The organism is Nocardia sputi, assembly GCF_023501985.1.
Window position 1 is genome coordinate 170,162 of the sequence record NZ_JAMFLC010000013.1, and the last position, 57,671, is coordinate 227,832.

Sequence of the window (57,671 nt, forward strand, 5' to 3'; positions counted from 1 at the left end):
TCGTCGGGTACATCGTGCCCGACGGGACGCTGCTGGATGTCAACGCGGTGCGTGAAAGCTTGTCGGGTTCGTTGCCCGCCTACATGGTGCCCTCTGTGCTGATCGCGCTAGAGCGAATCCCGCTGACGGTTCACGGCAAGCTGGACCGCAAAGCGCTGCCCGCCCCGGTGTTCGAGGTGCGCGAATTCCGCGCTCCAACCACCCCGATCGAGGAGATAGTCGCGCAGATCTTCGGTGAGGTGCTGAGCATCTCTCGGGTGGGCGTGGACGACGACTTCTTCGACCTCGGCGGCAACTCGCTGATCGCTACCCAGGTCGCCTCCCGCCTCGGCATCGCGCTGGACACCAGGGTGCCGGTGCGGATGCTGTTCGAGGCTTCCACCGTCGCGGCGCTGGCAGCGCGAGTGGAGTCGCATGTCGGTGACGGCGCGAGGAAGGCGCTGATCGCGCGGCAGCGTCCGGAGCAGGTGCCGCTGTCGCTGGCACAGCAGCGTATGTGGTTCCTCAACCGCTTCGACACCTCATCGGCGGTCAACAATATTCCGATCGCGATCCGGCTGTCCGGGGATCTGGACATCGCCGCGTTGCAGGTCGCGGTCATCGACGTGATCGACCGGCACGAGTCGCTGCGGACCGTGTTCCCGGAGACCAAGACCGGCCCAGTTCAGGTGGTGCTGGACGCCGCGCAGATCGTGCCAGATCTGACCCCGGTGCCGGTGACCGAGCACAACCTGATCGACCACCTGGTCGAGCTGGCCTCGATGGCGTTCGACGTGACCAGCGAAGTGCCGCTGCACGCCCGGCTGTTCGAGATCAGCGAGACCGAGTACGTGCTCGGCATGGTGGTGCACCACATCTCGGCCGACGGCTGGTCGATGGGCCCACTGGCCCGCGACGTCATGGTGGCCTACGCCGCCCGCACATTGTGGGAGGCGCCGGCCTGGTCGGCGCTGCCAGTGCAGTACGCTGACTACGCACTGTGGCAGCGCGAGGTGCTAGGTTCCGAAGACGATCCGAGTTCGCTGATTTCCAAGCAAATCCGCTACTGGACGCGCGAACTGGCCGGTCTACCCGATGAATTGACCTTGCCGACCGACCGGCCGCGCCCCGCCGTTGCCTCCTACCGCGGTGGAACCTACCCGTTCGTGATCGCCGGCGAGACCCAGCATGCCCTGATCGAGTTGGGTCGCAGGCACAACGCGTCGTTGTTCATGGTGCTGCACAGCGCGCTGGCGGTGTTGCTGGCCCGAGCCAGCGGCATCAGCGACATTGCGATCGGTACCCCGGTTGCCGGTCGCGGTGAGGCAGCGTTGGACGACCTGGTCGGCATGTTCGTCAACACCCTGGTGTTGCGCACCGAGGTGGACGGCGCGACAAGTTTCGCTGATCTGCTCGCCCGGGCCCGCGAGACCGACCTGCACGCGTTCGCGCACGCCGACGTGCCGTTCGAGCGGCTGGTCGAGGTGCTCAACCCGGCCCGCTCGCAGGCGCGTCACCCGCTGTTCCAGGTGATGCTGACCTTCCAGAACACTCGGCAGGCCAGCTTGGAGCTGCCGGGTCTCTCGGTCAACGGCATCGATTACGACGCGGGCTTGGCCAAGTTCGACCTTCAGCTGACTCTCTCGGAGACCCAGGACGAACTGGGCGACCCGGCGGGTATGTCGGCCGAGTTCTCCTACGCCCTGGATCTGTTCGACGAGTCCACCGTCGCCGCGTTCGCCAGGCGGCTCGATCGCGTCCTCGCCGCGGTGACCGCCGATCCGAACCTGCCGATCGGCGATATCGACCTGATCGCGCCCACCGAACGGGCGCAGGTGCTCATCGACTGGAACGACACCGCGCACCCGGTACCCACCGAGACGCTGGTCTCGCTGTTCGACGCGCAGGTGGCGGCGACCCCCGACGCGATCGCGCTGGACTTCGAAGACGAGCGACTGACCTACCGCGAGCTGAGCGAGCGGGCCAACCGCATCGCAAGGCAATTGATCGGCGCGGGCGTCGGCCCGGGATCGCTGGTGGCGCTGGCGATCCGGCGTTCGACCGAACTGGTCGTCGCGATGTACGCGGTGGTGCAGACCGGCGCGGCCTACGTCCCGCTGGATCCGGACCAGCCCGCCGAGCGTGTCAACTACATCATCGAGACCGCGCGGCCGCGGATGATCCTGTACCGCTCCGCGGACGGGTTCGGCTTCGATCCGCAGCCGCAGGTGACGGTGCTTTCCGTGGAGGGCATCGAAGGGCTGCCCGGCTTCGCCGCGGCCGGCGGCGCGCCGATCACCAACGAGGAGCGCATCCAGCCGCTGCGGCCGGAGAACATCGCGTACGTCATCTTCACGTCCGGTTCTACCGGACGCCCGAAGGGCGTGGCGGTCAGCCACGCCGCGATCGTCAACCGGCTGCTGTGGATGCAGCACGAATACCCCATCGGTCCCCAGGACGCGGTGCTGCAGAAGACGCCCGCCACGTTCGACGTGTCGGTGTGGGAGTTCTTCTGGCCGTTGCAGACCGGCGCCAGGCTGGTCGTCGCTCGCCCGGACGGCCATCGCGACCCGGTGTATCTGTCCCAGATCATCACCGAGAAGCACATCACCACAGCGCATTTCGTGCCGTCGATGCTCTCGGTCTTCGTCTCGACGCTCGGCAACGGGAACGGAGACGGGCTGCCCGCGCCCCAGCTGCGGCAGGTCTTCGCCTCCGGCGAGGCGCTGCCCGCGCAAACGGCACAACGCCTGCGTGAATTGACCGGCGCCCGGCTGCACAACCTGTACGGACCCACCGAAGCCGCCGTCGACGTGACATATCACGAAGCGACGGAAGCGGACACGGTGACGGTGCCGATCGGACGTCCGGTGTGGAACACCCGCGTCTTCGTGCTCGACAGCCGTCTGCACCCGGTGGCCCCGGGTATCGCGGGTGAGCTGTATCTCGCGGGCGATCAGCTGGCGCTCGGCTATCTGGGCCGTGCGGATCTGACGGCGGATCGGTTCGTAGCCAATCCGTACGGCGTGCCGGGTGACCGGATGTACCGCACCGGCGACCTCGTCTCCTGGACCGGCGAGGGCGAGCTGGAATACTTGGGCCGCACCGACTTCCAGGTGAAGCTGCGCGGTCTGCGTATCGAGTTGGGTGAGATCGAAGCCGCGCTGCTGGCGCAGCCGGGTATCGCCCAATCGGTGGTGGTACTGCGTTCCGACGCGCACGCGGGTGACCAACTGGTGGGTTACCTGGTCGCGGAACCGGAGACGACGGTCGACACCGACGAGGTGAAGGCCGCCTTGGACGCCGTGTTGCCGGGCTACATGGTCCCCGCCGCACTGATCGTGCTGGACGCGTTCCCGGTGAACGCCTCCGGCAAGCTCGATCGCAAGGCGCTGCCCGCGCCGGTGTTCGAGGCGAAAGTGTTCCGCGCCCCGTCCACCCCGATCGAGGAGATCGTGGCGGAGGTCTTCGCCGAGCTCCTCGGCGTGCCGCGCGTCGGCGTGGACGACGACTTCTTCGAGCTCGGTGGCAACTCGCTGGTGGCCACCCAGGTGACCGCCCGCCTCAGCGCTGCGCTGAACACCGAGATCGGTGTGCGCGCGCTGTTCGAAGCGCCCACCGTCGGCGCGTTGGCCGCGCGGGTCGAGTCGCACGCGGGAACCGGTGCACGCCAAGCGATCACGGCACAGGTCCGTCCCGAGTATCCGCCGCTGTCGCTGGCGCAGCAGCGCATATGGTTCCTCAACCGATTCGACATCGGGAGCGGGTCGGCCGCGCCGGGCGCGGCGTCGGCGACCTATAACATCCCGGCCGCGGTGCGGTTGGAAGGCGCCTTGGACGTGGACGCGTTGCGCGGCGCGATCGCCGATGTGATCGCGCGCCACGAATCGCTGCGCACCATCTACCCGTCACGCGAAGGTGTCGCCTATCAGCGGGTGCTGCCCGCGACCAAGGCCATCCCTGAGCTGGACGTGGTCGAGGTGGCCGAGGGCCGGTTGCTGGAGTTGCTGTACGGCTTCGTCGAACGCGGCTTCGACGTGACCACCGAACGGCCGACGCGCATGCGCGTCTACCGGCTCGCTCCCGACGACCACGTCCTGGTCGTGGTGGTGCACCACATTGCGGCCGACGGCTTCTCGATGCGTCCGTTGGTGCGTGACCTCATGGCCGCCTACATGGCGCGGACCTCGGCGTCCGAGCCGGGGTGGCCGCCGCTGGCGGTGCAGTACGTGGACTTCGCGCTGTGGCAGCGGGAGACACTCGGTTCGGAGGACGATCCGACCTCGTTGCTCTCCGAGCAACTCGACTACTGGCGCGGCGCGCTCGCCGGCCTGCCGGACGAGCTGCGCCTGCCCGGTCGTCCGCGGCCCGCCGTCGCCTCCTACGTGGCGGGCACCCGCCGCTTCCGCGTGCCGGGCGAGCTGATCGACGAGCTGAACCGGGTCGCGCACGCGAGCGGCACCACGCTGTTCATGGTGGTGCACAGCGCGTTCGCCACGCTGTTGGCGCGGTTGAGCGGCTCCGACGACATCGCCATCGGCATTCCGGTCGCCGGTCGCGGTGAGCAGGCGCTCGATGATCTGGTCGGCATGTTCGTCAACACCCTGGTGCTGCGTGCCCAGGTGGACACCGCCACGTCGTTCACCGACCTGCTCGTCCAGGTCCGCGAGCGTGACCTCCAGGCGTTCGCGCATGCGGACGTCCCGTTCGAGCGGCTGGTCGAGGTACTCAACCCGGCCCGCTCGCAGGCACGCCATCCGCTGTTCCAAGTGATGCTGTCGTTCCAGAACCTCGGCAGGACCGCGCTGGAGCTGCCCGGCCTCACCGTCTCCGAACTGGGTATCGACCAGCCGACGGCGAAGTTCGACCTGCAACTCACCCTCAGCGAGGTGCCCGGCGCCGCATCGGCGATGGACGCCGAACTCGTCTACGCCACCGATCTGTTCGACGGCGCGTTCGCGGACGCGTTCGCCGCGCGCTTCGTGCGTGTGCTGCGCGGCGTCGCCGCCGATCCTTCGGTCGTCCTCGGCGACATCGACCTGCTGGACCACGCCGAGCGCTCGCTGGTGATCGAGCGGTGGAACGACACCGAATTCCCGGTCGAGGCCGCACTCACCTCGCCGGTCGGCGACGCCGCCGCGACGCTGGTCTCGCTGTTCGAGGCGCAGGTGGCGCGCACGCCGGACGCGATCGCGCTCACCTTCGAGGGGACGAGTCTGTCCTACGCCGAGTTCGCGAGTCGGGTGCACCGCCTGGCGCGCTGGCTCAAGCAGAACGGTGTCGGCCCCGAATCCTATGTGGCCCTGGGCATGCGCCGCTCGCTCGACCTGCTGGTCGGCATGTACGCGGTGACCGTCGCGGGCGGCGCCTACGTGCCGCTCGACCCGGATCACCCGGCCGAGCGCATCGAGCACATCCTGGACACCGCCCGACCGGTCTGCGTGCTGACCTCCGGCGCGGACCTGGACGTCACGCTGGCCCGCCAGGTGCGCATCGATGAGCTGGATCTGTCCGGATACTCCGCCGAGCCGGTCACCGACGCGGACCGGCACCGGCCGCTGCGCACCGGCAACACCGCGTACGTCATCTTCACGTCGGGATCGACCGGTCGTCCGAAGGGTGTGGCGGTTTCGCACGCGGCCATCGTCAACCGCCTGGTATGGGGCCATGCCCAGTACGGCCTGGCTGTCGACGACGTAGTGCTGCAGAAGACCCCGGCCACATTCGACGTGTCGGTGTGGGAGTTCTTCTGGCCCTTGCAGGTTGGCGCCCGGCTGGTGATCGCCAAGCCGGACGGTCACCGCGACCCCGCCTACCTGGCGCAGCTGATCATCGAGGAGCGGATCACCACGGCGCACTTCGTGCCGTCGATGATGTCGCTGTTCGTGGTGGAACCGCGCGCGGCCGAATGTGTCGGCCTGCGTAACGTCTTCGCTTCCGGTGAGGGCCTTCCCGCGGTGACCGCGCAGCGCATGCGCGAACTCACCGGCGCGCGCCTGCACAACCTGTACGGCCCCACCGAGGCCGGTGTCGAGGTGACCTTCCACGAGGTCGACGACGCCGACACCGTGACCGTGCCGATCGGTGCCCCGGTGTTCAACACGCAGGTGTACGTGCTGGATTCGCGCCTGCGGCCGGTTCCGGTCGGTGTGCCCGGCGAGCTGTATCTGGCCGGCGCGCAGCTGGCCTACGGGTATGTCACCCGGCCCGACCTGACCACCGAGCGGTTCGTCGCCAGCCCGTTCGGTGACGGTGCGCGCATGTACCGCACCGGTGACCTGGTGGCCTGGACCGAAGACGGTGAGCTGGAGTACCTGGGCCGCACCGACTTCCAGGTCAAGGTACGCGGTCTGCGCATCGAACTGGGTGAGATCGAGTCGGCGCTGACCGCGCTGGAATCGGTGGCGCAGGCGGTGGTCGTGGTGCGCACCGACGAGCGGACCGGGGACCAGCTGGTCGCCTACCTGGTGACGGACCCGGACCGGGTGGTGGACGTCGAGGCGGTCAAGGCCGAGCTCGGCACGCGGCTGCCCGGGTACATGGTGCCCGCCGCCTACGTGGTGCTGGACGAATTCCCGCTGAACGCCTCCGGCAAGCTGGACCGCAAGGCGCTGCCGGAGCCGGTCTTCGAGGCCAAGGTGTTCCGCGCACCCGCGACGCCGGTGCAGGAGATCGTGGCCCAGACCTTCGCCGAGGTGCTCGGTGTGGAGCGGGTCGGCCTGGACGACGACTTCTTCGAGCTGGGCGGTAACTCGCTGGTCGCCACTCAGGTGGCCGCACGGCTGGGCGAGGCCCTGAACAGTCAGGTCCCGGTGCGCACGCTGTTCGAGGCGTCCACCGTGGTCGCGCTGGCGGCGAAGGTGGAATCGGCCGCCGGACAGGGCGGACGGACGCCCCTGGTCGCGCAGGAGCGTCCCGAGCTGGTGCCGCTCTCGCTCGCCCAGCAACGGATGTGGTTCCTCAACCGGTTCGACAACCGCACCGCGGTGAACAACATCCCGGTGGCCCTGCGGCTGACCGGTGAGCTGGACGTCGCCGCGCTCGGCGCGGCCATCGGCGACGTGCTCGCGCGGCACGAGGCGCTGCGCACGATCTACCCCGAGGTGGAGGGCACCGGTTACCAGCGTGTCCTGCCGGTGGGTGAGGTCGCCTTCGACCTGGTCGCCGAATCCGTCGCGGCCGAGGAGCTGCCCGCGCGGATCCTGGAGCTGGTCGGTGTCGGGTTCGACGTCACCGCCGAGATCCCGTTCCGGGCGAGCCTGCTCGCGCTGTCGCCGACCGACCACGTGGCGGTGCTGGTCATGCACCACATCAGCGCCGACGGCTTCTCACTGCGGCCGTTGCTGCGCGATGTCGTGCTGGCCTACACCGAGCGCGCACGCGGCGAGGTCCCGTCCTGGGCCCCGCTGAAGGTGCAGTACGCCGACTACGCGCTGTGGCAGCGCGACGTGCTCGGCGCCGAGGACGACGCGGACTCCGTCGCGGCCCGGCAGATCGCCTACTGGACCGAGCAACTGCGCGACCTGCCCGACCAGACCGAGCTGCCCGCCGACCGGCCCCGGCCCGAGATCGCCTCCAATGCCGGTGGCACGTACGACTTCTCGGTCGACGCGCAAGTGCACGAGGCGCTGTCGGAGCTGGCGCGCGCCCGCGGCGTGACGCTGTTCATGGTCGTGCACGCAGCGCTGGCCGTGTGGGCGGGCCGACTGTCGGGCAGCACCGATGTCGCGATCGGCACGCCGATCGCGGGCCGTGGCGAACGCGCGCTCGACGATGTCGTCGGCATGTTCGTCAACACGCTGGTGCTGCGCAGCGAAGTCGATCCGGCCGTCGCCTTCGGTGAGCTGCTCGACCAGGTGCGCCGCACCGATCTGGCCGCCTTCGCCAACGCCGACGTGCCGTTCGAGCGGCTGGTCGATGTGCTCAGCCCGGCCCGCTCGCAGGCGCACCACCCGCTCTTCCAGATCGCGCTGACCTTCGAGGCCGCTTCGGCGGCCGAGCTCGGCACGGTCGCGCTGCCCGGCGGCCTCGAAGTCGCCGCCGTCGAATTCGACCCGGGCACCGCGAAGTTCGACGTGCAGCTCACCGTCGGCGAGTCCGCCGATGGCGGCTTGGCGCTGTCGTGGAACTACGCGACCGAGCTGTTCGATTCGGAGACGGTGGCTGCGTTCGCTGATCGTTTTGTGCGCGTTCTGTGCGAGGTTGTCGACGATCCGCAGGTTGCTATCGGCGACATCGATCTGCTCGGCGAGGGCGAGCGGCTGGATGTGTCGCAGCGCTGGGTGTCCTCCGGGGCCGAGAGCGTCGCGGGTGTGTTCGCCGATCCGGACATCACGCTGGTCGGGTTGTTCGACGCGGCTGTTGCCGCGCACCCGAACCGGGTCGCGGCCCGCTTCGGCGTGGAGACGCTGAGCTATGCCGAGTTGGATCGGCGCGCGAATGTACTGGCGCGCAGGTTGATCAGTGACGGCGCGGGACCGGAGAGGCTGGTCGCGGTGATTTTGCCGCGGTCGCTGGACCTCGTGGTCGCGTTGCTGGCTGTGGTGAAGACCGGTGCGGGTTATGTGCCGGTGGACCCGACCTATCCGGCTGAGCGCATCGCCTACGTGCTCGCCGATTCCCGGCCCACGAGTGTGGTGCTCGACTCCACGGTGCAGGTCGAGGTGCCCGCTGGGCTGCCCGCTGTCGTGCTGGACGGGTTCGCGGTGGAGGCCGGCAATGTCGAGGACGCCGACGACGCCCCGATTGCGGATGCCGACCGCAACGCCGCGCTCACGCCGGACAATGTCGCGTATGTGATCTACACCTCCGGCTCGACCGGCCGCCCGAAGGGCGTCGCGGTCGCGCACCGCAACGTGGTGCGGTTGTTCGCGAATACCGACCGCGACTTCGGTTTCGGTCCCGACGATGTGTGGACGTTGTTCCACAGCTACGCCTTCGACTTCTCGGTGTGGGAACTGTGGGGCCCGCTGCTGTTCGGCGGCACCCTCGTCGTGGTCGACTACTACACCTCGCGCTCGCCGGAGCAGTTCCTGGAACTGCTGCGTGCCGAACGCGTCACGGTGCTCAACCAGACCCCGTCGGCGTTCTACCAACTGGCCGAAGCCGACCGGAACGCCGCGCCCGATGTCGCGCCGCTGGCGCTGCGCTACGTGGTGTTCGGCGGTGAGGCGCTGGAGCTGCGCAGGCTCTCGGATTGGGTGGCGCGCCACGGCGACGGCACCGGCGCGACGTCCGGGGACGGGCCGCTGCTGGTCAACATGTACGGCATCACCGAGACCACGGTGCACGTGTCCTACCGCGCCCTGGACGCCGCGACCATCGCCGCCGCCTCCGGTAGCGTGGTCGGCCGCGCGATCGCCGGTCTGCGGGTGTATGTGCTCGACAACAGGCTGCGCCCGGTGCCGGTCGGCGTCGCGGGGGAGATGTACGTGGCGGGCCGGCAATTGGCTCGTGGCTATCTCGGCCGTCCCGATCTGTCGGCCACCCGCTTCGTCGCCGATCCGATGGGCGACGCGCCGGGCGGGCGCCTGTATCGCTCCGGTGACCTCGCGCGCTGGAACCGCTTCGGCGAGCTGGAATACCTCGGCCGCGCCGACGACCAGGTGAAGGTGCGCGGCTTCCGCATCGAACTCGGCGAGATCGAATCCGCGATCCTCGCCCAGCCCGGCATCGCCCAGGCCGCGGTCATCGTGCGCGAGGACCAGCCCGGCGATCAGCGGATCGTCGCCTACGTGGTGTCCGAGCCGGGCGTCGAGCCGGCGCTCGACGCGGTCCGCGACGGCGCCGCCGAGCAACTGCCCGCCTACATGGTGCCTTCGGCCGTGGTGCGGCTGGAATGGATCCCGTTGACCGTCAACGGGAAGCTGGACCGCCGTGCGCTGCCCGCCCCGACGGCGCAGTCGCGTGCCTTCCGCGCGCCGGTGACCCCCGTGCAGGAAACCGTGGCAGCGGTGTTCGCCGACGTGCTCGGCCTGGAGCGGGTCGGCGTGGACGACGACTTCTTCGACCTCGGCGGCAACTCGCTGGTCGCGACCAGGGTGGTCGCCCGCATCGGCGCCGCGCTCGGTACGACCGTCGCGGTGCGCACTCTGTTCGAGGCCTCCACCGTGGAAGCGCTCGCCGCGCGGGTGGAATCGCACGCCGACGGCGCGGCGCGCGCCCGCCTGGTCGCGCGTGAGCGCGCGGCCGACGAGCTGGTGCCGCTGTCGTTCGCGCAGCAGCGCATGTGGTTCCTGAACAAGTACGACACCGCGTCGGCGGCCTACAACGTGCCGATTGCCATACGGCTCACCGGCGCGCTGGACGTCGAGGCGCTGCGGTTGGCGCTGGCCGATGTGGTGCGCAGGCACGAGTCACTGCGCACCCGCTACCCCGAGCACGGCGGCACCCCGGTCCAGGTGATCGTGCCCGCCGAGGACATCGTCCTGGATCTGCATCCCGTGGCGGTGGACCCGGCGCGGCTGGTCGAGGCGGTGACCGAGTTCGTCACCACCGGATTCGATGTGGCCGAAGAGGTTCCGCTGCGCACCCGGCTGTACACGGCCGGGCCGGAGGAGCACGTGCTCGTCGTGGTGGTGCACCACATCGCGGCCGACGGCTTCTCGATGAGCCCGCTGACCCGCGACGTGATGGCCGCCTACACCGCGCGCAGCACCGGCAGCGCTCCCGGCTGGGCGCCGCTGACGGTGCAGTACGCCGACTTCGCGGTGTGGCAGCGCGAGATCCTCGGCTCCGAGGACGATCCCGACTCGCTGCTGGCGAAGCAGGTCGCGTACTGGCGGCGCGCGCTCGACGGCGTTCCCGACGAGCTGACCCTGCCCACCGACCGCCCGCGTCCGGCCGTCGCCTCCTACCGTGGCGCGACGCTGCATCGCGAGCTGTCCGGCGACCTGGTCGCCGCACTGGAGGAACTCGCGCGGCAGCGCGGTGCGTCGCTGTTCATGGTGATGCACGGCGCGCTGGCGGTGCTGCTGTCGCGCCTGTCCGGCAGCGACGACGTCGCGGTCGGCACCCCGATCGCGGGCCGCGGCGAGGCCGCGCTCGACGACCTGGTCGGCATGTTCGTCAACACGCTGGTGCTGCGGGCCGAAGTGGACGCTGGTGACCGCTTCGCCGATCTGCTCGACCGGGTGCGCCGCACCGACCTGGACGCCTACGGCAACGCCGACGTGCCGTTCGAGCGGTTGGTGGAACTGCTCGCGCCGGAGCGCTCGCAGGCCCGCCACCCGCTGTTCCAGGTGATGCTGGCATTCCAGAACCTGGAGCGCACCACCCTGGAACTGCCCGGCCTGTCGGTGTCCGCGCTGGACCTGGACGAGAACGTCGCGCGCTTCGACCTGCAGTTCACCCTCGCCGAGCGTGGTGAAGCAGGTTCCGGCGCCATGGCTCTGACGCTCACCTACGCCACCGACCTGTTCGACGAGTCGACCGCGGCGGGCATCGTGGACCGCTGGGAACGCGTGCTCGCGGCCGTCGTGGCGGAGCCGGATGGTCCTGTTGGTGATATCGCGCTGCTGGATGAGGGCGAGACCGTGCAGGCGTTGCGTGGCTGGAACGACACCGCCCGCGATCTCGGCCCGGCGACCACGTTGGTCGAGTTGTTCGCTGCGCAGGCCGCGGCGACGCCGGATGTGGTTGCGGTGGTGGATCCTGCCGCTGGTGTGTCGTTGACGTATGCGGATTTGGCTGCTCGTGTGCGGCGGTTGGCGCGTCGTTTGATCGAGGCGGGTGTGGGCCCGGAGTCGTTGGTGGCTTTGGGTATGCGCCGGTCGGTGGATTTGGTTGTGGCGGCGTATGCGGTGCATGTCGCGGGGGGCGGTTATGTGCCGTTGGATCTGGATCAGCCCGCTGACCGTGTGCAGTATGTGCTGGATTCGGCTGACCCGGTCTGCGTGCTGACCACTGCGGCTGATGGGTTCGACGGGGCGGGCCGCGCCACGCTGAGCATTGATGAGCTGGACCTGTCCGGTTACTCGGACGCGCCGGTCACCGATGCCGAGCGGATCGCGCCGCTGCGTCCGCAGCATCCGGCGTATGTGATCTTCACTTCTGGTTCTACCGGCCGCCCGAAGGGTGTGGCGGTGCCGCATGCGGCGGTTGTGAACCAGATTCGTTGGATTACCGGCGAGTACGGCATCGGTGTCGAGGACGTCGTGCTGTTCAAGACGCCCGCCACCTTCGATGTGTCGGTGTGGGAGTTGTTCGGTCCGCTGAGCACCGGGGGCCGGATCGTGGTGGCGAGCCCGGATGGGCACCGTGACCCGCAGTATCTGGCTGAGGTGATCGCGGCGCAGCGGGTGACGATGACCTCGTTCGTGCCGTCGATGCTGACGGTTTTCGCGGGTTCTATCGACCCGGCGGAGGCGGACGCGCTGGCTTCGTTGCGGATTTTGTTTGTCGCCGGTGAGGCGTTGACCGCTGATGCGGTGGTCGCTATCCGGCGGGTGAGCGATGCCGCGCTGTTCAACTTGTACGGTCCGACGGAGTTCACTGTGCATGCCACGCACGGCCGGGTGGCCGAGCAGGTGGATGGTGCGGTGCCGATCGGTTTGCCGGTGTGGAATGCGCAGGCCTACGTGCTGGACGCGCGCCTGCATCCGGTGCCGGCGAACGTCGCGGGTGAGTTGTATCTCGCGGGTGATCAGCTGGCGCGTGGTTATTTCGGGCGCGCGGATCTGACCGCGGATCGTTTCGTGGCCAACCCGTACGGCGAGCCCGGTGCGCGGATGTACCGCACGGGTGACCTGGTCGCCCGGGACGCTACTGGTGCTATCGAATACCTGGGCCGCACCGATTTCCAGGTGAAGTTGCGTGGTTTGCGCATCGAGCTGGGTGAGATCGAGTCCGCGCTCACCGCCCACGAATCGGTCGCGCAGTCGGTGGCGGTGGTGCGCTCCGACGCGCGCACGGGCGACCAGCTGGTCGGCTACGTGGTTCCCGCGGGCGGTGCGACGGTGGATGTCGAGGCGCTGCGTGCGCACTTGGCCGCGCGTCTGCCGTCCTACATGGTGCCCGCGGCGATCGTGGTGCTCGAGGCTATGCCGTTGAACCCGAACGGCAAGTTGGATCGGCGTGCGTTGCCTGATCCGGTATTCGAGGCACGCGAGTTCCGTGCTCCCTCGACCCCGGTCGAGCAGATCGTCGCCGAGGTCTTCGCCGAAGTACTCGGCGTGGAGCGAGTCGGCTTGGACGACTCGTTCTTCGCCCTCGGCGGCGACAGCATCGTCTCCATCCAGTTGGTGTCGCGAGCCAAGGCGCGCGGCGTGGTGTTCACCCCGCGACACGTCTTCGAGCAGCGCACGGTGGCCGGCTTGGCCGCCGTCGCCGAAACCACCGAGGCGGCCGAGGCGTCGGCCATGACGCTGGCCGAGCCGCCGGGCGGCGGCATCGGCGTCATGCCGTTGACGCCGGTGGTGCGCTTCATGGCCGAGCGGCGCGGCTCGTTCGGCCGCTTCAACCAGACGCTGGCGCTGGAACTGCCGGTCGGCATCGACCGGGAGGGCATCGCCGCGACGGTCGGGGCGGTCATCGACCGGCACGACATGCTGCGCGCGAGCCTGCGCCGGGACGGTGACGATTGGATCGTCGAGACCGCCGCGCCGGGCACGGTGGATGTGGACGGGCTGATCGACCGCACCGAGTTCGCCGCGAACGCCACCGCCGACGAATTGGTCGAGATCGCCTCGGCCGCACTGGACGAGTCGTTGGACCGGCTCGATCCCGCGGCGGGCGTGGTCATCCGGTTCGTCTGGCTGGAACCCGATTCCGCCGAGCGCGCCGGACGCCTGATCGTCGCCGCCCACCACCTGGTGGTGGACGGCGTCTCCTGGCGCATCCTGGTGCCGGACTTCGTGACGGCCTGGGGCCAGCGCATCGCGGGGCAGACCCCCGAGTTGGTCGCCCCGGCCACCTCGATGCGCGCCTGGGCGCACGCGCTGGAGCGCGCGGCGGCCGGCCCCGAGCGGGTGGCCGAGCTCGACTACTGGCGGTCGGTGGTCGCCGCGGCCGATCCGCTGCTGACCGAGCGTCCGATGGATCCGGAGATCGACACCTCCGGCGTCATCGCCAAGGTTCAGGTCGAGGTGTCCGCCGAAGTCACCAAGGCCCTGCTCACCACGGTCCCGGCGCTGTACCACGGCGGCGTGAACGACGGCCTGCTCACCGCGCTGGCGCTGGCCATCGCGAAGTGGCGGGCGCGGCGGGTGGCCGCCAGGGGCGAGGATTCGCTGCTGATCCGACTGGAGGGTCACGGCCGCGAGGAAGACGTGGTGCCGGGTGCGGATCTGTCGCGCACCGTCGGCTGGTTCACCTCGATCTACCCGGTCCGGTTCGACCTGTCCGGCATCGACATCGACGCCGCGTTCACCGGCGGACCCGCGCTCGGAGCGGCCGTCAAGGCGGTCAAGGAGCAGTTGCTCTCCGTGCCGGACAAGGGTCTCGGCTACGGCCTGCTGCGTTACCTGAATGCCGAGACCGCGGCCGAGCTGCCGCGCGAACTGCCCGGCCAGGTGAGCTTCAACTACCTCGGGCGCATCTCCGAAGGCGACGTGCCGGAGTCGCTGCGCGGCTTCGGCTGGATCCCCGCGCCGGAACTCGGCGCGCTGGGCGGCGCCTACGACGCCGACATGCCCGCCATGGCGCCGCTGGACGTGAACGCGATCGTGGTCGGCGACAAGTTGACCGCGAACATCGGCTACCCGACGACGCTGCTGTCCGCCGCCGACGTGCGCGAATTCGGTGAGCTGTGGACCGCGGCGCTGGAAGCGGTGGCCCGCCACGCCAATTCGACCGGCGCGGGTGGGCACACCCCGTCGGACTTCGCGCTGATGCGCAGCCCCAGAGGTGGTGTGGCGCGGGGGATCACCCAGCGCGACATCGACGCCTGGGAGCGGCGCTTCCCGGCGCTGGCCGACGTCTGGCCGCTGTCGGCGCTGCAAGCCGGTCTGCTGTTCCACGCCCGACTGGCCGCGAGTTCGGTGGACGTGTACACCGCCCAGGCGGTGCTGACGCTCACCGGCCGGGTGGACGCGGCCCGGTTGCGTGCGGCCGCACAGGCATTGGTGGGCCGCTACGAGAACCTGCGCACCGCGTTCGTCACCGACATCGACGGCAACCCGGTGCAGATCGTGCTCGACAGCGTCCGGGTGGCGTGGGCCGAGCACGACCGAACCGAGTCGGGTTCGGCGGACGACCTGATCGAGGCCGACCGCATGCAGCGGTTCGACCTGACCGCGCCGCCGCTGATCCGCTTCACCCTGATCCGAGTCGCGCCCGACCGCTGGCAGTTCGTGGTGGCCAACCACCACATCCTGCTCGACGGCTGGTCCATGCCGCTGCTCATGCGGGATCTGCTGGTGCTCTACGCCGCCCACGCCGACACCTCCGCGCTGCCCGCGGTGCGCTCCTACCGGCACTTCCTGGAGTGGACCCGGCAGCAGGACCACGCGGCGTCGCTGGCGGCGTGGGCGCACGCGCTGCGCGGCGTCGGCGAGCCGACCCTGCTCGCGCGGCCGGACGCCGCTCGCGAGATCACCTCGCTGGCCGGTGAGTACTTCTTCGACCTGGACGAAGCGACCACCGCGCGTCTGACCGCGCTGGCCGCCTCGCTCGGCGTCACCCCCAACACCGTGCTGCAGACCGCGTGGGGCATGCTCGTCGGCCGCATGACCAGCCGCGACGACGTGCTGTTCGGCACCACCGTCTCCGGGCGGCCCCCGCAGCTGTCCGGCGTGGAGTCGATGGTCGGCCTGTTCATCAACACCGTGCCGGTGCGGGTGCGCTTCGATCCGTCGGAGTCGGTGCGTGACCTGCTGGTGCGCACCCAGGGCGAGCAGGCCGATCTGCTCGACCACCACTACGTGGGTCTGGCCGACATCCAGGCGGTCGCGGGCATCGGCGGACTGTTCGACACGCTGGTGGTGTTCGAGTCCTTCCCGGTCGACGCCGCGGGCTTGCAGGCGCAGGCCGCGGACATCGACGGCATGGCGGTGATCGGCCTGGACGCGGCCGACGCCACGCACTACCCGCTGACGCTGATCGCGCAGCTGGATTCGCGGCTGCGGGTGCGCGCGGGCTACCTACGTGACCTGTTCGACGAGACGACGGTGCGCCGCATCGCCGACCGCCTGATCCGGATGCTCACCGCGATCACCGCGTCGCCCGACGCGGTGGTCGGCGACATCGAGCTGCTCGACAGCGCCGAGCGGGAACTCGTATTGCGCGGCTGGAACGACACCGATTTCGATGTGGACGCGGCGTTGTCGGGTCGCTCGGCTCCCGCGACCTTGGTGTCGATGTTCTACGACCAGGTCGAACGCACCCCCGACGCGACCGCCATCACGTTCGAGGGGACAAGTCTGTCCTACGCCGAGTTCTCCTGGCGGGTGAACCAGCTGGCGCGCTGGCTGATCGCGCGCGGCGTGGGCGCGGAATCGTATGTGGCGCTGGGTATGCGGCGGTCTATCGATCTGGTGGTCGGTATGTACGCCGTCGCCGTGGCCGGTGGCTCGTATGTGCCGCTGGACCCGGATCACCCGGCCGAGCGCACCGAATACATCCTCGGCACGGCCGATCCGGTGTGTGTACTCACCTCCGGCAGCGACCTGGACATCGACACCGCGCAGGTGCGTATCGACCTCCTCGATCTGAAGGGTCTGTCGGAGGCCCCGGTGACCGACGCCGATCGTCGTGCTCCGCTGCGTCCGTCGAACACCGCGTATGTGATCTTCACATCGGGTTCGACGGGTCGTCCGAAGGGTGTCGCCGTCTCGCACGCGGCGATCGTCAACCGCCTCGTCTGGATGCAGACCGCCTATCAGCTGACCGCCGATGACGTGGTGTTGCAGAAGACGCCCGCGACGTTCGATGTGTCGGTGTGGGAGTTCTTCTGGCCGTTGCAGATCGGCGCTCGCCTGGTCGTCGCGAAGCCCGAGGGGCACCGCGACCCGGCCTACCTCGCCGAGGTCATCAGCGCGGAGCGGGTGAGCGTCACGCACTTCGTGCCGTCGATGCTGGCTGTGTTCGTCGCGGATGCCGCTGCGGCACAGTGTGATTCGCTGCGCTTGGTGTTCGCTTCGGGTGAGGCGTTGCCGCCCAAGCCCGCGCATCGGATGCGCGAGCTGACCGGCGCTGCCCTGCACAATCTCTACGGTCCGACCGAGGCCGCGGTCGACGTCACCTTCCACGAAGTCGTGGACGCCGACACCGAGACGGTGCCGATCGGCGCTCCGGTGTTCAACACACAGGTGTTGGTGCTGGATGGGCGGTTGCGCCCGGTGCCGGTGGGTGTCGCGGGAGAGCTCTATCTCGCCGGTATCCAGCTCGCGCGTGGTTACGTCGCGCGACCGGACCTGACCAGCGATCGTTTCGTGGCCAACCCGTTCGGGGAGCCCGGTGCGCGGATGTACCGCACGGGCGATCTCGTGGCGTGGACCGAGCACGGTGAGCTGGAATATCTCGGCCGCACCGACTTCCAAGTGAAGTTGCGTGGTCTGCGTATCGAGTTGGGTGAGATCGAGTCGGCGCTGACGGGTCTGGACGAAGTGGCCCAAGCCGTCGTGGTCGTGCGCTCCGACGCGCACGCGGGCGACCAGCTCGTCGCCTACGTCATCCCCGCGCCGGACGCTGCCCTGGAAACCGACCTGGTCCGCGAGGACCTGGCGCGGCAACTGCCCGCGTACATGGTGCCCTCGGTCGTGCTCGTGCTCGAGGCGTTCCCGCTGAACGCCTCCGGCAAACTGGACCGCAAGGCGCTGCCCGCCCCGGTGTTCGAGGCCGCGGTGTTCCGCGCCCCGACCACGCCGGTCGAGGAGATCGTCGCCGCCACCTTCGCCGACGTGCTCGGCTTGGAGCGGGTCGGTCTGGACGACGACTTCTTCGCTCTCGGCGGCAACTCACTGTCCGCCACCCAGGTCGCCGCCCGGCTGTCTGCCGCGCTGGACACCGACCTCGGCGTGCGCGAGCTGTTCGAGGCCTCCACCGTGGTCGCTCTCGCGGCGCGCGCGGAGACCAGGGCGGGCGCGGGCGGCCGAGCGGCGCTGGTGCCGCAGCAGCGGCCCGAGCTGGTCCCGCTGTCGCTGGCCCAGCAGCGCATGTGGTTCCTCAACCGATTCGACCCAGACTCGGCGGTGGACAACATCCCTGCCGCGGTGCGGCTGTCGGGCCTGCTCGACCGGCAGGCGTTGCAGATCGCCGTCGCCGACGTGCTGGCCAGGCACGAGTCACTGCGCACGTTCTACCCCGAGGTGGACGGCACCGCCTACCAGCAGACCGTGGCCACCGCCAACGTGATCCCGGATCTGACGCCGATCGACGTCACCGAAACCGAACTGCCCGAGCAACTCGCGCGGCTGATCGGCACGGCCTTCGACGTCACCGCCGAGGTGCCCTTCCGCGCCCGGCTGTTCGAAATCAGCCCCACCGAGCACGTGCTCGCCCTGGTGGTGCACCACATCTCGGCCGACGGCTTCTCCATGGGCCCGCTGACCCGCGACGTGATGACCGCCTACGGCGCCCGCGTCGACGGCGGCGAGCCCGCCTGGCGTCCGCTCGAGGTCCAGTACGCGGACTTCGCGCTGTGGCAGCGCCAGGTGCTCGGCGCCGAGGGCGACCCGAAATCGGTGATCTCCGAGCAGATCTCGTTCTGGTCGGACACGCTGCGCGGGCTGCCCGAGCAACTGGACCTGCCCGCCGACCGGCCTCGACCCGCCGTCGCCTCCGGACGCGGCGCGACGCACGTCTTCGAGATCGACGCCGAGACCCACGCCCAGCTCACCGAACTCGCCCGCACCAGGGGCGCGACGCTGTTCATGGTCGCGCATACCGCGCTGGCGGTGCTGCTGTCGCGCCTGTCCAGCGAGGACGACATCGCGATCGGCACCCCGATCGCGGGACGCGGCGAGCGCGCGCTCGACGACCTGATCGGCATGTTCGTCAACACCCTGGTGCTGCGGACCCCGATCCAGAGCGGTGCGACGTTCACCGAACTGCTGCGTTCGGTGCGCGCGACCGACATCGCGGCCTTCGGACACGCGGATCTGCCGTTCGAGCGGCTGGTGGAGATCCTGAATCCGGCGCGTTCGCAGGCGCGCAACCCGCTGTTCCAGGTGATGCTGGCATTCCAGAACACCGGCCAGAACAGCCTCGAGCTGCCCGGCCTGACGGTGAGCGGTGTCGACCTGCCGATCGACGTCGCCAAGTTCGACCTGCAACTGGTGCTGTCCGAACGCGACGCCGCCGAGGCGGCGGGCATCACCGCCGAGCTGATCTACGCCACCGACCTGTTCGACCCGGCCACCATGGCGGAGTTCGGCGTGCGGTTCGGCCGATTGCTGAAGGCGGTCGCCGCCGAGCCGGACCGGCCCATCGGCGACATCGCGCTGCTGGATGAGGGCGAGACCGTGCAGGCGTTGCGTGGCTGGAACGACACCGCCCGCGATCTCGGCCCGGCGACCACGTTGGTCGAGTTGTTCGCTGCGCAGGCCGCGGCGACGCCGGATGTGGTTGCGGTGGTGGATCCTGCCGCTGGTGTGTCGTTGACGTATGCGGATTTGGCTGCTCGTGTGCGGCGGTTGGCGCGTCGTTTGATCGAGGCGGGTGTGGGCCCGGAGTCGTTGGTGGCTTTGGGTATGCGCCGGTCGGTGGATTTGGTTGTGGCGGCGTATGCGGTGCATGTCGCGGGGGGCGGTTATGTGCCGTTGGATCTGGATCAGCCCGCTGACCGTGTGCAGTATGTGCTGGATTCGGCTGACCCGGTCTGCGTGCTGACCACTGCGGCTGATGGGTTCGACGGGGCGGGCCGCGCCACGCTGAGCATTGATGAGCTGGACCTGTCCGGTTACTCGGACGCGCCGGTCACCGATGCCGAGCGGATCGCGCCGCTGCGTCCGCAGCATCCGGCGTATGTGATCTTCACTTCTGGTTCTACCGGCCGCCCGAAGGGTGTGGCGGTGCCGCATGCGGCGGTTGTGAACCAGATTCGTTGGATTACCGGCGAGTACGGCATCGGTGTCGAGGACGTCGTGCTGTTCAAGACGCCCGCCACCTTCGATGTGTCGGTGTGGGAGTTGTTCGGTCCGCTGAGCACCGGGGGCCGGATCGTGGTGGCGAGCCCGGATGGGCACCGTGACCCGCAGTATCTGGCTGAGGTGATCGCGGCGCAGCGGGTGACGATGACCTCGTTCGTGCCGTCGATGCTGACGGTTTTCGCGGGTTCTATCGACCCGGCGGAGGCGGACGCGCTGGCTTCGTTGCGGATTTTGTTTGTCGCCGGTGAGGCGTTGACCGCTGATGCGGTGGTCGCTATCCGGCGGGTGAGCGATGCCGCGCTGTTCAACTTGTACGGTCCGACGGAGTTCACTGTGCATGCCACGCACGGCCGGGTGGCCGAGCAGGTGGATGGTGCGGTGCCGATCGGTTTGCCGGTGTGGAATGCGCAGGCCTACGTGCTGGACGCGCGCCTGCATCCGGTGCCGGCGAACGTCGCGGGTGAGTTGTATCTCGCGGGTGATCAGCTGGCGCGTGGTTATTTCGGGCGCGCGGATCTGACCGCGGATCGTTTCGTGGCCAACCCGTACGGCGAGCCCGGTGCGCGGATGTACCGCACGGGTGACCTGGTCGCCCGGGACGCTACTGGTGCTATCGAATACCTGGGCCGCACCGATTTCCAGGTGAAGTTGCGTGGTTTGCGCATCGAGCTGGGTGAGATCGAGTCCGCGCTCACCGCCCACGAATCGGTCGCGCAGTCGGTGGCGGTGGTGCGCTCCGACGCGCGCACGGGCGACCAGCTGGTCGGCTACGTGGTTCCCGCGGGCGGTGCGACGGTGGATGTCGAGGCGCTGCGTGCGCACTTGGCCGCGCGTCTGCCGTCCTACATGGTGCCCGCGGCGATCGTGGTGCTCGAGGCTATGCCGTTGAACCCGAACGGCAAGTTGGATCGGCGTGCGTTGCCTGATCCGGTATTCGAGGCACGCGAGTTCCGTGCTCCCTCGACCCCGGTCGAGCAGATCGTCGCCGAGGTCTTCGCCGAAGTACTCGGCCTGACGGCCGGTGCGGACGAACGCCCCGTCGGCTTGGACGACGACTTCTTCGACCTGGGCGGCAACTCGCTGATCGCCACCCAGGTGGTAGCCCGCCTCGGCGCGGCGTTGGACACCAGGATCCCGGTCCGCGTGCTGTTCGAGGCGCCGACCGTGGCCGCGCTGGCCGCCCGGGCCGAAACGCAGCAGGGCAGCGGACGTCGCCGCGAGCTGGTCGCGGGCCCGCGTCCGTCGAAGATCCCGCTGTCGCTGTCCCAGCAGCGGATGTGGTTCCTGAACCGCTTCGACAACCAGACCGCGGTGAACAACATCCCGCTCGCGGTCCGGCTCACCGGAACCCTGGACACCGAGGCGCTGCGCCAGGCCGTCGCCGACGTGGTCGACCGGCACGAGGTGCTGCGCACCGTCTACCCGGAGACCGCCGACGGCCAGGGTGTGCAGGTGGTGCTGCCCGCCGGGCACAGCGACATCGACCTCACCCCCATCGAGGTGTCCGAGGCCGGGATCTCCGAACGGATCAGCGAACTGGTGCTGGCCGGCTTCGACGTCACCGCCGAGGTCCCGGTGCGCGCCCAGCTGTTCCGCATCGCGGGCTCGATGGACGGCTCGCAGCTCGACACCCACGTGCTGGTGTTCGTGGTGCACCACATCTCCGGTGACGGCTGGTCGGTGCGTCCGCTGGCGCGCGACGTGATGGTGGCCTACTCGGCGCGTTCGCGCGGCGAGGCGCCCGCCTGGGCTCCATTGCAGGTGCAGTACGCCGATTACGCGCTGTGGCAGCGTGAGACGCTCGGCTCGGAGAGTGATCCGGAGTCGCTGATCGCCCAGCAGGTGGCCTTCTGGTCGCAGACCCTGGCCGGCCTGCCCGATCAGCTCGATCTGCCCTCGGACCGCTCGCGCCCGGCGGTGGCGTCCAATCGCGGTGACGTGTACGAGTTCTCGCTCGACGCGCCGCTGCTGCGCGAGTTGAACGCGCTGGCCCGCGCGAACGGCGCCAGCCTGTTCATGGTCGTGCACGCGGCGTTCGCCGCGCTGCTGGCTCGGCTGTCCGGCAGCGACGACATCGCCATCGGCACCGCGGTCGCGGGCCGTGGTGAGGCGCTGCTCGACGACGCCATCGGCATGTTCGTCAACACCCTGGTGCTGCGCAGCGCGGTGGATCCGGCGATACCGTTCACCGAATTGCTCGCCCGCACCAAGGACAGCGATCTCGCGGCGTTCGCGCACGCGGACCTGCCGTTCGAGCGGCTGGTGGAGATCCTGAACCCGGCGCGTTCGCAGGCGCGGCATCCGCTGTTCCAGGTGATGCTGTCGTTCCAGAACACCGGTGAGGCCACCTTCGAGCTGCCCGGCCTGGAAGTGGCCGGTGTGCCGCTGGACGTGGTGACCGCCAAGTTCGACCTGCATCTCAACCTCGCCGACCGGTTCGACGCCGCGGGCGCGGCCGACGGCATGACCGCCGAGTTCCTCTACGCCACCGACATGTTCGACGCCGACACCATCGCGGGCGTGGCCCAGCGCCTGGTGCGGATGCTGAGCGCGATCGCCGCGGACGCGTCGGTGGCCGTCGGCGACGTCGAGCTGCTCGACAGCGTCGAGCGCACCGAAGTGCTCGAGCGGTGGAACGACACCGCGCATCCGGTCGACCCGGCCGCCACGCTGGTATCGATGTTCGCCGCGCAGCTCGCGCGGACACCGGACGCGACCGCGGTGACGTTCGAGGGGACGAGTCTGTCCTACGCCGAGTTCGCCGCCAGGGTCAACCGCCTCGCACGCCATCTGATCTCACTGGGCGTCGGCCCGGACTCGATGGTCGCGCTCGGCATGCGCCGTTCGATCGATCTGGTGGTCGGCATGTACGCGGTGAGCGTCGCCGGTGGCGCGTACGTGCCGCTGGATCCCGACCACCCGGCCGACCGCACCCGCTACGTGCTCGACACCGCTCACCCGGTGTGCGTGCTCACTACTTCGCACGACGAGTTCGACGCGGGGTCGACCCACGCGATCGAGATCGATCGGGTTTCCCTCGCGGGCTACTCCGACGAGCCGCTGACCGACGCGGATCGCCTCGGGCCGCTGCGTCCGTCGAACACCGCGTACGTCATCTTCACCTCCGGTTCGACCGGCCGCCCGAAGGGCGTGGCCGTCTCGCACGCCGCGATCGTCAACCGTCTGGTGTGGATGCAGGACGAGTACGGCCTGGACGACACCGACGTGGTGTTGCAGAAGACTCCCGCCACGTTCGACGTGTCGGTGTGGGAGTTCTTCTGGCCGTTGCAGGTCGGCGCGCGGCTTGTGGTCGCGAAGCCGGACGGCCATCGCGACCCGGCCTACCTCGTGCAGGTCATCACCGACGAGCAGGTCACCACGGCGCACTTCGTGCCGTCCATGCTGTCGGTGTTCGTAGCTGTGCTGGATGCGGCGGCCGCGGGGCCCTCCGTGGTCACGCGAGCTACCGCCTCCGGGCCTGACGCGGCCGCTGTGCTGGATGCGGCGGCCGCGGGGCCCTCCGTGGTCACGCGAGCTACCGCCTCCGGGCCTGACGCGGCCGCCGAGGAACGCGCCGACGAATGCACCAGTCTGCGCAACGTCTTCGCCTCCGGTGAGGCGCTGCCCGCCGCCACCGCGCAGCGAATGCAGGAACTCACCGGCGCGCGTCTGCACAACCTCTACGGCCCGACCGAGGCCGCGGTCGACGTCACCTATCACGAGGTGACCGAGGACGACACGGTGTCGGTGCCGATCGGCGCCCCGGTGTTCAACACGCAGGTGTACGTGCTGGATTCGCGCCTGCACCCGGTGCCGGTGGGTGTCGCGGGTGAGCTGTACCTCGCGGGTGTGCAACTGGCCCGCGGCTACGTCGCGCGCCCGGATCTGACCTCGGATCGGTTCGTCGCCAACCCCTACGGTGCGCCGGGCGAGCGGATGTACCGCACCGGCGACCTGGTGTCCTGGACGGACAAGGGTGAGCTGGAATACCTGGGTCGCACCGACTTCCAGGTGAAGCTGCGCGGTCTGCGCATCGAGCTCGGCGAGATCGAGTCGGCGCTCACGGCGCTGGACTCGATCGCCCAGGCCGTGGTCGTGGTGCGCTCGGACGATCGACTGGGCGATCAGCTGGTCGCGTACGTCATCGCGACCGCGGGCCGTTCGGTGGACATCGAAGGCGTGCGCTCCGAACTCGGCGGCGAGCTGCCCGCCTACATGGTGCCCTCGGCGTTCGTCGTGCTGGAGGCGTTCCCGCTGAACGCCTCCGGCAAGCTGGACCGCAAGGCGCTGCCCGCGCCCGTGTTCGAGGCCAAGGTGTTCCGGGCGCCGTCCACCCCGATCGAGGAGATCGTGGCGGGCACCTTCGGCGACGTGCTCGGCGTCGCGCGGGTCGGCTTGGACGACGACTTCTTCGAGCTGGGCGGCAACTCGCTGCTGGCCACGCAGGTGACCGCGCGGCTGGGCGCCGCGCTGGACACCAAGCTGGCGGTGCGCGACCTGTTCGAGGCGTCCACCGTGGTGGCGCTGGCGGCCCGGGTGGAGTACAACGCCGGATCCGGCCGGGACCGGCCGCGCCTGGAGGCAGGGGAGCGCCCGGCGCGCATCCCGCTCTCGCCCGCGCAGCAGCGGTACTGGTTCCTCAACCAGTTCGACACCGCCACCTCGGCGGTGGACAACATCCCGCTGGCCGTCCGGCTGTCCGGCACGCTCGACGTGCCCGCGCTGGAACAAGCCATCGGCGACGTGTTCGCCCGCCACGAGGTGCTGCGCACCACCTACCCGCGCTCGGCGGAGGGGCCACACCAGGTGATCCGTCCCGCGGCCCGGTCCGCGGCGGCGCTCACCCCGATCGACATCACCGAGGAGGACCTGCTCGGCGCCGTCATCGGTTTCGCGCTGACCACCTTCGACGTCACCGTCGAGGTGCCGTTGGCGGTTGCCTTGTTCCGTATCGTCGCGGGCGGGAGTAGCGCGGGATCGGACACAGCCGAGCACGTGCTCGCGTTCACCGTGCACCACGTCGCGGCCGACGGCTCGTCGATGGGGCCGCTGGCCCGGGACGTGATGGCCGCCTACGTGGCGCGCGTGCAGGGCGAGGCGCCGCAGTGGCAGCCGCTGCCGGTCCAGTACGCCGACTACGCGCTGTGGCAGCGTGCGGTGCTCGGGTCGGAGGACAATCCGGAATCGCTGGCCGCGCAGCAGGTGGCGTACTGGAAGCAGGCGCTGGCCGACCTGCCCGATCAGCTGGAGCTGCCCGCCGACCGGCCGCGCCCGCCCGCGCAGTCGTTCCAGGGCAAAGCGATCCGCTTCGAGATCGACCCGCGGCGGCACGCCCGTCTGCACGAGCTGGCGCGCGCGCACAACGCGTCGCTGTTCATGGTGGTGCACGCGGCGCTCGCGGTGTTGCTCTCGCGGCTGTCGGACACCGACGACATCGCCGTCGGCACCCCGATCGCCGGTCGCGGCGAACGCGAACTCGACGATCTGATCGGCATGTTCGTCAACACCCTGGTGTTCCGCACCCCGGTGCGGCCCGCCGAACGCTTCGCCGATCTGCTCGGCGACGTCAAGGAACGCGACCTGGAGGCGTTCGCCAACGCCGACGTGCCGTTCGAGCGCCTCGTCGAGGTGCTCAACCCGGTGCGCTCGACCGCGCGCAACCCGCTGTTCCAGGTGGGCCTGTCGTTCCAGAACCTGGCCGAAACCACGTTCGAGCTGCCCGGGCTCACCGTCAGCGCGGTCGACTTCGACTCGCAGCTGGCCAAGACCGACCTGCACGTCACGTTGTACGACCGGTACGCCGAGGACGGCACGCCCGCCGAGATCATCACCGAATTCGGTTACGCCACCGATTTGTTCGACGAAGGCACGGTGCAGGGCTTCGCCGACCGGTTCCTGCGGGTGCTCGACGCCGTGCTGGCCGACGCCACGGTGCAGGTCGGCGAGATCGATCTGCTCGCGGCGGAGGAGAGCGAGCGCATCCTCACCGCCTGGAACGCCACCGACCACGCGGTGGATACGACCGCGACGCTGGTGTCGCTGCTGGATGCCACCGTGGCCGCGACGCCGGCGGCTGTGGCTCTGGTCGCCGACGAGCCGACCGGTCGCCGGGAGCTGACCTACGCCGAGCTGGACGCGCGGGTCAACCGCCTGGCCCGGTACCTGATCGGCCGCGGCGTCGGTCCGGAGGACCGCGTCGCGCTGGCGATCCGCCGCAGCAGCGAGCTCGTGGTCGCGATGTACGCAGTCGCCAAGGCCGGCGCTGCCTACGTACCGATCGATCCGGACCAGCCCGCCGAGCGGACCGACTACATCCTGGGCACCGCCGCACCGGTGTGCGTGCTGACCACCGGCAGGGACGGCTTCCACACCGCGGCGGCCGACGTCGTGCCGATCGACGCGCTCGACCTCGCGGAGTACGCCACCGATCCGGTGACCGCCGACGAGCGCACCGGTGCGCTGACCCCGGCCAACACCGCGTACGTGATCTTCACGTCCGGTTCTACCGGCCAGCCGAAGGGCGTCGCGGTCCCGCACGCCGCGATCGTCAACCAGTTGCAGTGGGAGACATCCGTCTTCGAACTGGGCGCCGAGGACGCGGTGCTGCTGAAGACGGCGGCGACGTTCGACCTCTCTGTCTGGGAATTCTGGTCGGCCGCGGTTTCCGGTGGCCGCCTGGTGATCGCGGCCGCCGACGGACACCGCGACCCGGCCTACCTGAACGAGCTGATGCGCGCCACCGGCGTCACCACGCTGCACGTGGTGCCCTCCATGCTGGACGCGCTGCTCACCGAATCCGGTGGCAGCCTGTCGGCTTCGCTGCGGCGCGTGCTGGCCATCGGCGAGGCGCTGCCCGCCGCGACCGCCCAGCGGTTGCGCAGGCACAACGCCGCCGAACTGCACAACCTCTACGGTCCGACCGAGGCGGCGGTGTCGATCACCAGCCACCTGGTCACCGATGCCGACGAGGCGTCGGTGTCGATCGGCGCGCCGGAGTGGAACAGCCGGGTCTACGTGCTCGATTCCCGACTGCGGCCGGTGCCGGTGGGCGTCTCGGGCGAGCTGTACCTGGCCGGCGCGCAGCTGGCGCGCGGTTACTTCGGCCGTCCCGAGCTGACCGCCGAACGATTCGTCGCCGACCCGTTCGCCGGGGGTGAAGGCGGAGCGCGGATGTACCGCACCGGCGACCTGGTGGCCTGGAACGCCAACGGCGAGCTGGACTACCGGGGGCGCACCGACTTCCAGGTGAAGATCCGCGGTTTCCGCATCGAGCTCGGCGAGATCGAGGCCTCGCTGTTGCGGCAGGACGCGGTGAGCGCGGCGGCCGTCGTCGCGCACAACGATCCGAACATCGGTGACCGGCTGGTCGCCTATGTGGTGCCCCGGACCGGCACGCTGGACAAGCGCGCGTTGCAGTCCGCGCTGGCGGCCGAGCTGCCGTCGTACATGGTCCCGTCGATGGTGATCGAGCTGGACGCGTTGCCGCTCAACGCCAACGGCAAGCTGGACCGCAAGGCGCTGCCGCGGCCCACCTTCGAGAAGGCGGTGTTCCGCGCGCCGGTCACTCCGATCGAGCAGATCGTGGCGAACACCTTCGCCGAGGTGCTGCGGCTGTCCGATCGCGAGGGCGCCGAATCGAAGCGGCTCGGCCTGGACGACGACTTCTTCGCCTGGGGCGGCAACTCGCTGCTGGCCACGCAGGTCGCCGCCCGGCTGGGCGAGGCGCTCGACACCCGGGTGCCGGTGCGCCTGCTGTTCGAGGCGTCCACGGTGGCCGCGCTGGCGGTACGGGTGGAGCGGCACGCCGACATGGGCGGTCGTCGCGCGCTGACCGCGGGCCGGCGGCCGGAGCACATCCCGTTGTCGCTGGCGCAGCAGCGCATGTGGTTCCTCAACCGGTTCGACACCCAGTCGGCCGCCTACAACGTGCCGATCGCGGTGCGGCTGTCCGGCGCGCTGGACGTGGCCGCGTTGCGTGCCGCCATCGCCGACCTGGTGAGCAGGCACGAGATCCTGCGCACCGTCTACCCGCAGACCGAGGCGGGCCCCGTGCAGGTCATCCTGCCGCCCGCCCAGGCCGTGCCGCGGCTGGAGGTGCGGGTGGTCGCGCCGTCGCAGATCGAGTCCGCCGTCGTGGCGCTGACCTCGACGATCTTCGACGTCACCACCGAGGTGCCGGTGAAGGTCGCGCTGTTCCAGATCGCCGGAGAGGACGCGCGGAGCGGGCCGGACGGGTCGGTGGACTACGTGCTGGCCATGGTCGTGCACCACATCTCCGGTGACGGCTCCTCGGTCGGCCCGCTGACCAGGGACCTGATGATCGCCTACGCCGCGCGGGCGGCGGGCGAGGCGCCGAACTGGGCGCCGCTGGAGGTCCAGTACGCCGACTACAGCATCTGGCAGCGTGAACTGCTCGGTGACGAGGACGATCCGCAATCGCTGGCCGCCGAGCAGGTCGCCTACTGGAAGCAGGCGCTGGCCGACCTGCCCGACCAGCTGGACCTGCCCTCGGACCGGCCGCGTCCGGCGGTGCAGTCCTTCGCGGGCGGCAAGGTCGAGCTGGGCGTGGACGCGCAGACCCATCAGGCGCTGATCGAGCTGGCGCGCGCGGAGGGCGCGACGCTGTTCATGGTCGTGCACACCGCGCTGGCGGTGCTGCTGGCCCGGTTGTCCGGCACCGACGACATCGCGATCGGCACGCCGATGGCGGGTCGTGGCGAAGCCGCGCTCGACGACCTGATCGGCATGTTCGTCAACACCCTGGTGTTCCGTACCCGGGTCGATACGGGGGAGGCGTTCACCGATCTGCTGGCCCGCCAGCGCGAGATCGACATCCAGGCGTTCGCCAACGCCGACGTGCCGTTCGAGCGCCTGGTCGAGATGCTCAACCCGGTGCGTTCGACCGCACGCCACCCGCTGTTCCAGGTGGGTCTGTCGTTCCAGAACCTGGCGCAGTCCGCGCTGGAGCTGCCCGGCCTGAGCGTGTCCGGCCTGGACATCGACACCGAGCTGTCCCAGTTCGACTTGCACCTGATCGCGACCGACCGCTACGACGACGCAGGGGTGCCGGAGGGCATCACCGGGTTCTTCACCTACGCGACCGATTTGTTCGATCGCGCGACGGTGCAGGGCTTCGTCGACCGGTTCACCCGCCTGCTCGGTGAGATCGTCGCCGCGCCGCGCACCCCGGTCGGCGACCTCGAACTACTCGACGCCACCGAGCGTGTCCAGCTGCTCACCGCACGCAACGCGACCGACCAGGCGGTCGACACCTCCGCCACGCTGGTCTCCTTGCTGGACGCGACCGTGGCGGCCGGGCCGAAGGAAGTCGCGCTCGTCACCGAGGACGGCGAGTCGATCACCTACGGCGCGCTCGATGCGCGGGTGAATCGTCTTGCGCGGCATTTGATTTCGTTGGGTGTGGGTCCGGAGTCGCGGGTGGCGCTGGCGTTGCGCCGTTCGGTGGATCTGATCGTGGCGATGTATGCGGTGGCGAAGTCCGGTGGTGCGTATGTGCCGGTGGATCCGGATCAGGCTGCCGAACGCACGAGTTACATCTTGGAGACGGCGGCACCGGTCTGTGTTCTGACCAATGCCGAGGCGGAGTTCGAGACCGATGTCGCGCCGGTGGTGCGTATCGATGAACTCGATTTGTCGGGTGTGGCCGCCAAGCCGGTGAGCGACGCTGATCGTGTTGCGCCGTTGCGTGCGGAGAACACGGCGTATGTGATCTTCACGTCCGGTTCGACGGGTCGTCCGAAGGGTGTGGCTGTTTCGCATGGTGCGATCGCGAATCAGTTGCAGTGGAAGAACGTCGAGTTCGGTCTGGATGCGGCGGATGCGATCTTGTTGAAGACGGCGGCGACGTTCGACTTGTCGGTGTGGGAGTTCTGGTCGGCTGCGGTGTGTGGTGGTCGTTTGGTGATCGCGTCGCCGGACGGGCACCGCGATCCGGCGTACCTGAACGAGTTGATGGCGCGTGAGTGGGTGACCACGTTGCATGTGGTGCCCTCGATGCTCGATGCGTTGCTGACCGCGGGCATGCCGAACTCGCTATGGCGGGTACTGGCCATCGGTGAGGCGTTGCCGGGTTCGGTGGCGCAGCGGTTGCTGCGGGAGAACCCGCGCACCGAACTGTTCAACCTGTACGGTCCGACCGAGGCGGCGGTGTCCATCACCAGCCATCGGGTGACCCTCGCCGACGAGACATCCGTGTCGATCGGCGCGCCGGAATGGAACAGCCAGGTCTACGTCCTCGACGGCCGTTTGCGGCCGGTGCCGGTGGGTGTGTCGGGTGAGCTGTACCTCGCCGGTGCGCAGCTGGCGCGCGGCTACTTCGGTCGTGCCGACCTGACGGCGGATCGTTTCGTGGCCAATCCCTTCCAGACGGGTGCGCGGATGTACCGCACCGGTGACTTGGTCGCCTGGAACAGCGCGGGTGAGCTCGAGTATCGGGGTCGTACGGATTTCCAGGTGAAGGTTCGTGGTTTCCGTATCGAGTTGGGTGAGATCGAAGCCGCGTTGTTGGCGGTGCCCGGCATCGCGCAGGCTGTGGTGATCGCGAAGTCGGATCCGAAGATCGGTGACCGTTTGGTGGCCTACCTGGTGCCGAGCGATTCCGATGCCGGTGTCGATGTGGCCGAGGTGAAGTCGGAACTCACGGCGGGTTTGCCGTCGTATATGGTGCCGTCGGCGTTCGTGGTTTTGGATGCTTTGCCGTTGAACGTCAATGGCAAGCTGGATCGTAAGGCGTTGCCGGAGCCGGAGTTCGAGGTTCAGGTGTTCCGTGCGGCGTCGACGCCGATCGAGGAGATCGTGGCGTCGGTGTACGCCGAGGTGCTCGGTGTGGACCGGGTGGGTGCCGATGACGACTTCTTCGCCCTGGGTGGTAACTCGTTGCTGGCGACGCAGGTCGCGGCGCGTATCGGCGCGGCGCTGGATGCCCGTGTCCCGGTGCGGGCGCTGTTCGAGGCGGCGACTGTGGCTGGACTGGCGGCGAAGGTCGAGCAGCACGCGGGCGCTGGTGGTCGTCGCGAGTTGGTGGCGGGTCCGCGTCCGGAGCGGATTCCGTTGTCGCTGGCCCAGCAGCGCATGTGGTTCCTCAACCAATTCGACACCGCCTCGGCGGTGAACAACATCCCGGTGGCCGTGCGGCTGACCGGCGAGCTGGATGTCGAGGCGCTGCAATCGGCGGTCGGGGACGTCATCGGCAGGCACGAGACGCTGCGCACTATCTACCCCGAACAGAACGGCACGGCGTACCAGGTGATCGTGCCCGCCGAGCGGGCCGTGCCGGATCTGACGCCGGAAGCGGTCGCGCCCGAGGACATCCGTCACCGGATCATCGAGGTGATCTCGGCCGGATTCGACGTGACGACCGAAGTTCCGTTGCGGGCGAAGCTGTTCCGCGTCAGCGAAACCGAATACGTGCTCGTGTTCGTCGCGCATCACATCAGCGCGGACGGCTGGTCCATGAGCCCGCTGACCCGCGACGTGATGCTCGCCTACGCGGCCCGTTCGGCCGGCGTGGAACCGGGCTGGGCGCCACTGCCGGTGCAGTACGCCGACTTCAGCCTCTGGCAGCGCGAGGTGCTCGGCTCCGAGGCCGACCCGGAGAGCCTGATCTCGCAGCAGGCCGATTACTGGCGCACCACCTTGGCCGGGCTGCCCGACGAGCTGAACCTGCCCGCCGACCGTCCGCGTCCGACGACGCAGTCGTTCGCAGGCGGGCGCGTGCTGTTCCCGATCTCCGACGAGCTGCATCGGAACCTGACCGCGATCGCCAGGGAGCAGAACGCGACGCTGTTCATGGTCGTGCACGCCGCGCTGGCGCTGTTCCTGGCGCGCATGTCCGGTACCGACGACATCGCGGTCGGCACCCCCATCGCGGGCCGCGGCGAAGCCGAGCTCGACGACATGATCGGTATGTTCGTCAACACGCTGGTGCTGCGCTCGCACGTGGACGGCAACCTGACGTTCGAGCAGTTCCTCGCCCGGACCAAGGAAACCGACCTCCAGGCCTTCGCGCACGCGGACCTGCCCTTCGAGCGGCTGGTGGAATTGCTCAACCCGGAGCGCTCCACCGCGCGGCACCCGCTGTTCCAGGTGGCGCTGTCGTTCGAGAACCTGCCCGAGAGCAGCTTCGAACTGCCCGGATTGCACGTGGGCGCGGTCGAGTTCGATGTCGACACCGCCAAGTTCGATTTGTCGCTGACCATGCGCGAGGCTGGGGAGAACCCCGACGGCACGGGCATGTACGCGGAGTTCTCGTTCGCTCGCGACCTGTTCGACGAGGAGACGGTGCACGTGTTCGCCGAGCGCTTCACCAGGCTGCTCACCGCGATCACCGCCGACCGCGAGACCCCGATCGGCGACCTGCCCCTGCTGGACGCGGCGGAGCACCATCTGCTCACGCACGTGCAGGGCAAGGACGTCATGACCACCGGCCTGCTGCCGGACCTGTTGCAGCGCGGCGCGCATCTGGACCTGGAACAGGTGGCGGTGCGTTACCAGGGCCGCTCGATCACCTACCGGGAGCTGGACGAGTACTCCTCTCGCCTGGCGCGGGTGCTCATCGAGCGCGGGGTGGGACCGGAGCGAATCGTCGCGCTGTCGTTCCCGCGTTCCTACGAGATGGTCGCCGCGTTCTGGGCGGTGGCGAAGGCCGGCGGCGCGCACGTGCCGATCGACCCGACCTACCCTGAAGACCGCATGCGGCACATGGTCAACGACTCCGGCGCGGTCATCGGCATCACCGCGAGCGAGTACGTGGATCGGCTGCCGCGCGACGTCGAGTGGCTGCTGATCGACGATCCGGAGTTCGGTGCGCTGGTCGAGAGCCGGTCTCCGGCGCCGGTCACCGACGCGGACCGGATCTCGGAGCTGGCCATGCGCCACCCGGCGTACGTCATCTACACCTCCGGTTCGACCGGTATGCCCAAGGGCGTCACCGTGACCCACGCGGGCATGGGCGGGCTGGTCGGCGTCGCGACCGACCTGTACCAGCTGGAATCGCACCACCGGTTCCTGCACATCTGCTCGCCGAGCTTCGACCCGTCGGTGCTGGAATGGCTGTGCGCCGCCCACACCGGCGCGACGCTGGTGGTCGTGCCGTCGACCATCATCGGCGGTCCGGACCTGGCCGAGCTGCTGCGCACCGAGCGGGTGAGCCACACGATCATCACCCCCGCGGTGCTGGGCACAGTCGATCCCGAAGGCATGGAAGCGCTCGAGGTGGCCTCCGTCGGCGGTGACGTCACCACGCCGGAACTGCTGGCCAAGTGGTGGCCGGGCCGCAAGTACTTCAACGCCTACGGCCCGACCGAGGCCACGATCATCTCGTCCTACGCCCAGCTCACCCCCGGCAGGCACATCACCATCGGCCGCCCGGTGCGCGGTATGTCCGCGCTGGTGCTGGACAACCGGCTCAACCCGGTGCCGCCGGGCGTCGCGGGCGAGCTGTACCTGGCCGGTGACGCGCTGGCGCGCGGCTACCACAACCGTCCCGACCTCACCGCGGACCGGTTCGTCGCCAACCCGTGGGGCGACGAGGGCGCGCGGATGTACCGCACCGGTGACGTGGTGCGCTGGTTCGCCGAACCCGGCGAGCGGGCGGGCAACGCCGCGGTGGCGTCGGTGCGCTGGGAGCTGGACTACGTGGGCCGCTCGGACTTCCAGGTGAAGATCCGCGGCTTCCGCATCGAACTCGGCGAGATCGACACCGTGCTGGCGAGCCACGAGGACGTCGAGTACGCGATCACCATCGGTCGCAAGACCGATGCGGGCGCGACGATTCTCGTGTCCTACGTGCTGGCCGCGCCCGGTCGCGCGATCGACACCGCACGGCTGACCGAGTACACCGCGCGCAGCCTGCCGCCGCACATGGTGCCCACGGCGATCGTGGTGATCGATGAGATCCCGCTGACCCCGGTCGGCAAACTGGATCGCAAGGCGCTGCCCGAGCCGGAGCTGGCCCCGCGCGAGTTCCGCGCGCCGGCCAGCGAGATCGAGGCCCTCATCGCCGAAGTGTTCGCCGAGGTTCTCGGCGTCGAGCAGATCGGTTTGGACGACTCGTTCTTCGCGCTCGGCGGCGACAGCATCCTGTCGATCCAGCTGGTCTCGCGGGCCAAGGCGCGCGGCGTGCTGTTCACTCCGCGTGATGTGTTCGAGCGGCGCAGCGTGGCCTCGCTGGCCGAGATCGCCGCGCTCGGCACGGGCACGGAGCAGGTGCGGCTGGAGGAACTGCCCGGCGGCGGTGTCGGCGAGATCCCGCTGACCCCGATCATGCGGCAGATCCTCGCCAGCGGCTCGTCCTACCAGCGGTTCTCGCAGACCATGGCGCTGCGGCTGCCCGAAGGCATCGACCGGGAGACTCTGGTCGGCACCATCGCGGCGGTATACGAGCACCACGACGTGCTCCGGTCACGGCTGCGCCGTACCGGCGCCGACTGGACGTTCGAGGCGCTGCCGCACGGCGCGGTGAACGTCGACGCCCTGGTGCACCGGGTCGACCTGGCCGCCGACATCGACGAGGCGGAGCTGTCCCGTGTCGCCTCCGATGCGCTCGACGGCGCGCTGGGCAGGCTCGATCCGGCTGAGGCCGCGATGGCGCAGTTCGTCTGGTTCGCTTTCTCGGCCGGAGCGAAGGGCGCCACGGAGGGGTCCGCGGAGGCCGACGTCGAGCACCGCGAGCGGCGGGATGTGCTGTTGATCGTCGCGCACCACTTCGTGGTCGACGGCGTGTCCTGGCGCATCCTGATCCCGGATCTCGCGCTCGCCTGGTCTCAGCTGGTCGCCGGTCAGCCGGTGACGCTGCCCGCGGGCGGCACGTCGATGCGGCGCTGGGCGCACAGCCTGGTCGAGGCGGCGAGCGCGCCGGAACGGGTCGCGGAACTGTCTTTCTGGCAGCAGGTCTCGGCCACACCGGACCCGCTGCTCGGTGAGCGCGCGTTCGACCCGGCGGTGGACACGTTCGCCACCGTCGAGCGAGTGGAGATCACCGTGCCCGCCGAGGTCACCGACGCGGTGCTCACCGCGATCCCGGGCCTGTACCGGGGCGGGGTGAACGACGGGTTGCTCTCGGCGCTGGCCATGGCGGTCGCCCGCTGGCGCGGGGACGGCTCGCAGGCCGCGCTGGTCAAGCTGGAAGGCCACGGCCGCGAAGAGGATGTCGTGCCGGGCGCGGACCTGTCGCGCACCGTCGGCTGGTTCACCTCGGCATACCCGGTCCGGCTCGATCTGGCCGACGCCGACCTCACCGACGCCTTCGCCGGTGGAGCCGCGCTGGGCGAGATCGTGAAGTCGATCAAGGAGCAGTTGCTCGCGGTGCCCGACAAGGGTCTGGGCTACGGCCTGCTGCGGCAGCTCAATCCGGAGACGGCGCCGAGCCTCGGTGGCGCGGGCGGGAGCAGGGCGGGATCCGACGCAGCGCAGATCAGCTTCAACTACCTGGGCCGGATGTCGGCGGGGGAGATCCCCGAGCAGCTCGCCGAGATCGGCTGGGCGCCGGTGGCCGATCTAGGGCAGCTGGACGTCGACATGGACCTCGACATGCCCGCCAACGCGACGATCGACATCAACGCGATCGTCACCGACTCCGACGAGGGACCGCGGCTGGGCGCGTCGTTCGCCTTCCCGACCGGTCTACTGACCCGGGACCGGGTCCAGGAGTTCGCCGAGCTCTGGGTCGAGGCGCTCACCGCGCTGGCCACGCACGCGCGGCGGCCGGACGCGGGCGGCTTCACGCCGTCGGACATGCCGCTGGTGCGGGTGGGGCAGCAGGACATCGAGCAGTGGGAACGGGCCTACCCCGCCTTGACCGAGGTGTGGCCGCTCTCGCCGCTGCAGTCCGGTCTGCTGTTCCACGCGATGATGACCCAGTCCACCGTGGACGTGTACACCATGCAGGCCGTGGTGGACCTGGGCGGCGCGCTGGACGCGGCGCGGTTGCGGTCGGCGGCGCAAGGCATCGTCGACCGGTACCCGAACCTGCGCACCGCGTTCGTCACCGACTCCGACGGGCAGGCCGCGCAGGTGGTGCTGGGTCGGGTCGAGGCGCCGTGGAGCGAGGTGGATCTCACCGATCTGCCCGCCGAGGAGCGGATCGCGGAACTGCGCAGGCAGGTCGCGGCCGAGCAGGCGACGCACTTCGACATGGCGACCCCGCCGCTGATCCGGTTCACGTTGTTCCGCAGCGACGAGACGCAATGGCACCTGGCCATCACCACCCACCACATCCTGTTGGACGGTTGGTCGATGCCGCTGCTCATGCGGGATCTGCTGGTGCTGTACGCGGTGCGCGGCGACCAGACGGCGCTGCCGCGGGTGGCCTCCTACCGCAACTTCCTCGGCTGGCTGGCCGGGCGCGACCGGGACGCCTCGCTGCGCGCTTGGGCCGCGGCGCTGGAGGGCGTCGACGAGCCCACCCAGCTCGCGCCGCAGCCGCGGGCCACGGAGAACTACGAGATCGGCAAGGTCGTCACCGAGCTCGACGCCGACCGCACGCGCCGGATCAGCAAGCATGCCGCCGAGCTCGGCGTCACGGTGAACACGCTGGTGCAGGCGGCCTGGGGCATCCTGCTCGGTCGGCTCACCGGTCGCGGCGACGTGGTGTTCGGCGCGACGGTGTCCGGCCGCCCGGCCGAGCTGCCCGGCGTCGAGTCGATGGTTGGTCTGTTCATCAACACGCTGCCGGTGCGGCTGCGCATCGATGACCGCCAGACCATCGGCGAGCTGCTGGCGCGCCTCCAGGGCGATCAGGCCGGGCTGCTCGAGCACCACTATGTGGGGCTCACCGACATCCAGCGGGTGGCGGGCACCGGCTCGCTGTTCGACACACTGCTGGTGTTCGAGTCGTATCCGATGGACAAGGAAGCGATCTCGGCCGCCAGCTCGATCGACGGCATGTCGGTGACCGGCGTCGGCGTCAACGACGCCACGCACTACCCGATGACGCTGCTGGTGATCGCGGAATCCACGATCGAGCTGACCCTGAAGTACCTGGGCAGCCGATTCACCGCCGAGGAGGTCGAGACCCTCGCCGAGCGGCTGGTGCGGGTGCTGGAGGCGCTGCTCGGCGATCCGGACGCCCTCGTGGGTGACATCGACATCCTGGACGAGGACGAACGGGCCCGGTTGCTGGTGGAATCGGGTATCGCGGCAACAGGTTCCGCGCCGGAGCCGGTGGGCCGGGTCGGGGCGCGCACGGTGGCCAAGGTGCTCGCCGAGGTCGTGGAAGAGGATCCGGAAGCGCCCGCCCTGCTGGCTGGGGACGACGAGGTCGCCTTCCACGCACTGGATCGGCGCTCCTCGCAGCTGGCCCGGGTGCTCATCGACCGCGGGGCTGGACCGGGCGACATCGTCGCGGTGACGCTGCCGCGTTCGGTGGACGCGGTGGTCGCGGCCTGGGCGGTGCAGAAGGCCGGCGCCGCGTGCCTGTTCGCGGGCGATCTCACGGCCGAGGACCTGACCGCCGCCGGCGCTGCTTACGCGATCACCGCCGAACCGGTCGCCGACAGCGACATCCGCTCGGTGGCGCTCGAGGACGCCCAGGTGAAGCAGGACGTCGCCGCGGCGGCGTCGCATCCGGTGTCCTACGCCGACCGGGTCCGCCCGCTCGGCGAGGAACACCCCGCGTTCGTCGTCACCACGGCGGCCGGGGTGGTCGCGATCACCCAGTCCGAGGCGCTCGCCGAAGCCGAACGGATCCGCGAGGAGAACGGGATCGACTTCGAGTCGACCACGTTCACCACCGCTGTGTCCGGCCGCGCCGCAGTCCTGGAGTTCCTGACCTCCGCCACGGCCGGCGCCCTCTCGGTCCTCCCGACCGGCGACCTGGAAACCGACCTGGCCGAGGGCGAGGTCACCCACTGGTTCGCGACGCCCGGCGAAGCGACCGAGGCGGCGGGCGACGAGATCACGATCGTGATCGCGGAGCGGGTATAGCCGAGATCCGCCGGTGAAGTGCGTCGATTCGCACTTTCACCGGCGGGTTCGGATCGGTGGGTCGCCTAGACTCGAACAGAGTCGGCGGCGACTTGACGCCGTCGTTCGCCGAGGTTGGAGGTGGTTTCGTGGCGATGCCAGTTCCTCACGCCGATGGTTGGACGGCTGCCGACCTCGATCACATGCCCGAAGATGAATTGCGCTACGAGGTCTTGAATGGTCAGCTCGTCGTAAATGCCGCACCGAAACCTCGCCATCAGTTGTTGGTCAGATGGCTGGGGCGTGCCCTCGACGCGGTGTTGCCAACAGATCGCTTGGTGTTGGAAGGCGTCGGCGTGCTGATCGGCGATGACGAACCGATCCCCGATCTCATGGTGGTGGCCGAGCCGATTGATCTGGACGCCAGGGGCGTTCCCGCTCACCAAGTCGAACTCGTTGTCGAGGTCGTGTCCGAATCCACGACGTTGCAGGACCGCATGGTCAAACCAGTGGTCTATGCGGAGGCCGGGATCCCGAACTACTGGCGATTCGAGCCCAACCCGTTCAAAGGACAGTTGCCAGGGGAGTCTCTTCCTGTTCTGTTCGCCCACGAGCTCGGCGACGACCATGCTTACGAGCTGACCCACCGGGTGGCCGCGGGCAATGCGGTCACCCTGCGCAGTCCCTTCGAGTTCACGATCGACCCGGTGACGCTGCTGCCCTGACCTCGCTGTAGGGGGATTCTCGGTCGTGGTGATGATCATCAGCCGAGTGCATGGTCCGGTTCGGTTCGAACTGCGATGATGTCGCTATGAGCGCCCCCGACGAGCAACAGATACTGCGTGTGACTGCCGAGCAGTTCGCCGAAGGGGCGACTGCCGGGCTCGGTGACATCGAGATCGTCGACGGGCGTGTGGTGCGGCTGATGGCCCAGAGCCCCGTGCACAGTCGCGTGGTCCGGCGGCTGGCCGGGATGCTGGAGACGGCCCGGCGCGACGGCGGGCCGTGCATGGTTGTGGACTCCGACGTTGCCGCACGATTCGCTGACGCGGAATCCACAGCGGCGGATCGGCGGTTGAACATCCGCTACCCCGACATCTGGATCCGGGACTGCGAACCCTACGACGTCAACACCGTTCGTGCGCACATTCTGCTGGTGGTCGAGGTCACGTCCGAATCCACCATCGATGCCGATATCAATGACAAGCGAATCCAGTACGCGGCCGCCGGTATTCCTCGGTACCTGATCGTCCGGCTCGATCAGAAGGAAGAACGAATCGAAGAGATCGAGGAATACCGTCTCGACTGGTCCGGTCGCCGCTATCGCGCCCACACGGTTCACCGACGTGTATTGCTACTCGATGACCCGGTAGAGGCGACCATTCCCTTCGACGTACTGGAACAGCCCTGACGACCTCGCATGGCAGAGGGAAGCGCGCTCACAGCGGCACGGCGTGCTCCTCGGCGAAGATCTTGCGGCAGACCGGGGCGCAGAAGGCGTAGTCGGTGCCGTCGTGGGTGAGGGTGAAGCGGGCGGTGGACACCTCGACGGTCATGCCGCAGATCGGGTCGATGGCGTAACCCTCGGGGGCCTCGGCTCGGTCGCCGGAGGTCCGGTAGTCCTCGGTCATCAGCTTGGTGATCTCGGTGGCGGTGAGCGTGCGGCCGAAGGCGCCGAGGTTGTTCTCGCGTAGGCCGACGATCTGGACTACGCAGTGCGGATCGCGGGTCAGGCGTCCCGGCTCGGCCTCGGATTCGGCGATGGCTCGGGTGATCAGTGGGATCACGTGGCCGCCGAATTCGCTGTTGTTCGCCCACGACCCGGGGACGGTGAGCCGCGCCAGGTAGCGCGGGGCGTCCTCCAGGGCGGGTCCGCCGGTCGCCCACACCTCGGCGTCGCGCACCAGAACATGGGTCAATTCACGAGCCTTCGCCAGTACCGAATCCGGTGCGGCGGGCTCTGTGGTCAGGTCGCGCAGAATGCGATCGGCGAGAGCACGTTTGCGGTCGGGTGTGAGTGCGTTGTCGGAGACGAAGAGTTCGACGGTCATCATGGGCGTGCTTCTTTCGCGGGGAGCAGGGTGGTCAGCGCGACCAAAAGGAATGCCACCAGCGCGCAGGCCGTGCGCGCGAAGTGGAAGGCCTCCCAACGGCTGAGGATTTCGGCGTAGTCGGCCGGCGGACCGCTGACCGCCCATACTTTGATCTCCTGGTTGATCGGGACGTTGCCGAGCCGGGTGATGAGGAACGCCGCGATCGCGAGCACGCCCGCGCTACCGGCGAGCAGGCGTGATCGGCCGGTGGAACGGGCGGCGAGCACCAGCGTGCTCAGGACGGTCAGGCCCATCAGCGACTGCATGACCAAGCCGTTGACGCTCATCAGCGCGGTGTGGAAGGTGAAGCGCACCTCCAGCGGAACTTTGCGGAAGGCGTAGAGGACGTTCACCGCTCCATAGCCGAACGCACCGGCGAGCAGTCCGCCGAACAGTAGTGCGAACATCCGGGCCAGGAGCGGTCTTTCGGCAATTCTCACGCGCGCTGCTCCGCCGGGACGAGGGCGAGCAACTCGTCGACCGACCACTGGTCGTAGACATGCGTGCCGTGCTTCGCGGCGAGGACGCGTCCGTCGGGGGAGATCAGGAAGTCGGCGGGCAACCCGAGACTGCCGCCCTCGGGCTTGACGGGCGGGGCGACCTGCCCGCGCCGCAGGATGGCCCGAGCGGCCTGGGCGACGCCGCGCAGAATGGCGGGCCAGCCGCGCGGGTCGAGCAGGGCGCGAGGCGAGGTCGAGACGCCGAATTCGCGGTAGAGCTCGCGGTACGGATCGGCGATCACGTCCAAGGGCAGTTCGGCGGTGTACTTGCGCAATTCTTCCGCGCTGGAGTGGAAGACGATCACCTCGCGAATGTTCGCCGCGGCGATCTCGTGCCTGCGGGTGACGATCGAGCGCAGGTGCAGGTTGCACACCGGGCATCCGGCGAATCGCCGGAACTGGAGATGGAGCAGGCGATCGGGATCCGGCACCTGGACCCGTGCACCGGAGATGGTGACCAGGGTTCGGCCGGAGACAGCGCTGGGCAGCGACATGGGGAACTCCTTCTAGGTAGGTGTACTTTGTACGCCTACAACCAGTATGCGCGTAGCTTGTACGCTGTCAATCCGTGCCCCGTCCCCGCTCGCTGAGCACTGCCGATCTCGCCGCGGCGGCCCTCGCCGTGCTCGACCGCGACGGGCTGTCCGCGCTGACCATGCGTGCGGTGGCCAAGGAACTGGGCGTGGCCACCATGGCCCTGTACCGCTACGTGCGCGATCGCGATGCGCTCGAGGTGCTGGTGGCAGATCAGGTGTTCGCTTCCATCGACACGTCACTCCCGGCCGAAGGCGAGTGGAAGACGCGCGTGACCGCACTGCTCGAACACATCCGGGACGGGTTCGCGGCTCATCCGGCCGCCGTGCCGCTCGTGCTGCGGCATCGCCAGTCGTCGGTGGAATCGCTACGTGTGATGGAAGCCATGCTCGCGGTGCTGACCGAGGGTGGATTCACCGGCCGCGCGCGGGTCATCGCCCAGCGCACCTTGATCGCCTTCCTGATCGGTTACCTCCAGAACAAGCACTATGCGCCGCTGCCGGGGCGGGGGACGATCGTGATGTCCGAACTCCCCGCGCAGGATTACCCGCATCTGACGCAGACCGCGGGCCAGGCCAAGAACATGTCGGCCGACGACGAATTCCGAGGCGGTATCGAGATCGTGCTGCGCGGTCTCAGGCCATAGCGGCCACCAGGACGCGTGAGCGTCCCGCGCGCGATATCGAGCCGAAAAGCGCCGCCACGTCGATGCTTTCGGCCATCGCCCGAGCCCCTGCGTCGTTGAGATGCATGCCGTCACCGCTGTCGAAGCCGGGTCGGATGAAATCAGGCCGCTGCGGGTCCTCGACCGCACGGGCCACATCGAACACCGAGTCGAAGACCTCGCAGCCGCGCAGCCATTCGTTCACGCGCCGGCGGGTCGCCAGCGTCTCGGCGACGTGTAGACCTTCGTAGATGACGCCGCCGTAGGGGCCGATCGTCGCGGCGTGGATGGTCAGGCCCGCCGCGTGCGCCCGCTGCGCGAGGGTGGTGAAGCCCTCGATCAATTCGTCGGCGGTCGCGGGCGGCTGGCCGACCATGCCGCCCAGGGTGAGGTCGTTGATGCCGAAGTTGACCAGGACGCTGGTCACGCCGGGCACGTCGAGCACGTCGCGGTCGAAGCGCGCCAGGCCCGGTTCACCCACCTCGTCGGTCAGCAGCCGATTTCCGGCGATGCCCTGGTTGACCACCCAGCCGCGCTCCAGGCGTTCGTTGAGGACGTCGACCGAGCGGCGGTTGGCGTCGAGTGTGGTGCCGACGCCTTCGAACCAGGAGTCGCCGAAAGCGACGGCCATCGGCGTGCCCGCGGGCGCGAGCACATCGACGCCGGTGACGAAGAATCGCGCGGGCACCTCCTCGGCGGCTCGGAGTACTGCTCCGGACGTGACGTCGCCGTCCGCTATGTAAGCGGTTTCCCCGGGCTGGTGTGAGTAGGTCGCCGGCCCGGTGGGGCCGGGCAGGTAGAGGCTCAGCGCCAGATCTGTGCCTGCCTTGAAGGCCGACTCCACCGGGTCGCTGAGAACTTCGCCGCCCACCGGGACGACGACCTGCTCCGCGCCGTCGAACCGCAGCGCGGTATCGGTCCCGGGGACGATCTCGCTGCCGGTCTTGCGCAGAGCGACTCGTGCTGCGCCGATCGTCAGTGGCGTCGTCCCGTAACGGTTGGTCAGCCTGACCCGCACCTGCGCGCCGCCCCCCGCGAGGCGCAGTGCCTGGCGCACCGTCTGGTCGGTGAACGAGCGGGATTCCGCGAACTTGATCCGCCCGTCCGGGCGGATCACCCCGGTGCGGAATCCGGCGATCCAGGTGTTGGGCGACATGAAGAACCTCCACTGATTGACTTGAGGAATAATGCGTATGCATAGTTCTACGGCAGTTTGTTCCTCATGTCAACTATCCGCGTGGAAACTTTTTGGTAGGTTGCCCTCATGGACATGAGCGAGCTGCTGGACGATCCACGTCTGACCACGATGGGCCTGCTGTTCGAGGCCCACGGCGGTGTGGTCGCCAAGCTGGAGCCCGTCTGGAAGGCGCACGGTCTGTCCGGGCTGGATCTCAACGCCCTGATGCGGCTGAGCCGCTCCCCGGGGCGTCGGCTGCGCATGTCGGAGCTGGCGGTGCAGACCTCGCTGTCGACCAGTGGCGTCACCCGCTTGGTCGATCGGCTGGCTCGTGCCGAGCTGGTCGAACGGGAGCTGGACCCGGGGGATCGGCGCAGCTCCTATGCGGTGCTCACCGACGCGGGCGCGGCACGGCTCGCGCAGGTGCTGCCGGACTATCTCGCCGCCGTCGACCGCTGGTTCGTCGGATTGCTGAGGCCCGATCAGCTCACTGCGTTGTCCGAGGCGTTGCGAATCGTGCGGGATACGTCCAATCCGGAGGCCACGTTCCGGATGGATTGAACGTCAGTCCGCGCTCTCGGTCAGCAGCCGCTCCAGGCCGTCCAGGATCAGGTCGAGCCCGAAGCCGAAATCGGCTATGCCCGTGTGTTTCCCATCGATGACCAGCTGGGAGAGCGCGTTCATGTGGGGATACTCTTCGGCTGGGATGCGCGGCAGGAACTGTTGTGCGGCGGAGGCATATTCGGACGGCGCCAAGGGAAAATGCAGCTCTTGCAAGGTGAAGCCGTAGAGGTGGCTGTCGAGTGCGTTCCACGCGCGGTCGGCTTGTGGCAGTGAGAATCCCGCCGCGCGCAGGCAGCCCACGGTGGCATCGATGTAGCGCAGCATGGCGGGGCCGAGGTTGATCCGGGAGCCGATCAGTCCGGTCGCCCACGGATGGCGCAGCAATACCTCGTGGGCGGAGGCCGACCGGGCGCGCAGGGCGGCCTTCCAATCGCCGCCGGCGGCGGGTGGCGTCATCTCGCCGACCACCAGATCGGCGATGCCGTCGAGCAGGTCGTCCTTGTTGCGCACGTGGTTGTACAGCGACATCGCCTCGACGCCGAGTGCCTGTGCCAGTCGCCGCATGGACAGCGCGGCGAGGCCGTGCTCGTCGGCGAGCCGGACCGCGGCGAGCAGCACCGCGTCCCTGGTGAGCGGCGGGCGAGACTCGGGCATGGTCCCCTCTCTTGACGCACTTACGGTGTAAGCGTAGCGTCGACGGCGTCGCACTTACACTGTAAGTGTCCAATGAAGGCGAGGGATGCCATGTCCGACGGCCAGCAGTCCACCATCGAGCGCGCGACGATGACCGCGATCGTCGCGCCGCGATACGGCTCCAGCGAGGCGCTTCGGACGCAGGCGGTGCCGCGTCCGGTCGCGGCCGCGGGCGAGGTGCTGGTCCGCGTGCGCGCGGCGGCGGTATGCCGCGGCGACGTGCACCTGCTCACCGGCAAGCCCTACGCGATCCGGCTCGGTTTCGGCCTTCGGCGGCCGAAGTACCCGGTCATCGGGCACGACCTGGCAGGCGATGTCGTCGACGTCGGTCCCGGCGTGAGCGAATTCGACCGTGGGGACTCGGTTTTCGGTGCGGTCGACTCGGGAGCCTTCGCCGAATTCGCGCGCGTGCCGGTCGGGCGGCTCGCGCGCGTTCCCGATGGCCTGACCGTGATCGAGGCCGCGGCCTTGCCGGATTCGGGCATGACGGCGCTGCAAGGTCTGCGCGATGTCGGCGGACTGCGCGCCGGGCAGAAAGTACTCGTCAACGGCGCGTCGGGCGGTGTGGGAACGAGCGCGGTGCAGATCGCCAAGGCGCTCGGCGCCGACGTGACGGCGGTGTGCGGCCCACGCCACGTCGAGACGTTGCGCGCACTGGGCGCCGATCGCGTGATCGATTACACCACCGCGGATTTCACGCGCGACACGGATCGATACGACGTCCTGCTCGATTTGGTGGGCAATCGGCCGCTGACCGCATGCCGCCGGGTGCTCGCACCGAAAGGGGTCTTCGTCTCTTCGGCGGGCGCGCCTGGCGGAGACTGGCTCGGTCCGGTGCTGTGGGTGGCCAAAGTGGTGCTGACCGGCCTGGTGGTCGGCCAGACCATGCGTCCCCTGCTGATGCGCCCGTGCCGGGCGGACCTCGAGTTCCTGGCGGGGCTGGCCGCCGAGGGGAAACTGCGCCCGGTGATCGAACGGCGCTTTCCGCTCGCCGCGGCCGCCTCGGCGGTGGCCCATGTCGCCGCGGGGCACGCCCAAGGCAAGACGGTGATCGTCGTCTGAGCCGGGCGGCGAGTCATCCCGCCCGGACCGCGCCTTGGTGCTCCGCGAGGTAGTCCGCCCATCTCAGCTTGCCCACCTCGGCGCCTTCGGTCACCAGGTTCTCGCCCGCGCGGTAGACCCGGCCCGCCTTGCCCGGCACCCGGACAATCAGCAGCGCACGCCGCTTGCCGAGCGTCGCCAGATAGTCGCGGACCAGATCGCGCATCCCGAAGACCTCCGGGCCGACCAGATCCGGCACCCGTCCGGCGGGTGCGCCGCCCGCCAGTTCCACCAGCCGGGCCGCCACCTCACGGGTGTCCACCGGTTGCAGGCGCGCCCCGCCCAGCACCGGCAACACCGGCGATTTCCGCATCTTGTCCACCAGATTCGGCACGAAGTCGTGGAACTGCGCAGCCCGCAGCGTGGTCCAGGGGATGCCCGATTCGGCTACGGCTTGCTCGGCGGCGAATTTCGCGCGGAAGTAGGTCAGCGGAAGCAGGTCGGCGGCTGTGACCGAGATGTACACGAGGTGCCCGACACTCGCGGTTGCCGCTGCGCGCAGGAGATTCGCGGTCGCCACGTCGTCACCCTTGGCGCCGCCGGCCAGATGCAGGATGGTGTCGACACCCGTCACCGCGGCATCGATGCCGTCGCCGCGCAGGAGGTCCCCGGCGACGAACTCGACGCCGCCGTCCGCGGGACGCTCGGTGCGGCTCAGGACACGCACGTCGGCGCCGGTCTCGCGCAGTAGTGGAAGCACCTGGCGGCCCAGGGTGCCGGTGCCGCCGGTGACAAGGATTTTCGTGGTCATGACTGTCTCCGATCGCATCGGTGCCGATGGGGCGTTCCCATCGCTTCACCGAGACGACGACGCGCGGACACGGGCTGTGACATCCGATCACTCCTTGGCGCGGTAGCGGCGCACCTTGCTGAGGTTGCCGCAGCGGTCCATCGAGCACCAGCGGCGACGGCCGGGACGCGAGGCATCGACGAACAGCAAGCCGCAATCCTGGGCGGCGCAGACCCGGATGCGGTCGGCCAGCGGGCTGGTGAACAGGTCGATGGCGTCGCGGGCGAGCGTGGACAGCGCCGCGGACGCCGTCGCGTCGGCGAAGCCGCCGGTGCCGTCGAGCCGGAGTTCCGGGATCAGCGGGGGCTGGGCGGCGACGGCGTTGATCGCCGCGATGTTCCCCGGCGACAACTGCTCGCCCGTCGCGAGGCCGTACGCCGTGCCGGCGATCGCGGCACGCAGCGTCCGCATCGTCGGCAGATCCGATTCCTCGGCTGTCAGCTCGTCCAGTTCGAGGATCACGCCGAGGAACCGGCGCAGATCCTCGACGGTGTGCATGATCTCCCACACCGCGAGCTCGCCTTCGCCGCCGGTGTGCACGAGGTCGAGGGCGGCTCGTCCCGTACGGAAGCGGCGGCGCAGATCGGGTGGCAGGCTGGCGCGGGATTGCATGACACTAGTTTAACTGGTTACATTGCTCGCATGACGATCAGCACGCACATCAATCCCGAAACGCTGCACAGCAACCCGGCTTTCACCCAGGTCGTGCGGGTGTCGGCCGCCGCGGACACGATCTACGTGGGCGGGCAGAACGGAGTGGACGCTTCCGGTCGCGTCGTCGGTCCGGACGTCGCCTCGCAGGCCCGCCAGGCTTTCGCGAACCTGCAGACGTGTCTCGCCGCCGCGGGCGCCTCGATCGAGCACGTGGTGAAGTGGACGATCCTGGTCCGCGAGGGCGAGCCGCTGCAGGACGGATTCGCCGCGTTCGGCGAGGTATGGGGCAACCGCCCGAACCCGCCCGCGATCACTGTCGCCCAGGTCGCGGGTTTCGCGGTGCCCGGCGCCGTCTGCGAGATCGAAGCCGTGGCCGCCGTTCCGGCCTGAACCCGGTCACTCGACCGCCGCGGCGAGGCGGGCGGCGAGCTCGCGAATGTGCGTGACGAGTTCTGGTGGTTCGTGCACCCGGAACGGGAAGCCGAAGGTGGCGACGTAGATCGCCAGTTCGTCGAGCGAGTTGGCGCCGGTCCGGAGCACGCAGCTCGCGGCGTCCAGCGCTTCGATGACGCCGACGGTCGGCGCGATGCGCTCGGCGGCCACCTCCGCTGGAACGCTCATGGTGATGCGGGCGGCGTAGCGGTACGGCGCGGTGGTGACGCCGCGGGTGAGGTATCCGGACAGGTCCGCGTCGGGTGCTTCGCGCGGGGTGAAACGGGGTCCGGTCGGGATGCGCGGATGGAGGCGGTCGACGCGATAGGTGCGCCAATCCGCCCGGTCGACGTCCCAGCCGATGAGGTACCACCGCCTGCCCGTGTGTGCCAGGCGGTGCGGTTCCGTGGTGCGCGACGACATGGCGCCGTCGTGATCGCGATAGTCGAAGCGCAGACGGTGCTGATCGCGAATGGCGGCGGCGACGGCGGTGAGCACGTCGGGATCGACGGTGGGGCCGCCCGCGGGCACCGTGACCGTCGCGGCCTGGAGTGTGCCGACGCGGTAGCGCAGCCGCGCGGGCAGCACTTGCTCGAGTTTGGCGAGAGCGCGCAGCGAACTGTCCTCGATGCCCGCGATGGTGCCGCCCGCCGCGGTGCGCAGGCCGAGCGCCACGGCGACCGCCTCGTCGTCGTCCAGCAGCAACGGAGGCAGTTTCGCCCCCGCGCCGAGCCGGTACCCCGCCACACCGGGCGTCGCGTCCACCGGATAGCCCAGCGTGCGCAGCTTGTCGATGTCCCGGCGGACGGTGCGCACGTCCACCTCGAGTCGTTCGGCGAGTTCGGCGCCGGTCCAATCGCGGGGCGTCTGCAACAGCGACAGCAGGCGCAGCAGCCGCGCCGAGGTTTCCAACATGAGAGAAGTCTGTCCGAGGCCTAGGGCGATAGTTGTCCTAGGCAGACTATAACGTCGAAGGCATGAGCAACGAGATCAAGCCGTTCCGTATCGACATCCCCCAGCAGCAGCTCGACGACCTGCGTTCTCGTCTCGACGCCACCCGCTGGCCCGCCGCACTGCCCGGCGACGGCTGGGACACCGGCGTGCCGACCGTCTGGCTGCGCGAGCTGGTCGAGTACTGGCGCACCGAATACGACTGGCGCGCAGCCGAAGCGCGGCTCAACGAATATCCGCAGTACACGACGGAGATCGACGGGCAGACCATCCACTTCCTGCATGTCCGCTCACCCGAGACCGGCGCGCTGCCGCTGCTGCTGACGCACGGCTGGCCGGGTTCGGTGGCGGAATTCCTCGACGTCATCGGACCTTTGACCGACCCGAGCGCGCACGGTGGCGACCCGTCCGACGCGTTCCATCTGATCATCCCGTCGTTGCCGGGATTCGGATTCTCCGGGCCGGTCGCCGAAAAAGGGTGGACGATCGATCGGATCGCCGCGGCGTGGGCCGAGCTCATGCGCAGACTGGGCTACGAGCGCTACGGCGTGCAGGGCGGCGACATCGGAGCGGCGGTGAGCCCGCAGGTCGGCCGGACGGCGCCGGGCCAGGTGATCGGCGTGCACGTCAACGGAGGGCCCGGCCCGCACCCGCCGCTGCCGCTCGCGGAGGAGGAGCTGGCGAGCCTCACCGACCTGGAACGCGACCGCATCGGGCGGATCGAGGCATTCATGCAAGAGGAGTTCGGCTACATCGCCATCCAATCCACGCGCCCGCAGGCGCTGGCATACGGACTGGTCGATTCGCCGGTGGGGCAACTGGCCTGGATCATGGACAAGTTCCGGGAGTGGACGCATCCGCGCGGCGTCGAGCCGGACAAGATCCTCGACCGGGATCGGCTGCTGACCAACGCGATGCTCTACTGGCTCACCGGAACCGCGGGCTCGTCGGCCTATGTCGGCTACGCCCAGGAATCGCCGTGGGGCGAGCCGGCGCAGAACTCCGGCGTGCCGACGGCAGCCCTGGTCTTCGCGCACGACGTCGGCATCCGCCGCTACGCCGAGACCGAGAACACCATCACGCGGTGGACCGACGTCGATCGCGGCGGCCACTTCGCCGCGATGGAGGAACCCCAGCTGCTCACCACCGACATCCGCGAGTTCTTCCGGGACCTACGCTGAACCGTCGGTCCGCACCTCGCTCGAAAGGACGGCGTGGCGACGGCTACCGACCGTCGCGGTGAGCTCGCCCGCAGATCGCCAGGAATTCCGTTCCGCGTCGAAGGCTTGCGCCTGCTTCGCGCGGAAGGCCTCGATGGACGCGGCGTTGTCGGCGAGGAACGCCCGGTAGTCCGCCAGCCGGAATTCGCCGCCCTCGGCTCGAACACGGACGTTGCCCGCGGAGAAGTCGGCGCGCATGTCGAGCAGTTCCTCCGCTTCGACGGGATACCAGCGGATCCGATCGAAATAACGCAATAGCCAGGGCGTTTCGGCTCCTGAAGCGGTGCGGTCGGCGCCGGGCGCAATCGCGGGCGCGCCGCAGGCTCGGTGATTCCACACCTGCGTGGTACGGCCGACGAACTGGTAGCCCCCCGGCCCCTCCATGCCGTAGACACACAGGTAGGCGCCGCCGATGCCCACGGCGTTCTCCGGGGTCCAGGTGCGAGCGGGATTGTATTTCGTGGTGACCAGCCGGTGCCGGGGATCGGTGGGGGTGGCGACCGGCGCGCCGAGGTAGACGTCGCCGAGGCCCAGCACCAGGTACTCGGCTCCGAACACGGTGTCGTAGACCTCGGAGACGGAAGCCAAGCCGTTCATGCGGCGGATGAACTCGATGTTCCACGGGCACCAAGGCGCATCGGCGCGCACGCCGCGCATGTAGCGGGTGATCGCCTCGCGCGTGGACGGGTCGTCCCAGGACAGCGGCAGATGGACGACCCGGCTGGGCACGACGAGCTGATCGGAGGCGGGCAGCTGGGTCTCGGCTTCGGCGAGCAGGTCCAGCAGCGCGGGCACGGACAAGACGTGCGGATCGACCCGAATCTGCAGTGAACGAATGCCGGGGGTCAGCTCGGTCACGCCGCGCACCCCGGCGGCGAGCAGGTGCTGATGCAGGGCGTGCACACGGGCGCGCAGGCCCAGATCCAACGTCATGGCGCCGTATTCGACCAGCACTGCGTCGTCGCCCGCGCGGCGGTAGGTCACCGCGGTTTCGTCGTCGACCTCGGCGCGGCGCAGCACGCCGTCGTCACCGTCGCCGCCCGCCGACAGCACCGTCGGCCACGCGGCGCGGCGCGCGGGCCCGAGTTCCCGGATCGAGGCGGCGCGGTCACCGCGGACCGGAACGAACCGCACGCTGTCGCCCGCGGACAGTTGGCCGAGCTTCCAGCGGTCGGCCGCCACGACGGTGACCGGGCAGACGAAACCGCCGAGACTCGGTCCGTCGGGGCCGAGCAGGATGGGGGTGTCGCCCGTGAAGTCCAACGCGCCCACCGAATACGGGGTGTCGTGAATATTGGACGGGTGCAGGCCCGCCTCGCCGCCGTCGGCGCGGGCCCATTGCGGCTTCGGCCCGATCAGCCGGACACCGGTGCGGTCGGAGTTGAAGTGCACCTCGTAGTCGGTGCCGACGATGGTCTCGAAGTCGGCGCGGGTGAAGAACTCCGGAGCGCCGTGCGGGCCCTCGGTGACCGCGAGTTCCCAGCGCCGGGCCAGCACCGGCTGTTCTTCCATCGGCACGGCAGTCGTGATCCGGCCCCGGTGCGCGGCCAACGGAAGCGATTCACCGGCGCGCAAGGCGCCACCCGTGCCGCCGCCGAACCGGCCGAGTGTGAAGGTCGCCGCGCTGCCGAGGTATCCGGGCACGTCGATGCCGCCCGCGATCAGCACGTAGCAGCGCATGCCCGGTCCGCGCACGATGCCGACGTCCAATACGCCGCCCGCGGGTACGGCCAGCGTGCGCCACTGCGGCACGCGGATGCCGTCCACCGTCACGTCGGTCGGAGCGCCGGTGACGCAAACCCAAGCGGGCGCGGTGAATCGGAGCGCGGGCCCGCCGAGGGTGCATTCCAGTCCGGCGGTGCCTTCGTCGTTGCCGAGCGCTCGATTACCCAGGCGGAACGACAGATCGTCCATCGGGCCCGACGGCGGCACGCCGATGTGCCAGTACCCGATGCGGCCGGGCCAGTCCTGGACGGTGGTCAGCATGCCGGGCCGAACGACCTCGACCCGGCCGCGCGCCGGGGACGTGGCCGGTACAGCCCCGGCCACCGGTAGTGCGGCGACGGTCATCGGGACACCACCATGCGTACGGGAGTCGGGTCGAAGCCGTTGCAGGGGTTGTTGATCTGCGGACAGTTGGAAACCAGTACCAGCGTGTCGATCTCGGCGCGCAACGTGACCCGCTTGCCCGGCGCGGACAACCCGTCCACGATGCCCAGGGTGCCGTCCGCCTCGACCGGAACGTTCATGAACCAGTTGATGTTCGAGACCAGGTCCCGTTTGCCCAGGCCCCAGCGCAGGGCTTCGGTGAGGAAGTTCTCCACGCAGGCGTGCTGGTGGCGGGTGTGGTGGCCGTAGCGCAGCGTGTTGGACTCCTGTGAGCAGGCGCCCGCGATGGTGTCGTGATTGCCTACTTCGTCGGCCACGACCGTCATCAGCGCCGTGCCCGCGTCGGTGCGCAGCACGCTGCCGGTGGTCAGGAAGATGTTGCGCTGGGCGGCGACCGTTGCCTGCGCGCTGTAGCGCTCGCCGTGGTCGGCCGCCGAGTACAGCAGGCAGTCCACCGCTTGGTTGCCGTGCAGATCGATGATCTCCAGGTACTCGCCCGCCCGGATCACGGCCGACCACGGAGCGCGGGCGGGAACGGTCTCGTCGAGCACGACGGTGCGGGCCGCGGTGGAAGTCATGCGGTTACCTCCAGAGTCAGGGCGGCCGTCCAGGCCTGTTCGGTGTTCCGCACGGCACGTCGGTATTCCGGGTCCTCGCCGACCGGGACGGCGAGGTCTTCCGGCGCGGCCCAGGCGACGACGTCGAGGTCTGTCGCGGGCCGATCGTCGAGGGGATGCGCGGTGTTGGCGATCAGCACGGTGACCGGCAGGTGCACGAGCAGATCGACCGAGGAACCGGCGGCGGCGCTGCCGGTCGCGGTGAGCGCTCCGTCCCGCTCCACCCGCACGCCGCGGAAGAACGCGACCGTCGGCCCGATGCCCCGTGGTCGCAGGCCGTGTTTGGCGCCCGCGAGCCGCAGCAGCTCGCGGGCCTGGGTGGTCGGGCCGCAGAGCGCGTCGTGGTGGCCGGAGGTGTCGGCGAGCACGGTGGCCAGGAGGCGGCCCTGGTCCGACAGCAGCGGGTGGCCGCCGCCCAGGTATGCCTGCCACGGCACCTTGAGGGTGTCGGCGACGTTCAAACGCTCCCACGGTGCTTCGGCGCGCACCAGCAGCAGATGCGCGCAGGCCGCGCCGTCGGGATCGCGGAGACGGACGCGGGTACCGCGGCCGAGGACGACGTTCGCGTAACCGCCCGCGGGAACTCGCTGGGCGAAGGTGATCCTCGAGGTGGTGACCCCGGCGGGCGCGGCGGGCTCCGCGATGGTCGCCGTGGCGGCCTGCGATCGTGCGTGCGCTCGCGCGCCGGAGGTATTGGCGGTGCTTGTCACGGTGAATCCTTTCGAATGTCGGTTGCGGTGTAGGCGGCCGGGTGCGGCGGTACACCGCCGCACCCGATCGATCAGGCGGGTTGCGGTGCGGGCTCGGCGTTCACGACGCCGCGCGACCCGACGACGAAGCGGTGCACCAGCACGCCGACGGTCAGCACCAGCAGCACGAAAAGCGGCGCGGCCCAGCGCATCCACCAACCGCCGCCGTCCGGGGCGTAGACTTCCGTTCGCGGCCAGGCGAGGTTGATCACCATCACGACGCCCCAGACCACGGCGAGCGCGTTGACCGGAATGCCGAAGCGGCCCAGGCTGAACAGGCGCGCGTCGGTGCCCGCGTCGGACAGGCCGGTGAACCTGCGGACCAGCAGCGGCACCGTCACCAGCAGATAGGCCAGGTACAGCGTGACGATGCAGACGCTGGCCAGTGTCGCGAACATCGCGGCGTTGCCGAGGTTGAGCACCAGTAGCCCGATGCCGAGCACGCCGATCACCACGGCGGGCAGCGCAGGCGTGCCGTATCGCGGGTGCACGGCGGCGAGCCTGCTCGCGAACGGCAGCTTCCCGTCCCGCGCCATGGAGAACATCAGCCGCGAGCCCGCGGTCTGGATCGCGAGGGTGCACACGGTGACCGCGACCGCGACGCAGCCGAGCAGCACCTTGCCCGCCGGGCTGTCCAACTTCGCGGTGAGCACGTAGGCCAGGCCGTCGGAGGCCAGCGCGCCGTCGGACAGGCTCGGTGCGGCCATCAGCGCGCCGAGCAGCATCAGCCCGCCACCCAGCGCCGAGACCGCCAGCGCCGTGAGAATGGTGCGTGGCGCCACCCTGCGGGGATTCCTGGTCTCCTCGGAAAGCTCACCGGCCGAGTCGAATCCGACCATCACGTATGCCGCCATCAGCCCGGACACCAAGAACGCGGCCCAGTAGGGGCCCGGTGCGGCCTGATCGGTCCGCAACACCACGCCGGGCCCGCGCTCGGCGGTGGTGAAGAACAGCGCGATGATCGCCAGGACGCCGACGATCTCGATGGTGACGCCGATCGAATTGATCCGCGCCATCAGATCGATGCCGACAACGTTGATCAGCGTGGTCACCGCCAGCAGGATGCTGCCGAGCAGCACGGCATTGGTCGCGCCGGACGGCGAGGTCAGCGCGGTGTCGGAGCCGACGAGCTGGAATCCGCTCCAGATCGAGGGCAGTACCACCTGCAGCGCGATCGCCGCCGCGGCGGCCGTGACGATCTGCGCGATGATCATCATCCAGCCCGCGAACCAGCCGACGAGTTCGCCGCCGAGCCGCCGGGACCACTGGTAGATACAGCCCGAGATCGGATAGCGCGCGGCCAGTTCGGCGAAGTTGAGCGCGACGAGGAACTGGCCGGCGAACACGATCGGCCAGGTCCAGAAGAAGGCGGCTCCGCCGAACGAATAGCCGAAGCCGAAGAACTGGAAGATCGTGGTGAGGATGGAGACGAACGAGAACCCGGCCGCGAACGAGGCGTAGCGGCCGAGCTTTCGGTGTAGGACGGGCTGGTAGCCGAACCGGGCGAGGTCGGCGCTGTCACCCGTGAGGTCGGGGGGCGAGGTCGGGGCGAGCGTGGTTGCCATGGGCGGTCCTTCGGCGTGCGACCAATAACTATCAGACGATAGTTTTGCGGGCGCGATCGCGCTTTCGGTGACCTGCGTGTATCGCTTCTGGTGCGTCCGGTAACTTCTGTGTTGCCGTTATTTCTGTCAAATGACAGAAACCGCACCGCTCGTCGTGCCGAAACGACGCGGACGACTACCGCGTCGGAGCGCGCCCGCGGCTACCTGCCAGAATGAGGCGGTGGCGAACGTGGGTCCCGGACGGCCGCGCGTCGAACAGCGGCGACGACGCGGGCAGACGCCGCGTGCGGAAATCCTCGACGCCGCAGGCGAACTGTTCACCACCCAGGGGTACGCCAACACCTCCACCCGGGCGATCGCCGACGCCGTCGGCATCCGCCAGGCCTCGCTGTATCACCACTTCGCGGCCAAGGACGACATCCTCGACGCCTTGCTCGCCGAAACCGTCGCCGCGCCCATCGAACTGGCGCAGCGGCTGCGCGGCGCGACCGACCCGGCGCCGGTCCGGCTGTACGCGCTGGCCCTGTTCGACGTGCGGCAACTGTGCGCGTCGCGCTGGAACCTGGGGGCGCTGTATCTGCTGCCGGAGCTGCGTACCGAGCGCTTCGCCGCGTTCCGCCTGCGACGCGAGCAGTTGCGCGAGCACTACGAGAATGCGGCCGCGCAGGTGTTGGCCGAAGGCGGTTCGGCGAGTGCGCCCGGCACCGAGTCGCTGCCGTTCCGGTTGGTGGAGACCGTGATCAGCATCCGCTCCGACGAGGGCGCCGCACCCCGGCACGCGGAGCGGACCATTCCGGCGGCGGTGCTGCGCACGCTCGGCTGGCCCGGCGACCTGGATGCGACACGGGCCGCGGCGGTCGTATTGCTGGACCGGTTCGCGGCGTGAGATTCAGGACTTGCCGGTGCCCCGGACCCAGTTCAGTCCCCAACCGTACGCCTTGTCCACTTCTGTCACGCCCCAGCGCGGACGGTTCGGTGGCGGCGCGACGAAGCGGCCTTCACGACGTACCACCAGTCCCGAACCGGTGTTCTCGATGAGCGCCAGCACCACGTCGCGGGAGCCGTCCGGGCAACCTTCGACGCTCAGCTCGATCGGCGGCGCGGCTGCCGGGTACAGCGTCGCGGTCATCCGGACGCCGCGGAGGTCGGCCGCGCCGTCGTAAAGGGTGGCGAAGACGAGGATCCGGCGGAACTCGGCCGCGTGACCGAGGTCGACCTGGAGATTCTCACCGGCGGGGCACGCTCCGGAGCGGTCGTCGGTGTCCAGGCGGATGAACGGCGGCCGCTCCAGCGATCCGCGATCGCCGACCGGACGGACGTCGCCCTTGCGTCCATCCAGCAGTTCCCAGAAGCAGCACAGATCCAAATCCAGCGCCCCGCCCTGGCCGGACGTGCCCGAGCCCGCCGCAGCGGTCCAAGTCGAGTTGATCCGCATGACGCCTTGCGCGGTCAACGACACCGAGGGGGAGTCCGTCGTCAGGAAGACAGTGCCGAACGGGTGTGCCGTGGACGCGTTGTGGCCAGGCCACGCCGGCTGCCCTGCCGCTGGCGGGGGCGCGTATGGGTATTGCCCGAGCGGCGTCGTGTGCTGCGCCGCCGCGGGGTGCTGGCCGGGTGCCGCGTGCCGGCCCGGCTCCGGCGGTACCGGCCCGGAGGGTGGCGGTGGCGGCGTGAACTCGTGCGGCGGGGCAGGCGGCGGGGGTGGTGGTGTGTATTCGTGTGGCGCGGCGGGTTCTCCGTCCACGGAGATCCCGTAATCGGTGGCCAGTCCGGCCAAACCGGAGGCATACCCCTGGCCGACCGCGCGGAATTTCCATCCGCCCTGGCGCCGGTACAGCTCACCGAGCACGACGGCGGTCTCGCTCGTCGCGTCGATGCCGTCGAAACGGGCGACTTCCGCTCCGGTGTCGCTGTCCACGACTCGCACGAACAGTCCGTCGAGCAGCCCGACGGCGGCGCCGTCGGTGGATGCCGCGATGACGATGCCCTCGACCTGCGGCTCCACCCGCGCCAACTCCGCGGACAGCACGTCCAGCACGATCGACCCCGAGCGCTTGCCCTCGTGCCGGACGGCGCGGGACGGGTGGACGGGCTGGTTGTAGAAGACGAAATCGCTGTCGGAGCGCACCCTCCCGGACACGACGAGCAGCGCGGAGGCGTCGGCGTCCGGCGCGCCCGCCCCGGCCCGCCAGCCCACTTCGATCCGGACGTCGGAATTCGGCACGGGCACGTTGGCGCCCTTCGGCATGGACACGTCTGTCAACGTAACCGATACCGGCCCACGGCGTCCCGCATCCGCGCGTTCGCCCGAGGGGCCGCGCGCCTCAGTGGGTCGGCGGCGCGATCTGCCAGTGTTCCTGCAGCGCGCCCGCGATCTGCGGAAGCACGGTCACCGGAATCCGCTTGCGCCGCAAGATCGCCCGGATCTCCGTGACCTGATCGCGTTTGCGCAGGTCGTAGGCGCCCGCGACCGGGCCGACCACCGGCGGGATGGACAGCAGAACCAGCTCGCCGTGCGGTTCGTCCACACCGGCCAGGTCCAGCGCCAGCGACCAGCGGGCCCGTTCGTCGAGGGCGAAGCGCCCGGCCACCACCCGGTCCCACGGGATGCTGGAGACCGCCCACGGTTTGCGCCGGTAGATGGCGTGATCGGTGAGCACGATGGCGTCCCTGGTGAACAGCGCGGCCAGCACCGCGACACCGACGACGGTACCGGCCAGCAGGCCGGTGAACACCCGGTTCACCCCGAACGCGGCGACGAACGAGCCGCAGATCGTGACGGTCGCCAGGATGCCGAACACGCTGTAGAGCGCGGCGCGTTGAGTCGGGACCACGCCTGCCCGCACCGTTGTCATCTCACCTACCTGCCTCTGGTGCATTTCCGGCTCACCGTACCGCCTCGTGTACCGGTGCACACCTGGCCGTTTCCCAGATGTGGCCGATGCGGGAGGCGGTGCTCAGACCGTCAGCGGGACCGCGGCCTCGGCGGTGTACACCAGGAACGTCAAGCTCTGCTGGAAGTACAGCTGGATCGACGTGCTGTCGTGCGAGAGGTAGCCGATGGACAGATCCTGGCCGATGCGCAGATCGAAGTCGCCGCCGCGCGTGGTGAGCACGATCGCGCCGTCGATAGCGGGCGCCCAGATGATCTCGCCTTCCGGGATCAGGCGCTCGATGTGCGTGCGGATCATGTGGCCGTGGTCGGAGGTCTCGCTGACCGCCGTGTACAGCTCGGCACTGAGCAGCACCGAGTACGGTCCGTCGACACCGGCCAGCCGCAGGGCGCTCAACGCCTGCGCGATCGCCTCCGGAACCAGCCGGGTGTCGCTG

The 57,671-nt window shown here is 69.5% G+C and carries 24 protein-coding genes (2 of these 24 running past the window's edge); 9 read left to right on the plus strand and 15 right to left on the minus strand.

The annotated features are described in order from the left end of the window. From M8859_RS17905 to M8859_RS17915, 3 genes are all read left to right on the plus strand, one after another. Positions 1 to 37,949, plus strand: the 3' portion of a protein-coding gene (locus M8859_RS17905) for a non-ribosomal peptide synthase/polyketide synthase (RefSeq protein ID WP_249644600.1). It extends 6,070 nt beyond the left edge of the window; the window shows 37,949 of its 44,019 coding nt (coding positions 6,071-44,019); its start codon lies off the left edge, out of view; it ends in the stop codon at positions 37,947 to 37,949. A 134-nt stretch (positions 37,950 to 38,083) separates the two neighbouring features. Beyond that, entirely contained in the window at positions 38,084 to 38,653 is a 570-nt protein-coding gene (locus M8859_RS17910) for a Uma2 family endonuclease (protein ID WP_159930170.1), read from the plus strand. An 86-nt stretch (positions 38,654 to 38,739) separates the two neighbouring features. Next, positions 38,740 to 39,339 carry a Uma2 family endonuclease gene (locus tag M8859_RS17915; RefSeq protein ID WP_159930125.1) on the plus strand — a complete coding sequence of 200 codons (600 nt, stop codon included), beginning with the start codon at positions 38,740 to 38,742 and terminating at the stop codon, positions 39,337 to 39,339. Between the two features lie 28 nt (positions 39,340 to 39,367). On the opposite strand, the gene M8859_RS17920 is transcribed toward M8859_RS17915, so the two are convergent. From M8859_RS17920 to M8859_RS17930, 3 genes are read right to left on the minus strand one after another with little or no spacing between them, the layout of a single operon-like run. After that, positions 39,368 to 39,982, minus strand: coding sequence for an ATPase (locus M8859_RS17920; RefSeq protein WP_249644567.1), 615 nt, complete (start codon positions 39,980 to 39,982; stop codon positions 39,368 to 39,370). Next, positions 39,979 to 40,461, minus strand: coding sequence for an anthrone oxygenase family protein (locus tag M8859_RS17925; RefSeq protein ID WP_249644568.1), 483 nt, complete (start codon positions 40,459 to 40,461; stop codon positions 39,979 to 39,981). Before M8859_RS17925 ends, M8859_RS17920 begins: the two co-directional genes overlap by 4 nt. Continuing rightward, positions 40,458 to 41,015 (minus strand): peroxiredoxin-like family protein, encoded by a 558-nt coding sequence (locus M8859_RS17930; RefSeq protein ID WP_223520551.1) that lies wholly within the window; start codon positions 41,013 to 41,015, stop codon positions 40,458 to 40,460. Before M8859_RS17930 ends, M8859_RS17925 begins: the two co-directional genes overlap by 4 nt. 128 nt (positions 41,016 to 41,143) lie before the next feature. Here M8859_RS17930 and M8859_RS17935 point away from each other — a divergent pair, with 128 nt between their 5' ends. Beyond that, a complete protein-coding gene (locus M8859_RS17935; protein ID WP_372492917.1) occupies positions 41,144 to 41,701 on the plus strand; it encodes a TetR/AcrR family transcriptional regulator C-terminal domain-containing protein in 558 nt (185 codons plus the stop codon). Here the strand turns inward: M8859_RS17935 and M8859_RS17940 are convergent. Further along, a complete protein-coding gene (locus M8859_RS17940; RefSeq protein ID WP_195070906.1) occupies positions 41,691 to 42,875 on the minus strand; it encodes a GDSL-type esterase/lipase family protein in 1,185 nt (394 codons plus the stop codon). The two genes, M8859_RS17935 and M8859_RS17940, sit on opposite strands and share 11 nt — an antisense overlap. A gap of 108 nt (positions 42,876 to 42,983) precedes the next feature. Here M8859_RS17940 and M8859_RS17945 point away from each other — a divergent pair, with 108 nt between their 5' ends. Beyond that, positions 42,984 to 43,457, plus strand: coding sequence for a MarR family winged helix-turn-helix transcriptional regulator (locus tag M8859_RS17945; protein WP_195070907.1), 474 nt, complete (start codon positions 42,984 to 42,986; stop codon positions 43,455 to 43,457). A gap of 3 nt (positions 43,458 to 43,460) precedes the next feature. On the opposite strand, the gene M8859_RS17950 is transcribed toward M8859_RS17945, so the two are convergent. Then, positions 43,461 to 44,114 carry a TetR/AcrR family transcriptional regulator C-terminal domain-containing protein gene (locus M8859_RS17950; RefSeq protein WP_249644569.1) on the minus strand — a complete coding sequence of 218 codons (654 nt, stop codon included), beginning with the start codon at positions 44,112 to 44,114 and terminating at the stop codon, positions 43,461 to 43,463. A 90-nt stretch (positions 44,115 to 44,204) separates the two neighbouring features. On the opposite strand from M8859_RS17950, the gene M8859_RS17955 reads away from it, so the two are divergent. After that, positions 44,205 to 45,215, plus strand: coding sequence for an NAD(P)-dependent alcohol dehydrogenase (locus tag M8859_RS17955; protein WP_249644570.1), 1,011 nt, complete (start codon positions 44,205 to 44,207; stop codon positions 45,213 to 45,215). Between the two features lie 13 nt (positions 45,216 to 45,228). Here M8859_RS17955 and M8859_RS17960 read toward each other — a convergent pair whose 3' ends face one another. Next, positions 45,229 to 46,005 (minus strand): SDR family oxidoreductase, encoded by a 777-nt coding sequence (locus M8859_RS17960; protein ID WP_249644571.1) that lies wholly within the window; start codon positions 46,003 to 46,005, stop codon positions 45,229 to 45,231. Positions 46,006 to 46,092: 87 nt separating this feature from the next. After that, on the minus strand, positions 46,093 to 46,656 hold the full coding sequence (locus M8859_RS17965) for a CGNR zinc finger domain-containing protein (RefSeq protein WP_223520564.1): 564 nt from the start codon (positions 46,654 to 46,656) through the stop codon (positions 46,093 to 46,095). Between the two features lie 30 nt (positions 46,657 to 46,686). On the opposite strand from M8859_RS17965, the gene M8859_RS17970 reads away from it, so the two are divergent. Further along, positions 46,687 to 47,088 (plus strand): RidA family protein, encoded by a 402-nt coding sequence (locus M8859_RS17970; protein ID WP_159930135.1) that lies wholly within the window; start codon positions 46,687 to 46,689, stop codon positions 47,086 to 47,088. A gap of 6 nt (positions 47,089 to 47,094) precedes the next feature. On the opposite strand, the gene M8859_RS17975 is transcribed toward M8859_RS17970, so the two are convergent. Next, positions 47,095 to 48,045, minus strand: coding sequence for a helix-turn-helix transcriptional regulator (locus tag M8859_RS17975; RefSeq protein ID WP_249644572.1), 951 nt, complete (start codon positions 48,043 to 48,045; stop codon positions 47,095 to 47,097). A gap of 62 nt (positions 48,046 to 48,107) precedes the next feature. Between M8859_RS17975 and M8859_RS17980 the strand changes: the two genes are divergently transcribed. Beyond that, positions 48,108 to 49,262 carry an epoxide hydrolase family protein gene (locus M8859_RS17980; RefSeq protein ID WP_249644573.1) on the plus strand — a complete coding sequence of 385 codons (1,155 nt, stop codon included), beginning with the start codon at positions 48,108 to 48,110 and terminating at the stop codon, positions 49,260 to 49,262. On the opposite strand, the gene M8859_RS17985 is transcribed toward M8859_RS17980, so the two are convergent. The 4 genes from M8859_RS17985 to M8859_RS18000 all read right to left on the minus strand — a co-directional run bounded on the left by M8859_RS17985 (position 49,254) and on the right by M8859_RS18000 (position 54,341). Continuing rightward, positions 49,254 to 51,371 carry a 5-oxoprolinase/urea amidolyase family protein gene (locus tag M8859_RS17985; RefSeq protein WP_195139791.1) on the minus strand — a complete coding sequence of 706 codons (2,118 nt, stop codon included), beginning with the start codon at positions 51,369 to 51,371 and terminating at the stop codon, positions 49,254 to 49,256. The two genes, M8859_RS17980 and M8859_RS17985, sit on opposite strands and share 9 nt — an antisense overlap. Then, positions 51,368 to 51,988, minus strand: coding sequence for an urea amidolyase associated protein UAAP2 (locus M8859_RS17990; RefSeq protein WP_195070911.1), 621 nt, complete (start codon positions 51,986 to 51,988; stop codon positions 51,368 to 51,370). Before M8859_RS17990 ends, M8859_RS17985 begins: the two co-directional genes overlap by 4 nt. After that, on the minus strand, positions 51,985 to 52,737 hold the full coding sequence (locus tag M8859_RS17995; protein WP_249644574.1) for a DUF1989 domain-containing protein: 753 nt from the start codon (positions 52,735 to 52,737) through the stop codon (positions 51,985 to 51,987). Before M8859_RS17995 ends, M8859_RS17990 begins: the two co-directional genes overlap by 4 nt. A gap of 71 nt (positions 52,738 to 52,808) precedes the next feature. Further along, positions 52,809 to 54,341, minus strand: a complete 1,533-nt coding sequence (locus tag M8859_RS18000; RefSeq protein WP_249644575.1) for an amino acid permease — start codon at positions 54,339 to 54,341, stop codon at positions 52,809 to 52,811. Positions 54,342 to 54,561: 220 nt separating this feature from the next. Here M8859_RS18000 and M8859_RS18005 point away from each other — a divergent pair, with 220 nt between their 5' ends. After that, complete coding sequence (locus M8859_RS18005) at positions 54,562 to 55,227, plus strand: TetR/AcrR family transcriptional regulator (protein WP_223520572.1); 666 nt, start codon at positions 54,562 to 54,564, stop codon at positions 55,225 to 55,227. A gap of 3 nt (positions 55,228 to 55,230) precedes the next feature. On the opposite strand, the gene M8859_RS36900 is transcribed toward M8859_RS18005, so the two are convergent. The 3 genes from M8859_RS36900 to M8859_RS18020 form a co-directional block, all read right to left on the minus strand. After that, entirely contained in the window at positions 55,231 to 56,589 is a 1,359-nt protein-coding gene (locus tag M8859_RS36900; RefSeq protein WP_283779814.1) for a TerD family protein, read from the minus strand. A 76-nt stretch (positions 56,590 to 56,665) separates the two neighbouring features. Continuing rightward, positions 56,666 to 57,196 (minus strand): hypothetical protein, encoded by a 531-nt coding sequence (locus M8859_RS18015; protein ID WP_159930143.1) that lies wholly within the window; start codon positions 57,194 to 57,196, stop codon positions 56,666 to 56,668. Positions 57,197 to 57,298: 102 nt separating this feature from the next. Beyond that, positions 57,299 to 57,671, minus strand: partial view of a family 1 encapsulin nanocompartment shell protein gene (locus M8859_RS18020; RefSeq protein WP_195070914.1) — the end only. The gene runs 428 nt beyond the window's last position; the window shows 373 of its 801 coding nt (coding positions 429-801); the start codon falls outside the window, past its right edge; it ends in the stop codon at positions 57,299 to 57,301.

Excerpts from the sequence above, each read along its gene's own strand:
- M8859_RS17910 (WP_159930170.1), top strand. The coding sequence starts at position 38,084 with ATGCCAGTTCCTCACGCCGATGGTTGGACGGCTGCCGACCTCGATCAC.
- M8859_RS17915 (WP_159930125.1), top strand. The coding sequence starts at position 38,740 with ATGAGCGCCCCCGACGAGCAACAGATACTGCGTGTGACTGCCGAGCAG.
- M8859_RS17920 (WP_249644567.1), bottom strand. The coding sequence starts at position 39,982 with ATGATGACCGTCGAACTCTTCGTCTCCGACAACGCACTCACACCCGAC.
- M8859_RS17930 (WP_223520551.1), bottom strand. The coding sequence starts at position 41,015 with ATGTCGCTGCCCAGCGCTGTCTCCGGCCGAACCCTGGTCACCATCTCC.
- M8859_RS17940 (WP_195070906.1), bottom strand. The coding sequence starts at position 42,875 with ATGTCGCCCAACACCTGGATCGCCGGATTCCGCACCGGGGTGATCCGC.
- M8859_RS17945 (WP_195070907.1), top strand. The coding sequence starts at position 42,984 with ATGGACATGAGCGAGCTGCTGGACGATCCACGTCTGACCACGATGGGC.
- M8859_RS17950 (WP_249644569.1), bottom strand. The coding sequence starts at position 44,114 with ATGCCCGAGTCTCGCCCGCCGCTCACCAGGGACGCGGTGCTGCTCGCC.
- M8859_RS17955 (WP_249644570.1), top strand. The coding sequence starts at position 44,205 with ATGTCCGACGGCCAGCAGTCCACCATCGAGCGCGCGACGATGACCGCG.
- M8859_RS17960 (WP_249644571.1), bottom strand. The coding sequence starts at position 46,005 with ATGACCACGAAAATCCTTGTCACCGGCGGCACCGGCACCCTGGGCCGC.
- M8859_RS17965 (WP_223520564.1), bottom strand. The coding sequence starts at position 46,656 with ATGCAATCCCGCGCCAGCCTGCCACCCGATCTGCGCCGCCGCTTCCGT.
- M8859_RS17970 (WP_159930135.1), top strand. The coding sequence starts at position 46,687 with ATGACGATCAGCACGCACATCAATCCCGAAACGCTGCACAGCAACCCG.
- M8859_RS17975 (WP_249644572.1), bottom strand. The coding sequence starts at position 48,045 with ATGTTGGAAACCTCGGCGCGGCTGCTGCGCCTGCTGTCGCTGTTGCAG.
- M8859_RS17980 (WP_249644573.1), top strand. The coding sequence starts at position 48,108 with ATGAGCAACGAGATCAAGCCGTTCCGTATCGACATCCCCCAGCAGCAG.
- M8859_RS17985 (WP_195139791.1), bottom strand. The coding sequence starts at position 51,371 with ATGACCGTCGCCGCACTACCGGTGGCCGGGGCTGTACCGGCCACGTCC.
- M8859_RS17990 (WP_195070911.1), bottom strand. The coding sequence starts at position 51,988 with ATGACTTCCACCGCGGCCCGCACCGTCGTGCTCGACGAGACCGTTCCC.
- M8859_RS18000 (WP_249644575.1), bottom strand. The coding sequence starts at position 54,341 with ATGGCAACCACGCTCGCCCCGACCTCGCCCCCCGACCTCACGGGTGAC.
- M8859_RS36900 (WP_283779814.1), bottom strand. The coding sequence starts at position 56,589 with ATGCCGAAGGGCGCCAACGTGCCCGTGCCGAATTCCGACGTCCGGATC.
- M8859_RS18015 (WP_159930143.1), bottom strand. The coding sequence starts at position 57,196 with ATGACAACGGTGCGGGCAGGCGTGGTCCCGACTCAACGCGCCGCGCTC.